At 64.4% G+C, this 49,847-nt stretch carries 71 protein-coding genes (1 of these 71 running past the window's edge); 13 read left to right on the top strand and 58 right to left on the bottom strand.

Features of this window, described 5'->3' with window-relative positions; translation table 11 throughout:
• Positions 1 to 233: 233 nt before the first annotated feature.
• Entirely contained in the window at positions 234 to 431 is a 198-nt protein-coding gene (locus tag GGR33_RS18020; RefSeq protein ID WP_183507773.1) for a hypothetical protein, read from the top strand.
• 191 nt (positions 432 to 622) lie between these two features.
• Here GGR33_RS18020 and GGR33_RS18025 read toward each other — a convergent pair whose 3' ends face one another.
• From GGR33_RS18025 to GGR33_RS18130, 22 genes are all read right to left on the bottom strand, one after another.
• The gene (locus GGR33_RS18025; RefSeq protein ID WP_183507775.1) at positions 623 to 1,000 is read right to left on the bottom strand and encodes an exopolysaccharide production protein YjbE; all 378 of its coding nucleotides are present in this window, start codon (positions 998 to 1,000) and stop codon (positions 623 to 625) included.
• A 379-nt stretch (positions 1,001 to 1,379) separates the two neighbouring features.
• Positions 1,380 to 1,928 carry a hypothetical protein gene (locus tag GGR33_RS18030; protein ID WP_183507777.1) on the bottom strand — a complete coding sequence of 183 codons (549 nt, stop codon included), beginning with the start codon at positions 1,926 to 1,928 and terminating at the stop codon, positions 1,380 to 1,382.
• Entirely contained in the window at positions 1,928 to 2,152 is a 225-nt protein-coding gene (locus GGR33_RS18035; protein ID WP_183507778.1) for a hypothetical protein, read from the bottom strand. Before GGR33_RS18035 ends, GGR33_RS18030 begins: the two co-directional genes overlap by 1 nt.
• 9 nt (positions 2,153 to 2,161) lie before the next feature.
• Positions 2,162 to 2,572, bottom strand: a complete 411-nt coding sequence (locus GGR33_RS18040) for a hypothetical protein (protein WP_183507780.1) — start codon at positions 2,570 to 2,572, stop codon at positions 2,162 to 2,164.
• Entirely contained in the window at positions 2,572 to 2,733 is a 162-nt protein-coding gene (locus tag GGR33_RS18045) for a hypothetical protein (protein WP_183507782.1), read from the bottom strand. Before GGR33_RS18045 ends, GGR33_RS18040 begins: the two co-directional genes overlap by 1 nt.
• A 2-nt stretch (positions 2,734 to 2,735) precedes the next feature.
• Positions 2,736 to 3,323 (bottom strand): hypothetical protein, encoded by a 588-nt coding sequence (locus GGR33_RS18050; RefSeq protein ID WP_183507784.1) that lies wholly within the window; start codon positions 3,321 to 3,323, stop codon positions 2,736 to 2,738.
• On the bottom strand, positions 3,323 to 4,153 hold the full coding sequence (locus GGR33_RS18055; RefSeq protein WP_183507786.1) for an N-acetylmuramidase family protein: 831 nt from the start codon (positions 4,151 to 4,153) through the stop codon (positions 3,323 to 3,325). The genes GGR33_RS18050 and GGR33_RS18055 overlap by 1 nt, the downstream gene beginning before the upstream one ends.
• Before the next feature lies 1 nt (position 4,154).
• On the bottom strand, positions 4,155 to 4,358 hold the full coding sequence (locus GGR33_RS18060) for a hypothetical protein (RefSeq protein WP_183507788.1): 204 nt from the start codon (positions 4,356 to 4,358) through the stop codon (positions 4,155 to 4,157).
• Positions 4,359 to 4,658: 300 nt separating this feature from the next.
• Positions 4,659 to 5,201 (bottom strand): hypothetical protein, encoded by a 543-nt coding sequence (locus tag GGR33_RS18065; RefSeq protein WP_183507790.1) that lies wholly within the window; start codon positions 5,199 to 5,201, stop codon positions 4,659 to 4,661.
• Positions 5,198 to 6,622, bottom strand: a complete 1,425-nt coding sequence (locus GGR33_RS18070; protein WP_183507792.1) for a hypothetical protein — start codon at positions 6,620 to 6,622, stop codon at positions 5,198 to 5,200. The genes GGR33_RS18065 and GGR33_RS18070 overlap by 4 nt, the downstream gene beginning before the upstream one ends.
• 54 nt (positions 6,623 to 6,676) lie before the next feature.
• Positions 6,677 to 6,871, bottom strand: a complete 195-nt coding sequence (locus GGR33_RS18075) for a hypothetical protein (protein ID WP_183507794.1) — start codon at positions 6,869 to 6,871, stop codon at positions 6,677 to 6,679.
• Between the two features lie 9 nt (positions 6,872 to 6,880).
• Positions 6,881 to 7,618 carry a DUF4376 domain-containing protein gene (locus GGR33_RS18080; RefSeq protein WP_183507796.1) on the bottom strand — a complete coding sequence of 246 codons (738 nt, stop codon included), beginning with the start codon at positions 7,616 to 7,618 and terminating at the stop codon, positions 6,881 to 6,883.
• A 2-nt stretch (positions 7,619 to 7,620) separates the two neighbouring features.
• Positions 7,621 to 8,070: a hypothetical protein gene (locus tag GGR33_RS18085; protein WP_183507797.1), complete on the bottom strand. Its 450-nt coding sequence runs from the start codon at positions 8,068 to 8,070 to the stop codon at positions 7,621 to 7,623.
• On the bottom strand, positions 8,070 to 8,486 hold the full coding sequence (locus GGR33_RS18090; RefSeq protein WP_183507799.1) for a hypothetical protein: 417 nt from the start codon (positions 8,484 to 8,486) through the stop codon (positions 8,070 to 8,072). Before GGR33_RS18090 ends, GGR33_RS18085 begins: the two co-directional genes overlap by 1 nt.
• Positions 8,486 to 8,926 (bottom strand): hypothetical protein, encoded by a 441-nt coding sequence (locus tag GGR33_RS18095; RefSeq protein WP_183507801.1) that lies wholly within the window; start codon positions 8,924 to 8,926, stop codon positions 8,486 to 8,488. Before GGR33_RS18095 ends, GGR33_RS18090 begins: the two co-directional genes overlap by 1 nt.
• Positions 8,926 to 12,549: a host specificity factor TipJ family phage tail protein gene (locus GGR33_RS18100; protein WP_183507803.1), complete on the bottom strand. Its 3,624-nt coding sequence runs from the start codon at positions 12,547 to 12,549 to the stop codon at positions 8,926 to 8,928. Before GGR33_RS18100 ends, GGR33_RS18095 begins: the two co-directional genes overlap by 1 nt.
• 368 nt (positions 12,550 to 12,917) lie before the next feature.
• On the bottom strand, positions 12,918 to 13,328 hold the full coding sequence (locus GGR33_RS18105; RefSeq protein WP_183507805.1) for a glycoside hydrolase: 411 nt from the start codon (positions 13,326 to 13,328) through the stop codon (positions 12,918 to 12,920).
• Positions 13,325 to 13,873 carry a DUF1833 family protein gene (locus GGR33_RS18110; RefSeq protein WP_183507807.1) on the bottom strand — a complete coding sequence of 183 codons (549 nt, stop codon included), beginning with the start codon at positions 13,871 to 13,873 and terminating at the stop codon, positions 13,325 to 13,327. Before GGR33_RS18110 ends, GGR33_RS18105 begins: the two co-directional genes overlap by 4 nt.
• Positions 13,874 to 13,876: 3 nt before the next feature.
• On the bottom strand, positions 13,877 to 14,245 hold the full coding sequence (locus GGR33_RS18115; RefSeq protein WP_183507809.1) for a hypothetical protein: 369 nt from the start codon (positions 14,243 to 14,245) through the stop codon (positions 13,877 to 13,879).
• A 3-nt stretch (positions 14,246 to 14,248) separates the two neighbouring features.
• The gene (locus GGR33_RS18120) at positions 14,249 to 17,029 is read right to left on the bottom strand and encodes a phage tail length tape measure family protein (RefSeq protein ID WP_183507811.1); all 2,781 of its coding nucleotides are present in this window, start codon (positions 17,027 to 17,029) and stop codon (positions 14,249 to 14,251) included.
• Complete coding sequence (locus GGR33_RS25740; RefSeq protein WP_210302084.1) at positions 17,029 to 17,211, bottom strand: DUF7697 family protein; 183 nt, start codon at positions 17,209 to 17,211, stop codon at positions 17,029 to 17,031. The genes GGR33_RS18120 and GGR33_RS25740 overlap by 1 nt, the downstream gene beginning before the upstream one ends.
• A gap of 62 nt (positions 17,212 to 17,273) precedes the next feature.
• On the bottom strand, positions 17,274 to 17,711 hold the full coding sequence (locus GGR33_RS18130; RefSeq protein WP_183507813.1) for a hypothetical protein: 438 nt from the start codon (positions 17,709 to 17,711) through the stop codon (positions 17,274 to 17,276).
• 42 nt (positions 17,712 to 17,753) lie between these two features.
• Here GGR33_RS18130 and GGR33_RS18135 point away from each other — a divergent pair, with 42 nt between their 5' ends.
• Positions 17,754 to 17,966 (top strand): hypothetical protein, encoded by a 213-nt coding sequence (locus GGR33_RS18135; RefSeq protein WP_183507815.1) that lies wholly within the window; start codon positions 17,754 to 17,756, stop codon positions 17,964 to 17,966.
• Here GGR33_RS18135 and GGR33_RS18140 read toward each other — a convergent pair.
• The 15 genes from GGR33_RS18140 to GGR33_RS26450 form a co-directional block, all read right to left on the bottom strand.
• Positions 17,960 to 18,904: a phage tail tube protein gene (locus tag GGR33_RS18140; protein WP_183507817.1), complete on the bottom strand. Its 945-nt coding sequence runs from the start codon at positions 18,902 to 18,904 to the stop codon at positions 17,960 to 17,962. The two genes, GGR33_RS18135 and GGR33_RS18140, sit on opposite strands and share 7 nt — an antisense overlap.
• Before the next feature lie 13 nt (positions 18,905 to 18,917).
• Positions 18,918 to 19,352 (bottom strand): hypothetical protein, encoded by a 435-nt coding sequence (locus tag GGR33_RS18145; RefSeq protein WP_183507819.1) that lies wholly within the window; start codon positions 19,350 to 19,352, stop codon positions 18,918 to 18,920.
• Positions 19,352 to 19,522, bottom strand: a complete 171-nt coding sequence (locus GGR33_RS26015) for a hypothetical protein (RefSeq protein ID WP_246413255.1) — start codon at positions 19,520 to 19,522, stop codon at positions 19,352 to 19,354. Before GGR33_RS26015 ends, GGR33_RS18145 begins: the two co-directional genes overlap by 1 nt.
• Positions 19,523 to 19,941: 419 nt before the next feature.
• The gene (locus GGR33_RS26020) at positions 19,942 to 20,199 is read right to left on the bottom strand and encodes a hypothetical protein (protein ID WP_246413257.1); all 258 of its coding nucleotides are present in this window, start codon (positions 20,197 to 20,199) and stop codon (positions 19,942 to 19,944) included.
• 276 nt (positions 20,200 to 20,475) lie between these two features.
• A complete protein-coding gene (locus tag GGR33_RS18155) occupies positions 20,476 to 21,024 on the bottom strand; it encodes a hypothetical protein (protein WP_183507823.1) in 549 nt (182 codons plus the stop codon).
• Positions 21,025 to 21,026: 2 nt separating this feature from the next.
• Positions 21,027 to 21,689, bottom strand: a complete 663-nt coding sequence (locus GGR33_RS18160) for a DUF6441 family protein (RefSeq protein ID WP_284211660.1) — start codon at positions 21,687 to 21,689, stop codon at positions 21,027 to 21,029.
• Positions 21,686 to 22,045: a head-tail joining protein gene (locus tag GGR33_RS18165; protein WP_183507825.1), complete on the bottom strand. Its 360-nt coding sequence runs from the start codon at positions 22,043 to 22,045 to the stop codon at positions 21,686 to 21,688. The genes GGR33_RS18160 and GGR33_RS18165 overlap by 4 nt, the downstream gene beginning before the upstream one ends.
• Before the next feature lie 3 nt (positions 22,046 to 22,048).
• On the bottom strand, positions 22,049 to 22,261 hold the full coding sequence (locus GGR33_RS18170) for a hypothetical protein (RefSeq protein ID WP_183508393.1): 213 nt from the start codon (positions 22,259 to 22,261) through the stop codon (positions 22,049 to 22,051).
• 128 nt (positions 22,262 to 22,389) lie between these two features.
• Positions 22,390 to 23,466, bottom strand: coding sequence for a major capsid protein (locus tag GGR33_RS18175; protein ID WP_183507827.1), 1,077 nt, complete (start codon positions 23,464 to 23,466; stop codon positions 22,390 to 22,392).
• 4 nt (positions 23,467 to 23,470) lie between these two features.
• Positions 23,471 to 23,854: a head decoration protein gene (locus GGR33_RS18180; protein ID WP_183507829.1), complete on the bottom strand. Its 384-nt coding sequence runs from the start codon at positions 23,852 to 23,854 to the stop codon at positions 23,471 to 23,473.
• A 3-nt stretch (positions 23,855 to 23,857) separates the two neighbouring features.
• On the bottom strand, positions 23,858 to 25,087 hold the full coding sequence (locus GGR33_RS18185; protein WP_183507831.1) for a head maturation protease, ClpP-related: 1,230 nt from the start codon (positions 25,085 to 25,087) through the stop codon (positions 23,858 to 23,860).
• Positions 25,088 to 25,128: 41 nt separating this feature from the next.
• The gene (locus tag GGR33_RS18190) at positions 25,129 to 26,730 is read right to left on the bottom strand and encodes a phage portal protein (protein WP_284211657.1); all 1,602 of its coding nucleotides are present in this window, start codon (positions 26,728 to 26,730) and stop codon (positions 25,129 to 25,131) included.
• A 2-nt stretch (positions 26,731 to 26,732) separates the two neighbouring features.
• A complete protein-coding gene (locus GGR33_RS18195) occupies positions 26,733 to 26,951 on the bottom strand; it encodes a phage head-tail joining protein (RefSeq protein WP_183507833.1) in 219 nt (72 codons plus the stop codon).
• Between the two features lie 5 nt (positions 26,952 to 26,956).
• Positions 26,957 to 28,807 carry a phage terminase large subunit family protein gene (locus GGR33_RS18200; protein ID WP_425488798.1) on the bottom strand — a complete coding sequence of 617 codons (1,851 nt, stop codon included), beginning with the start codon at positions 28,805 to 28,807 and terminating at the stop codon, positions 26,957 to 26,959.
• A gap of 154 nt (positions 28,808 to 28,961) precedes the next feature.
• Complete coding sequence (locus GGR33_RS26450) at positions 28,962 to 29,318, bottom strand: hypothetical protein (RefSeq protein WP_306484376.1); 357 nt, start codon at positions 29,316 to 29,318, stop codon at positions 28,962 to 28,964.
• 465 nt (positions 29,319 to 29,783) lie between these two features.
• Here GGR33_RS26450 and GGR33_RS18210 point away from each other — a divergent pair, with 465 nt between their 5' ends.
• The 7 genes from GGR33_RS18210 to GGR33_RS18240 all read left to right on the top strand — a co-directional run bounded on the left by GGR33_RS18210 (position 29,784) and on the right by GGR33_RS18240 (position 33,446).
• A complete protein-coding gene (locus GGR33_RS18210; protein ID WP_183507837.1) occupies positions 29,784 to 30,158 on the top strand; it encodes a VOC family protein in 375 nt (124 codons plus the stop codon).
• A 266-nt stretch (positions 30,159 to 30,424) separates the two neighbouring features.
• Positions 30,425 to 30,784: a hypothetical protein gene (locus GGR33_RS18215; protein WP_183507839.1), complete on the top strand. Its 360-nt coding sequence runs from the start codon at positions 30,425 to 30,427 to the stop codon at positions 30,782 to 30,784.
• Positions 30,785 to 30,900: 116 nt separating this feature from the next.
• Positions 30,901 to 31,197, top strand: coding sequence for a hypothetical protein (locus GGR33_RS18220; protein WP_183507841.1), 297 nt, complete (start codon positions 30,901 to 30,903; stop codon positions 31,195 to 31,197).
• A gap of 147 nt (positions 31,198 to 31,344) precedes the next feature.
• The gene (locus GGR33_RS18225; RefSeq protein ID WP_183507843.1) at positions 31,345 to 31,542 is read left to right on the top strand and encodes a hypothetical protein; all 198 of its coding nucleotides are present in this window, start codon (positions 31,345 to 31,347) and stop codon (positions 31,540 to 31,542) included.
• Between the two features lie 687 nt (positions 31,543 to 32,229).
• Positions 32,230 to 32,601, top strand: a complete 372-nt coding sequence (locus GGR33_RS18230) for a hypothetical protein (RefSeq protein WP_183507845.1) — start codon at positions 32,230 to 32,232, stop codon at positions 32,599 to 32,601.
• A gap of 181 nt (positions 32,602 to 32,782) precedes the next feature.
• On the top strand, positions 32,783 to 32,920 hold the full coding sequence (locus GGR33_RS18235) for a hypothetical protein (protein ID WP_183507847.1): 138 nt from the start codon (positions 32,783 to 32,785) through the stop codon (positions 32,918 to 32,920).
• A 193-nt stretch (positions 32,921 to 33,113) separates the two neighbouring features.
• Positions 33,114 to 33,446: a hypothetical protein gene (locus GGR33_RS18240; RefSeq protein ID WP_183507849.1), complete on the top strand. Its 333-nt coding sequence runs from the start codon at positions 33,114 to 33,116 to the stop codon at positions 33,444 to 33,446.
• 165 nt (positions 33,447 to 33,611) lie between these two features.
• On the opposite strand, the gene GGR33_RS18245 is transcribed toward GGR33_RS18240, so the two are convergent.
• From GGR33_RS18245 to GGR33_RS18255, 3 genes are all read right to left on the bottom strand, one after another.
• Entirely contained in the window at positions 33,612 to 33,851 is a 240-nt protein-coding gene (locus tag GGR33_RS18245; RefSeq protein ID WP_183507851.1) for a hypothetical protein, read from the bottom strand.
• Between the two features lie 424 nt (positions 33,852 to 34,275).
• Positions 34,276 to 34,671: a phage holin family protein gene (locus tag GGR33_RS18250; protein ID WP_183507853.1), complete on the bottom strand. Its 396-nt coding sequence runs from the start codon at positions 34,669 to 34,671 to the stop codon at positions 34,276 to 34,278.
• A 2-nt stretch (positions 34,672 to 34,673) separates the two neighbouring features.
• Positions 34,674 to 35,120, bottom strand: coding sequence for a hypothetical protein (locus GGR33_RS18255; RefSeq protein ID WP_183507855.1), 447 nt, complete (start codon positions 35,118 to 35,120; stop codon positions 34,674 to 34,676).
• Between the two features lie 143 nt (positions 35,121 to 35,263).
• Between GGR33_RS18255 and GGR33_RS18260 the strand changes: the two genes are divergently transcribed.
• Positions 35,264 to 35,626, top strand: coding sequence for a CsbD family protein (locus GGR33_RS18260; RefSeq protein ID WP_183507857.1), 363 nt, complete (start codon positions 35,264 to 35,266; stop codon positions 35,624 to 35,626).
• A gap of 276 nt (positions 35,627 to 35,902) precedes the next feature.
• The gene (locus tag GGR33_RS18265; protein ID WP_183507859.1) at positions 35,903 to 36,085 is read left to right on the top strand and encodes a hypothetical protein; all 183 of its coding nucleotides are present in this window, start codon (positions 35,903 to 35,905) and stop codon (positions 36,083 to 36,085) included.
• 1,188 nt (positions 36,086 to 37,273) lie between these two features.
• On the opposite strand, the gene GGR33_RS26025 is transcribed toward GGR33_RS18265, so the two are convergent.
• From GGR33_RS26025 to nusG, 3 genes are all read right to left on the bottom strand, one after another.
• A complete protein-coding gene (locus GGR33_RS26025; RefSeq protein ID WP_425488799.1) occupies positions 37,274 to 37,990 on the bottom strand; it encodes a hypothetical protein in 717 nt (238 codons plus the stop codon).
• Complete coding sequence (locus GGR33_RS18280) at positions 37,987 to 39,924, bottom strand: YadA family autotransporter adhesin (protein WP_183507863.1); 1,938 nt, start codon at positions 39,922 to 39,924, stop codon at positions 37,987 to 37,989. The genes GGR33_RS26025 and GGR33_RS18280 overlap by 4 nt, the downstream gene beginning before the upstream one ends.
• 578 nt (positions 39,925 to 40,502) lie before the next feature.
• Positions 40,503 to 41,198, bottom strand: a complete 696-nt coding sequence (gene nusG, locus GGR33_RS18285; protein ID WP_183507865.1) for a transcription termination/antitermination protein NusG — start codon at positions 41,196 to 41,198, stop codon at positions 40,503 to 40,505.
• 127 nt (positions 41,199 to 41,325) lie between these two features.
• Between nusG and GGR33_RS18290 the strand changes: the two genes are divergently transcribed.
• Positions 41,326 to 41,490 carry a hypothetical protein gene (locus GGR33_RS18290; protein ID WP_183507867.1) on the top strand — a complete coding sequence of 55 codons (165 nt, stop codon included), beginning with the start codon at positions 41,326 to 41,328 and terminating at the stop codon, positions 41,488 to 41,490.
• Between the two features lie 74 nt (positions 41,491 to 41,564).
• Here the strand turns inward: GGR33_RS18290 and GGR33_RS18295 are convergent, their stop codons facing one another.
• The 15 genes from GGR33_RS18295 to GGR33_RS18365 form a co-directional block, all read right to left on the bottom strand.
• The gene (locus GGR33_RS18295; protein ID WP_183507869.1) at positions 41,565 to 42,233 is read right to left on the bottom strand and encodes a hypothetical protein; all 669 of its coding nucleotides are present in this window, start codon (positions 42,231 to 42,233) and stop codon (positions 41,565 to 41,567) included.
• Complete coding sequence (locus GGR33_RS26595; protein ID WP_183507871.1) at positions 42,157 to 43,137, bottom strand: DUF1376 domain-containing protein; 981 nt, start codon at positions 43,135 to 43,137, stop codon at positions 42,157 to 42,159. Before GGR33_RS26595 ends, GGR33_RS18295 begins: the two co-directional genes overlap by 77 nt.
• Before the next feature lie 8 nt (positions 43,138 to 43,145).
• Positions 43,146 to 44,192 carry a DNA-methyltransferase gene (locus tag GGR33_RS18305; protein ID WP_183507873.1) on the bottom strand — a complete coding sequence of 349 codons (1,047 nt, stop codon included), beginning with the start codon at positions 44,190 to 44,192 and terminating at the stop codon, positions 43,146 to 43,148.
• Complete coding sequence (locus tag GGR33_RS18310; protein WP_183507875.1) at positions 44,189 to 45,595, bottom strand: helicase-related protein; 1,407 nt, start codon at positions 45,593 to 45,595, stop codon at positions 44,189 to 44,191. The genes GGR33_RS18305 and GGR33_RS18310 overlap by 4 nt, the downstream gene beginning before the upstream one ends.
• Complete coding sequence (locus tag GGR33_RS18315; protein WP_183507877.1) at positions 45,592 to 45,792, bottom strand: hypothetical protein; 201 nt, start codon at positions 45,790 to 45,792, stop codon at positions 45,592 to 45,594. The genes GGR33_RS18310 and GGR33_RS18315 overlap by 4 nt, the downstream gene beginning before the upstream one ends.
• The gene (locus GGR33_RS18320) at positions 45,785 to 46,021 is read right to left on the bottom strand and encodes a hypothetical protein (protein WP_183507879.1); all 237 of its coding nucleotides are present in this window, start codon (positions 46,019 to 46,021) and stop codon (positions 45,785 to 45,787) included. The genes GGR33_RS18315 and GGR33_RS18320 overlap by 8 nt, the downstream gene beginning before the upstream one ends.
• Positions 46,018 to 46,605: a RusA family crossover junction endodeoxyribonuclease gene (locus GGR33_RS18325; protein WP_183507881.1), complete on the bottom strand. Its 588-nt coding sequence runs from the start codon at positions 46,603 to 46,605 to the stop codon at positions 46,018 to 46,020. Before GGR33_RS18325 ends, GGR33_RS18320 begins: the two co-directional genes overlap by 4 nt.
• Before the next feature lie 3 nt (positions 46,606 to 46,608).
• Positions 46,609 to 46,890: a DUF2312 domain-containing protein gene (locus GGR33_RS18330; protein ID WP_183507883.1), complete on the bottom strand. Its 282-nt coding sequence runs from the start codon at positions 46,888 to 46,890 to the stop codon at positions 46,609 to 46,611.
• 81 nt (positions 46,891 to 46,971) lie between these two features.
• Complete coding sequence (locus GGR33_RS18335; RefSeq protein ID WP_183507885.1) at positions 46,972 to 47,457, bottom strand: Ros/MucR family transcriptional regulator; 486 nt, start codon at positions 47,455 to 47,457, stop codon at positions 46,972 to 46,974.
• A 48-nt stretch (positions 47,458 to 47,505) separates the two neighbouring features.
• Complete coding sequence (locus tag GGR33_RS18340; RefSeq protein ID WP_183507887.1) at positions 47,506 to 47,739, bottom strand: hypothetical protein; 234 nt, start codon at positions 47,737 to 47,739, stop codon at positions 47,506 to 47,508.
• The gene (locus tag GGR33_RS18345) at positions 47,736 to 48,047 is read right to left on the bottom strand and encodes a TSCPD domain-containing protein (RefSeq protein ID WP_210302085.1); all 312 of its coding nucleotides are present in this window, start codon (positions 48,045 to 48,047) and stop codon (positions 47,736 to 47,738) included. The genes GGR33_RS18340 and GGR33_RS18345 overlap by 4 nt, the downstream gene beginning before the upstream one ends.
• Positions 48,044 to 48,256, bottom strand: a complete 213-nt coding sequence (locus tag GGR33_RS18350) for a hypothetical protein (RefSeq protein ID WP_183507888.1) — start codon at positions 48,254 to 48,256, stop codon at positions 48,044 to 48,046. Before GGR33_RS18350 ends, GGR33_RS18345 begins: the two co-directional genes overlap by 4 nt.
• Positions 48,256 to 48,684 (bottom strand): hypothetical protein, encoded by a 429-nt coding sequence (locus tag GGR33_RS18355; protein ID WP_246413259.1) that lies wholly within the window; start codon positions 48,682 to 48,684, stop codon positions 48,256 to 48,258. Before GGR33_RS18355 ends, GGR33_RS18350 begins: the two co-directional genes overlap by 1 nt.
• Positions 48,685 to 48,921: 237 nt before the next feature.
• A complete protein-coding gene (locus tag GGR33_RS18360; RefSeq protein WP_183507890.1) occupies positions 48,922 to 49,080 on the bottom strand; it encodes a hypothetical protein in 159 nt (52 codons plus the stop codon).
• Positions 49,077 to 49,232, bottom strand: a complete 156-nt coding sequence (locus GGR33_RS18365; RefSeq protein WP_183507894.1) for a hypothetical protein — start codon at positions 49,230 to 49,232, stop codon at positions 49,077 to 49,079. Before GGR33_RS18365 ends, GGR33_RS18360 begins: the two co-directional genes overlap by 4 nt.
• A 485-nt stretch (positions 49,233 to 49,717) precedes the next feature.
• Between GGR33_RS18365 and GGR33_RS25745 the strand changes: the two genes are divergently transcribed.
• Positions 49,718 to 49,847, top strand: the 5' portion of a protein-coding gene (locus GGR33_RS25745; protein ID WP_210302086.1) for a hypothetical protein. 89 nt of this gene lie beyond the right edge of the window; the window shows 130 of its 219 coding nt (coding positions 1–130); it begins with the start codon at positions 49,718 to 49,720; its stop codon lies off the right edge, out of view.

The raw sequence follows: 49,847 nt of genomic DNA on the forward strand, positions 1-49,847 counted from the left end.
TTCACGAAGCAGCATGGTGAGGCGCCCCGTCAGAACAGGCCGGGCACGGATCACTGAGGCTGGATGCAAAAAGACCGCCGCGGCGAACCGGGCGGGCTAAGTGAGCGACCGCGATCGCTGGGAGAAGGCAACGATCCCACGGCGATGCGGCTGGAATGCGTCATCAAGAGCACGAGCAAGCCCACGACGGTCGGATTAACGCCATGCAAGTCGCAAGGTAGGCTGATACGGTTATGAGCGCGCCTGAGCCTCAAAGATCGCAAACCGATTTAGATGGCGATGCCAACGCCGCCCATCAATGCGCGGGTCTTGATGATCCCAACCCGGTGATGGCGGATGCGGTCACAGAGTTCATGTCGCCGTTTGCTCGTCGCTATGGGATTGTTCCGGGCAACCGCTCTTTCGAGTTCTGCGAGGCACACCTCCTCTAAGGCGATGTTGAGCTTCAGCAGCTAACTCAGCTGCTGCCATTGCCGATGCAGATCGCCGGGAGATTGGGACATGCTCGACAACAGCGAGCGCGTCGCTCCGTTCAATGCGCGGATTAGTGAAAATTTATCGCCATGAAAAAACCCGCTCGGCGAACCGGGCGGGTCGATTTTAGAAATGCCTGTCGAACCAATCAGCAGTCGTCGTCTTTGCCGACACTCTGATTGGCACCAGCGTTGTTCATTGCTCCGACAGTGCCGGGAGACGCGGGCTGATTGCCGCCAGCCGTATTTTTCGACGCCGGATCTTCCTTGTTCTTATCGGTCTGGGCCTGCTGGCCAACGCCCTGGTTGGCGCCCGCATTGTTCATTGCGCCCACAGTTCCAGGGGATGCCGGCTGAGCGCCGCCGGCGGTATTCTTGCTGGATTGGTCGACGGCCGAGCTCTTGTCATTGGAAGCGGACTGCTCAGGGGTTTTGCCTTTGGCCGAACCGGTATTGCAGGGGGCTGCCATCGCCATCGTGGCCGAAAGCAGGATCGCGAGAGCGCCAGAGCCAATTGCCAATTTCATGTGTTTCCTCCGATTTGTTTTGAACCGGGGCAATCAGGCAGTGCGCACCGGAGTTCCCGGCAAACCGGTCTCCTGATGGAAAGAAGCCCGCACTAGCTTTCGCCAGGCGGGCTGAAGGTGCTTGGGAGCGAGTAAGATGACAGCAAGCGACAGGCCAGACACAACAAAGCCCGCTACGAACTGGAGGAACACCGGCGGGCTCTGAGGCCGGGCGGAGCAGCACTGCAAACACCCGAGTTCGTGCAACCGGGGGGCGCCCCCCAGTGTTCAGAAACAGCAAAGCCCGCCCGTGTCAGCTGACGAGGGCAGGCCCTGAAGCCGAGCGGCGATGAGGGGCAACCGCCCGAGACGACGTTACGGCGGCAGCGACAGGAAGGTTTCAGTCCGGATCGCGATAGGCGTGGCCCGAGTCGATGTAGGGCCGGATCCAATCTGCCAGCGGTCCTAGATCCGGATGCACGACGGTTAGGTACAGCACCAGTGCGAACATGATGGTCCAGGCCGAGCCGAGCTGGATCTTATCGCGCGGCGGCACGTCCTTTCCGAACAGGTCCGGCACTGTCACCGCGATGGTCATGGCCGCGATGCCGAGCACGATCCAGAAGTCGAACAGCGCATTGTTGATGAGGAAGGCCGGCTGCCCGGCCAGCCGCCAAAACGTCGCGATGGCGATGTTCAGGTTGTAGGAGGCGCAGACCATCCACACCATGATCGCGTAGAGGCCCGAGCCGTCGGGCCAGCCGCGCGTGAGGATGGCCACGCGGAACGGACGCCAATAGGCGAACAGGCCCCATCCGCTGATGACGAAGAAGATGCTGCGCAGCGCCGTCCCACGTGGGTGGTAGGGAACGAGCTTGGTCAGAAGGAAGGCGGCGACGACGAGGCCGACCAGCGACCACAGCGCCTTGAACTCGAACGCGCCCCGCATCAATGCTGTCCCCGTCTTGCTCGACCGGTGTTAACCTGGAGGCCGGCGAAGGCGTGCCGCATCCGTGCCTCGGCCCCGTAGAGTCCCTGTGCCTCGTCCTCGATCTCGGAGATCAGACGACGGGTCGTCTCGCGCTCGACCGCGAGCGCCTCGCTCGCGCGCTGCTGCTGGGTCGCGATGCTGGGCTCGCGCCCGAGAAGCCGAATCCACATGGCCTTGAGCATTCCCATGCCTCAGCGCCCCGGCACGGCCGGCTGATCGAGCAGCCGGTCCAAGTCTTTTGTGATGCTCTCGACCGTGGCTCGGGTCGCACTGGACGACTTGCCGATCTCCTCGATCATGCGCTCGATCCGCTCGTCGCGGCTGTTCATGCGATCGAGTGCCGAGCGATTGTCCGCGTGCATGGCCGACATGTTCAACGAGATCGTCGTGATGCTAGAGGCGACACCCGAGACAGCGTCCTTCAGCGTCGCCAGCGTATGGTTCGTCTCCGCGGTGACGACCAGCTGTTCCTTCGTGTCCTTGAGGCGAGCATCGGACGATTCCTCGCGCTTTTTGTTGAGGTAAACGATCGCGCCGAGGAACAGGACCAGCAGGGCGCCGGCCACGCCCTGATCGGCGAGCGTCTTCAGAGCGGCTTCCATCAGCTCAGCGTCTTGATCGCCAGGACGAGCACAGTCCCGATCATGCCGAACACGACGAGCCCCTTGCCGCCCTCACGATCGCCGCTGACCAGGGCGAGACCGCCGAAGGCCGTGCAGACGAACGAGAGGACGGCCACGAGGTCGATCCAGGTGCCGTGCATGATCAGCGGCGCACCGCGTTGACCACCTGCGACGCGATCTGCGCGGGGGACGGCGTCACTGCCTGCTGCGCCAGCCCACGGATCGCATCCCCGTTTCGACGCGAGCCTTCGCTCGATCCGAGCCAGTAGTTGCCGACCTGCGTGAACAGGGTCGCAAGCACGCCAAAAAGAATGCTGAGCAATTGGAAGACGCTCGACGGCATCTCCGCCCGCACAAAGAACAGCATGAACATAACGAGGAAGAAGCCGAGGCCGATCACGATGGAGACGACCGGCGCGCCCCAGGCGATACCCGAGCCTGCCTGGGCAAGCTGGATGGTCTGGTTGCGCGCGCTGGCGAGATCCTGGAGATCGCCCTCGCGAGCCTTGGTCTCTGCCTCGATCTGCGCGAGCTTCACGGAAGCCGCCGACGGATCGGCCTGGATGGCTTGAGAAACGTCCTGAGGCGTGGCCTCGACGCCGAGCGCGGCTGCGACGCCCTTTCCGACCAGTCCGCCGATGGTGCCTCCCAGGGGACCGCCGAATAGCCCTCCGAGCGCCGGGAGACCGATCTGCGCCAGTTGCCCGGCAATCTGCTGCCATCCGTCCATCACGCGGCATCCTTCTTCGAGAACAGGGTTTTGAGAGCGGACCAGAAGCCGCCAGTCCGGACGGTCGGCGTCGGCAGCGGCTTCGGGTTGATCTTGTCGATCGCAACTGCCGCGCTCGTATTTGCGGCCACCGGCGCGGGCGCGGGCGGCAGTGGCGCGGCCGGGATCGGCTGCGTGACGACCTGCCCTGGCGACCACGGTGTGTCGGGGATCGCATTCCAGTGCGCGAACCGAGCCGCCAGCTTGTCGTCGTAGGCGTTGGCCTTGTAGCCGGCACCATTCCAGCCGCGCGCCACACCAGCCCAATCATGCGCCTTCAGCTTGCCGGCGAGCCCCATCGCCTTGATCAGCATCACGGTCGCGGTGAGCTGCGCGCCCTCGGAGGCGCACATGGCCACAACCAAGTCCTGCGGGCTGGCGAAGCCGCTCCGGTCATAGTTCTCGCCGAGGATCTGGGTCAGGCCCCATGAAGCCGAGAGGCAGGCTGCCCGCTCGTCGATCGCCAAAGCCTGCGCCAGGCGCGGGTAGCTGTCGGATGGGTAGTTCCCGGGCTTCCATTTCTCGTAGGCGAGCCCGAGCGAAACGGCTCGCGTGCGCTTGTCGCCCGACAGGTTGCGGTGGAAGACATGCGGCTCGAACAGCATCTTCGGCCGGCGGAGCCTGTCGAAGCCCGAGCCGCCCGACTCCACGTCGATGATAGCGTGCATCTCGTCTTCGCCGACGCCGACCAGATGGCCGGCCGCCGGGAGATCCGCGTCCTGCATCTTGATCGCGGCACCGACGAAGCCGACGGCGCGCAGACTCGCAATAGTGCCGATCGAGGCGGCCATCTCACCGGCTCCAGTCGTTGAAGCCGCCGATCGCCGCGAAGGCGATCAGAAGGACGACCGCGACGGCACCGAGAACCAGACCGGCGATCCCGAACCATCCCAGCAGCGAGTAGATATCCCCTCCCGTGATCGGCTCGGATGCCCCTTCGGCCACGGCTGGAGAGCAGGCACAGGCGAGCGCCAGCGCCGCGAGAAAGCGGGTCATGATCAGATCTCCAAGGTTCTTAGGGAGTAAGCGCCTACCGGCACGGACGGCGGCTCAGTACGATCGGCGAGTTGCCCGGATGGCCGCCCGCTGCTCCAGGCGACGGCGGGTCGGGTGGTCTTCTGGAGAGTTTGCTACCCGGCCCGCTTGAGCGCTCGGCCTCACTCTGCCGGCCAGGATCAGATCAAATCCAGAAACACGAGAGCGCTACGAGGCTGCGTCGTCCGCCGGTCGTCTCAACACGGCGCGGGTGACGGCGGGTCGAGCGGTTATCCTGCCCCCAAAGGCCGCTCGGCCCGCTCAGAGCTGCGCCCACTCAGCCCAGCGCTCGCGCAGGTAATCCTCTGTCCAGCCCTGGGCCTGCCGGACCACGTCGACCAGGGAGTTGTCGAAGGCATAGGTCTGAGCGCCGGTCACGAGGCCAAGAGCGACCTTGCGGGGCGTCGGGTTGCCCGTGTCGTCGTCCGGCAGCGTGTTGATGATGGCGAGCAGCGGCGGCGGGACCGTGCCGGGGCCGACGAAGGCCAGATACTCGTCGAAGGAGATCAGCTTCTCGCGCCACAGGCCTTCACCGAACTGGCGGTCCGTGATGGCGGGGAGCGGTGGCGGCGGCGGAGGCGGAGGCTCATAGTCCGACAGCTCACCCCCCTCATATTTGCAACGGCCCATGCGATCCGCGACGGCCTCATAAATCTCGGGCTCGACGGAGAGGCAGTCCGGCTGTTCGACGTTCGAGCGGAATCGGCCTGTGACGATCCCGTCTTCGAGCCGAAGCTGAAGATGCTCGAGCGCCGGAAGCTCGCCGGCCAGAGCATCGGCCACAGAGGTATCGTCCAAGCTCATAGGTTGATGCCTCCGACCTGCAAATTGGGCTGGGCGATGGGACCGTTGGCCTGAACGCGCAGCAATTGGAGCTGCATCCGGTAGGTCGATCCGGGTGTGAGGCCGTTCACCTGGATCATCGGGTTGAGATTGCCCGAGCCGGTGTAGACGGTTGGCGGAAGGGTGATGATCTGCGGACGCCCGATCGCAACCGTTGCGCCGCCCGCTGTGATATTGGCGACCACGAGACGGGCCTGAACGTCGGTGGCCGACGCGGACGAGTTCGTGAAGTCGACCGCCGCGTAGCCAAGCACCTTCGTCCCTGTTGCGGCGAAATCGACTGCGAGAGGGTTCGTCCAGGCGTTGTTGGCCGTAAAGTCGTTCGCCGAACCCTCGGCGGCAAATCCCGTGGTCGGGCTCAACCCGCCGAAGTAGCTGCGAGCGCCGGTCGCATCGACGAGCGTCAAAAGTGAGCGCCCGAAGGCCGTCGTCGCTAAGGCGGCAATCGCCGTCAGGTCCGCATCGACAGGCTGTGCACCGAGGGTCTGCAGCGCGGTTGCCTGACTTGCGTCGTCGAGCAGCGTCTTGATGAAGGTCGATACGCCGAGATTGGTCAACGCGTTCGAGATCTGCGCGGCGGATAATCCCTGCGTTGCGATATCGATGCGCGGGAAGATTTCCGCAAACCGAGAGTTGTTGAGCAGACGTCCAAGCTGAGTATTGCTGACCGATTGATCCGCGTCGAAGCGAAGTCGATTGCCGACGGCGACAGTCAGCGCGGCGGCTGCGCTTTCATCGGCTTGGAGCTGCGCCGCGATTTCATAGAGAGTGTCGAGCGTCGCAGGCGCCGACCCGACAAGGGCGGCGATGGCAGCGGCAACGAGCGCGTTGCCCCCCTTCGGAGACAAGAGCTTGTAATCGTTGGTGCTGTCCAGCGCCTCCGACATGGTGGCCTTGACGTCCGCCAGCGTCGAATCGAGCAAACGCCCCTCGATGACCTGGCCCGCCGACCAATCCGAAGCCGAGTTCGTATTCGCCAGCTTGATGAAGAACAAGAACGGCGTGATGTCGGCTGCCAGATAAGAGAAACCGGCATCCTGATTGTTGTAGGCGGCGCGCCCTGCCAACGTGCCCGTAGCATCCCATTTGAAGGGACCGGCCTCCCATTTGCGCAGCAACTCGTTCAACTGCGCATTTGTGGTCTTGGATGCCGACCAATACGGTCCGGTGTTGACGATCACCCAATCGAGCTGCGCCGACTGGCTCGGCCCTGCCCACGGATTCTTCAGCGTGATCTGCGTCGGAGATTGGCGGGAATCCACCACGCCAACGACGCCGTCCAAGATGAAGATGTCGTATTCGGCCGCGACGAAGCTCGTCAGCGTTCCGGTCACGACGGGAGACCCCGCCGTCACGGCGACGGAGTTGTTCGGATCGGCCATGTCAGGGTGTTCCGCCTGGGTTGCGGGGATCGCGCGGTGAGGGCGGCCGAGGCGTTAGGCCGCCGGGGCGTCGCGCTCGTATTCGACGCGCACGTTCTCGATCGTCAGCGTGTAGTTCGTGCACATCTTGCCGGGCACAGGGCCGCCGTGAAGCACGGGCACCTCGACGTCGCCGACGCGGATGCGAACGCGGTTGCCGTTGGCGTCCTGGATCTCGGTAATGACGGTCTGCTTTGTCTCGTCTGCCATGCCGCTCTCCTATGCGCCGGCCGCCATCGCGGCGTCGGCTTCGTCGGTGGTGGTGATCGTGCCGGCGACGATGCTGGCCTTGGTGCGCGTGTACCGGGCGAAGGCGTCGTCGTGGTTCGCCTCGATCGCATCGTGCAGCTCGCCGATGTCTTCGCCGGCCAGAGGCAGTGCAGAGCCGTCGGCGCATTCCCAGACCGTCGACCAAGCCGGATCGCGCCGGGCGGCCTCCATGGCGCGCAGCACCTTCATGGCGCAGTGATTGTCGCTCGCGATGCGATGGCCTCGGAACATGACGCCGCCCTCGATGAGCGCGTCACGGCGCGCTGCGGCATGCGCGATCAGACCGGCCCGCCTGTCGTCGTCGGTCTCCACGTAAGCGCGGAAGTGGTGGTCGAGGTGGTAAGGCGCGCGCACCACGATCGTCGTCAGACCAGACGGCAGTGCCGCACCGACCGCCGGGATCACGACAGCACCGGCTGGAAGCTCCGGGATCTCCGGCACCACGGCGGGGCGATCGAACTCTGTGTCGGCCAAGCGACAGGCGTCCGGCAACGGCTCCCGCACTACGAAGGACAGGCCGTCCTCATTCTCGGTCACGGCCAGCATGTCGAAGTCGGCCGGGAGGGCGCCCTCGTATTCGATGAAGTCGGCGCCCTCGGCTCGCAGCCGTGCGCGTTCCGCCTCGCGATCCGAGGTCGCGTAAGCGCTGATCAGGTTGCGGAAGACGGGATCGAACAGAGAGAACATGCTCAGACGTCCAAGACGAGGAACTCGGCAGTGCCGACAAAGCCTCCCACGGTCAGCTCGATGCGATCGGCGTAGACGTAGAAGCTGAAATTCCAATTGATAATTGTGCCAGCGCCGCCGCCTTTGTTGTATTTGAAGATGCACGGCGCAACGATCTCACCTGGATCGAAGTATTGAACGTTCTTAGAATTAGCGGTGTCTCTCTGGACGAGCGCCTGAGACAGCTTTAGGCCGCCAATCACGACAGGTGGCGCAGCAAGCGTCCTGCCAAAGCCGATCGTGTAAGCGACCTGCGAGACGCCCGGCGCACTGACGGCCTGCTGAAAGAACAGCGCCTGTCCATCATCGAAAGCCCCCGACACGATGACGTCAGGGTCGAGCGGATCGGCGATGCGGCTCGAAGTGCTTCGCTGGACCCGCAGCAGATCCGGACCATTCCAGTCGACCAGCATCAGCTATCGGTCCGCTTACGCAGGAGCACGTAGGAGATCCCCTGGAGCCCGGTGAACTGGTTGATGCTGTTTCGGAGCTGCACGGCGATCGACGACGTGCCGAACACGACGGAGATCGTCGTGTTGTCGTTGGTGAATGCGTGGTTCTCGCTTCTTTGGTTCGGCGAGGCCTGCCTGATCGGCTCTACCCGCAGATCAGGCTTAGTCGACTGCGCCGGGAACGCGATCGTGAAGTTGAAGATGCCATCGTTGCCGGAGGGCGTCGGGGCCGGCGCTGCGATGAAGCCGCGCTGGATCACCTGGCAATTACGTGCGCCGAGCGCGATCAGCAGATCCTTCTCGGCTGCCGTAGAGACGTCGATCCCCGGCTTCGAGATCTTGATGACGCCGGGCTGGCGGAGCATACGCAGCACCATCAGTAGAGCGCCACGAGATAGCGGACGAGGATGCCGGTGCTGGCACTGAAGCCGGTGATCGCAACCACGAAATACGCCGGATTGCCGTCGAGCAGCCGAGAATAGAATTCGCTACCGCTGTAGCTGTTGCCCTGTCCGTCGTTCTCCGTTCCGTAATAGTTGTTGCGTCGCTCGGTGTTGGCATCTGCCATTGGCCGGAAGTCGAGGAGCGGATCCCCGCCGAGGCCGGCGAGCGAAGACGGCAGATAGATCGGCGTGTTGGTGCTGGCGATGCCGGCGGCGATGATGCGGAACGGCTTGCGATCAGTGAAGCTCGTCGAGAGGAAGAACTTGGTCCGGTCGGTGCGGTCGTCGTTGATGCAGTCGTATCCCGGCTTTGAAAGCCACAGGCCGACTTCTCCGGTCGATGGATGCTGCCCGCGCAGTCTGCGACAAGTCATCAGTCGTAGAAATATTCGGCTTTGCCGCTGAGATTGATCACCCACTTGCCGTCTGGCGACTGCATGCTGCCGGCGGTGATAGCGCCGAGGTTTGCCGTGAGCGAGGACACGGTGAGCACGCTCATCTTCGCGGCCGTCACCGATCCCGTGACGATCAGGCTTCCGTCGACCTCCAGAGTGTAGGCGACCGCGCCATCGTTGCGGCGAACGCCCGTCATGACGAACCCGCCCGTGACGCCGTTGATCGAGCCGGTGACGCCGTACTGAACTTTGAGGCCGTCGATCGACGAGCCGTAGGTCGTGAGGGTTGCGGTCTGACCGTTCACTGTCGTGCTGAGGGCCTGGAGCGATGTCGCCGTCACCGAGATCTGGCCGTCGACCGTGTTGGCCCGCGTGGTGAGCGTGCTGATCGCTGTCGCGTTGCCGGTGATCAAGCCACCCTGCGTCGAGACTGTACTGCTGAGCGATACAAGCTGCTGCGAGATAGCGTCGATCTGGCCGCCCTGCGTCGAGACAGAAGCCTGCAAACTCTGAACCGCTTGCGCAGCGCCAGAAACCTGCCCTTCCGCCGTGGTCAGTCGGGCGGCGATAGCGTCCACGATGCTGGCAATCGCCGAAACCGCGTCAGATCGCGCCTTCACCTCGCGAGAGATCGCGGCGTTGCTCGCCTTCGTCCCGACAAGGATCTCCTGCCGCTGCAGAAAGTCGTTCACCGCCCGATCACTGGCGACGTCGGCGAGCTGGTCTAGCATCGTCGCGAGTTGCTGGATGGCTCCGCGGATGGTGTCATGGGCCGTGTCGATGGCGACGTTGCCGGAGACCGTATCGAGCGCGAGAAGGCCGCTACCGAGCGCCGAAACGTCGGCGATCTGCTTCTGGGCCTCGGCAGTCAGCGCCGCGATATCGACCGACAGGTTTGCCAGGAAGGAGCCATCCACGACCGGCGCGACGGTCAGGAAGGTCGTCTGCGCGTAGCCGCCGTGCAGACCGGTCCGGCCGAAGGCGCGGGCCCGCACCGTCACCGGCCCGTCGGTCTGCTGCATCATGGCTCGACCGCTCGAGGCGGGGCCGAAGGCGCTCAGCACGTCCCAGGTCGCGCCACCGTCGTAGGAGAGGTCTGCCTCGTAGTTCCGGGCTCCGCGCGTCGCCGACACACCCCAGACGACTTCGATCCCGGTCTCGATTCGGTCGCAGCGCGCGTGCAGCACGTCGACCTCGGGGATGAGCGGTTCGTCGAGCGGGTTGAGGCCGATTGGCACCGGGATGATCGGCGTCTCGCCCACGATCTGCCAGACGCGAGGGTCGTCCCGCACCATCTCGATCTGGACGTGATCCTCGTCGGCCGGGACCGCAGAGCGCGCGACCCAGGTCTGCTGCATCTCGGTGAGGCCGCCAACGACGACCGTGGTGGGCGCTTGGCTCTCGCGGGCCAAGACGTCGGCGAGAGCTAGGCCCGACGAGGCCGTGAGCGTGCTGACATCGGACGCGTGGAGCTCCAGACTTCGAACGCCCTGGCCGCGCACCCGGATGATGCCCCAGTCCTTGCCGACCCGAGTCCGGATCGATCCATAGACCCAGTCCGTCGAGACGCTGGCATCGTAGTCGAGCGTGAGGACGTTGCCGCTGAAGCTGGCGACCCCGTAGGCCGTGGTCTGCTTCAGGAACCACATGTCGCTGAGGATGTGGTCGCCGGGATAGATCAAACGGCCGTCCCAGCTCGTCGTCACCGAACGCTCGGCGCCGCGGAACACCGCGCAGGCGGCGAGCCACTTCGCGTGCTTCAGGGCATGCACGGCCTCGGTGATGCCGGGCACCTTGTAGCGCTTCGGCGTGCGGGTCGGCGGCCCGTAGGAGTAGCGCACCTCGTCGGGCTTCTTCGGATCGCCCTCGCGCTCGTACTCGACGATGACGTCGCCGCCCTCGACCTTCGTCTTGAAAGTTGCGGTCCCGGAATCCCGGATGGTCTGGCGGCGGCTGATGATGCGACGTGGCTGCGCCTGCGGCTCGTCCCGCACGAACGAGTGGACCGAGCCGACCTTGATTGGATCCGCCCGCATCGGATGCAGGATTAGCGATGCCGCTTCCCAGAAGCCCGAGACCTCCGGCAGCACACCATCGAAGGTGTCGGCCTCGGTCAGTAGTCCGGCATAGTAGGCAGCCTTGTCGACGTCTGCACCAGCGTCGAGCGCGAGGCCGTAATTGGCCCGGACCAGGTCGGCGTAGGACCAGACGGCCTTACGCGTAGCGCGATCGACCCAGGCGCCGTTCTCGAAGACCGGCACGATGCGCGTCGCGAGCACCGAGACGTCGGAAAAGGCGGTCACCGTCAGACCAGGGCCGGCGCGCACCCGCATCACGATCTCGGAGGTCTGCGGCCTGACGCGGACGTCGTCCTTGAAGGCCGTCATCTCGTCCCAGGTGAAGCTGTTCTGACCGAACTCCTTGGGGTCGGGGTAGATGTTCTGCGCGTTGACCTCGTAGGCGCCCTCGGCCGGCCAGCGGATGATCTTCGAGAAGCGGCTTGCCGTCGTGACGAGCACGTTGTTGTAGGCGTCCCGCAGCAGTTCGAAGGGCTGTCCGATGACCGCACCGGTATCCGGGTCGATCCGGCGCGCCATCCAGACGGCCTCGGCCGAGGCCTTGCGCCGCTCGCCGCTGTTCACGCCGATCAGGTAGACGGCCGGGATGGTCCAGGAGAGCAGGACCGAGTCCGACACGACGCCCTGCGGCTGAGCGCGGAACCAGGGTGAGACGTTCGGATTGCCGCCGACGCGCGGGACTTCCTGGCCGGCGACGTCTCCCGATGCGATGGCGTCGCCAGGCGCGATCGTCGAGGGCTGCTCGTACAGGAATTCGATCGCCGTCTGCGCGGCCGGATCGGTCCCGGTCACCGGCTGGTTGAAGGGGGCGATGAGGCCGCCCTGTGACGCATCCCAGAAGACGGCGTCGCCGACTTTGATCTGGTGGACCTCGTATTTGCCGATGCCGAGCGTAAGGCGCTTCGTGAGCACCATCGTGACGCCGTCGTAGCGGAAATAGTCGCGCTGAGAGAGCGGCGGAACCGACCAGCATTCACCGTACTGCAGAGGCTTGCGGCCGCCCGGCTTCGGCACGTTGCCACCGCCCGACACGCTATAGAGCGTCTGCGTCTTGTCCTTGGCTGCCGAGGCCTGCTGCGCCGCGTAGGCGAGGCCGATCCCGCCCACGACCATGCCGGCCTGGATCGCGGTCGTAAGCACGCCCGTTGCCGCACCCCCACCGAACAGCAGAGAGCCGGAGATCAGAGGCGCCACGACCGGCGCGAGCGCGATGAGGGCGATAGACGCGATGGCGAGCCCGATGGAGGCGAAGCCGCCCCGGCCTGGCACCACCGTGAACACCACGACGTCGTTGGGGCCGATCAGCGTCTTCGACCACTGCGCCTTGATCTTGGCGGTGGCATCGCTCGGCACGAACGGACGCTGATCCACGACGCCGCGGCGGTGGACCGACACGACGAAGTCGCGATGCCGCGCCGGGCGATGCCGGGCGACGATCGTGGAGAGCCGGCGCCGCCTGTTCGGCAGCGTCACGGGCTCGCCGCGGGTCTGCCCGACGACGTTCGTGGTGAGGACTAAAGTCATCAGCCGAGGTAGCTCATAATATTAGACCGCGATTCAGGAGATGTGGCGCTGAGCAGACTTGTCGGGATGGTTTTGCAGTAGCAGCATGAGAAACACTGGAGCATAGGAGTGAAGCGTGGGACATCCAGACCTCGACACGAATTCTGCTCACACAGCCATGTTGGCGACTATCGGAATGCTCGTGAAAGCTCTTGATCGGAAAGGTTCGCTCGATACCGAGGGCCTGATAGATGATCTCAGGCAGGCAGCTGTTGGCCATCGCCAATCCGGTCTTCCGAAATCAGGCGATCTCCTCGGACAGATTGCCGATCATCTTCAATCGACGACAGAACTGCCTCGGATTGCTTCAATGCCTCACACAGCAGACTTCAAGTGGTTAGCTTAGACGGAACGATGTAATTCAACCGCCACCGGCGCGCGGCAGCGAGTTCGAGCGGCGGGTCCAACACCACGCCGTGCCCCTCATCCGTGTGCCAGATCATTCCCGCTCCTATGGCGAGGAAGGTACCGACATGGGTTTCGGCGCCGGACGTCTTGCCCATCAAAACGACAGCGCCGTCGACCGGCTGCGGCACTGAAATCCACTCCTGCCGAACCGGGTGTCCCGCGAGCATCCGAGCTCGGTCCCGGATATCCGCGATCAGCGTTGGGTCGGCCGCCGGCAGAAGCCTTCCGAACAGCTCGGCCTGCGTCAGCGAGGCTAGCCACCAGCAGTGCCGCCCCAGTCGGTCGTAGGGCGTTCCCTGCCATCGCCGCAGGAACGCGTCCCGATCCGTCACGAGAACAGCGCCGGATAGTTGTCCCGGTCGAAAAAGGCGTTGTCACCGGTCGGCACGTTCTGGTTTCGGCCATCCGGCCAAGCGATCGTCCCAGAGGCCTGCGTCGCGTCGATCGCGACCTCGGTCATCAGCAGGCCGTTCAAGCCGTCGTCGTCAGGTCCGGTGACCGCGTCGAGCTGTCCCGGCAGTACACGGTAGAACCGAAGGCTCACCCGGATCTCCTCGTCGTATCCGATGGTGCCCTCGAGCAAAGCGTTGATCTCGTCTGACGCGCCGTCGATCTGCAGCTTGCCGTCCGTCGGCCCGTCGCGATCGGCGCCCGGCCGGATCACTGTGAAGGCCAGGAGCAGGTGCGGAAGCTTCGGGCCGCCCTCGGCAATCGGAAGGCCGATGGTGTCGCCCGGATTGCCAAAATTGTTCGCGACATCGCGCACCATGTAGACGGGCGCCGGGAAGGACGGGTGGTCGATGGCCAGACCGACCACCTCGACGCCCTCGTCGTCCCCCGAGGCGTAACTCTCTTCCAACGCTGCCTTGAGGGTCACGCTCTACCAGTCCTTCACGAGGAGCGTGAACGAGACGATCCACCTCGTGCGGACGTTGCCGGCGAGGCCGACCTTGCCCTTGATCCGACAGGTACGCGTGCCGATCGACATATCGGGCAGCAGCACCGGACCCGTGAACCAGCGCGTGCCGGTGTTGAGGTCGTCGCGGTGGAAGTTCTTGAAGACGACGAACTGCTCAGGCGTCAGCCGAACCTGCATCGTCAGCGGCGTTTCGACGTAGAGCTTGCGACGACGCGGGATATCCGGGCCATCGTCCATCTCGGTGTCTTTGGTCTCCGGATGGAGCTCGCCGGTGCCCATGCTCTGGGCAAGCCCGGTCAGGTCCGGGAGGCTTGCGGGCCAAGTTGGCATGGATCAGCCGATCCGCGTCGCTGGCGTGTTGAACTGCTCGCGGAACGCGCCCCGGCCGCCGCGGCCCTGGTTCGCGAGGCCGTCGCCGACGGTGCGAAGCGCCTGGTCGTAGCCGCCGCTGGCGTTGCGGCGCGGCGGCCCGTCTGCCGCGAGAGGGACGCCCGGCGGTGGGATAAAATTAATGACGGGGGCTCCGCCGTTGCTGTTTGCGGCCTGCATCGTGGCGGCGCGCGGCATCACGTAGCTGCCGCCGGTGACGTAGCCGCCGCCGGCATAGCCGCGAACGCCCCGGCGCATCGCTTCGAGAACGGGGACGCCGATCCGGTTCGTTGCCGCCTTGTCGAAGACGTACTCGTCTTTGTGCACGATGCCGGCGACATCGTACTTGGCGCCGGGCCCCGTATAGCCGCCGCTCTCGAAGCCGAAGAGACTCTTCAGCCCGGAGAACAGGCCACCTTCGCCGCTGAACAGCTTGCTCAGCAGACCCATGTCGGACGAGCCGCGCTTGCCGAAGATCATGTCGGAGATCGACGTAGCAGCGAGATCGGCTGCCTTGTTCTTGATGCCACCGAGCACGTCCTGGAGCGTCTTGGCCTTGCCGGCGCCGTCGATGAGGTCCCGCGTCAGCGTCCGGACGCCGTCGGTCCCGACGCCGCGAAGATCGTCCGTTCGTTTGCTGCTCTCGCGTAGATCCTCGACGCGCTTCGCCGCATCGGCCGCTCGATCGGCATAGTCTTTGATCTGGGCCGTCAGGTCCGGCGTGATATCGCGATCCGCGCGCTTGGCGGCCGTCAGCAGCTCTTGCTCGGTCCGGTAGCGGGCGACCACGTCGGCCGTCATGCCGTAGGTCTGCGCTTCCTCGCCCTGGCGCCGGATGCGGTCGTCGGTCTGCTTCAGGGCCCGGTCGTACTCGTCGACCTTGTCGGCCCCGCCGCCGCCCTTCGACTGCGCCTCGAGGCGGGCCATCTGACCGGCGCGCTCGATCTGACCACGCGCATCGCTGCCGGTGATCGTCTTGCCGATGAGGTCGAAAGCCTTCTGGCGTTGGGCGACGTCCGCCTTCTCGGCGTCGGTCTTGGCCTTCAGAGAGTCGATACGCAGCTGGTCCTGGCGCCGAGACATCTCCTCGGACGAGATAATCTTGCCGTTGGCGTCGGTGAGGGTCTCGATCGCCCGCGTCACGCCAAGGTAGGCGTTCTCGGTCTGGTCGAAGTCAGCCAGCTTCCCGCGCGCCTCGGGGCTGGAAAGGGCGTCGCTCAGGTCGGACTGCTGCTTTCTGAGCTGAGACAGGCGGCTGTAATTCGGATCGACGGCGCGCGCGATGTCACCTGCCGTGGTGGAGGCCCGATTAGCCGCCTCGGTGGCTGCACGGCCTGCCGTCTCGCGGCGCTCTGTATCGAGAATGACCTTTGCAGCTTCGAGCTGGCGCGCTGTCTCGTTATCGTAGGGATTAAGCGGCTCCAAGCCGCTAACCTTCCGGTTGATGTTGGTGTTATCGACAAGCTTCTGAAGCCGATCGACCGCCTCCTGCGCGCCTTCGGGGACGATACCGAGCTTGATGCCGGCGATGCGCTTGGCCGCTTCCCAGTAGCTGTTCGCAGCCGTTGTTGCCGTCTGCCACGCCGCCGCCCAACCGGTGGTGGCAGCGGTGTTGGCCTCGACGGTCGAGCGCAGATACTCGGCCGCCGTCTGCTGCGCAGCCGAGCGATTGCCCTGCTCGAGCTGCGTAAGGATGAGCTGCTTCGTCCGGTCGTCGAGGCCGCCGATCTTCGAAGCAATGTCGTCGATGCCAGTCGTCAGGTTCGAAAACGACGCCGCCAATTGCTGGGTCGCGGTCACGGTGTCCTGGCCCGTGATCCGAGCGTAGCGCTCTGTCTCCCGGGTCAGATCGCCGATCACCGGGAGGGCGATCTGACCGGTCTGCGCGTAGGCGGCCACGATCTCGCGCGCCGTTGAGGTCGAAACCTTTCCGGCTTCGGCGTTGCCCTTGGCGAGGGCATCGAGATCTGAGACGGACGCGCCGGTTCCGCGGCCGAGCCCGAGCGTCGCCTGCTCAAGTTTCTGCCGATCGTCGGACGCACTCTTCGCCGCAAATGCAAAGGCTGCGACCGCCGCCAGCGTGGCTGTCGTCGCCACCGTGAAGGGTGTGACAAGGGCCGTCGCCGAGACGCCGAGCTGCTTCAGGCCCTGCGTCAGACCGCCTTCTCTGTCGCCCAGCTTCTGCAGGACCTGAGACCCCTGCTGCACGGCGATCGTGCTGAGCGGAGCCCCGCCGACCAACTGCGAACTTACGTCGAAGGCCTGATACTTCACGAAGAGCTTGTCGTTCGTGCTCAGACCGCGGGAGGTGTTGTCGTTGACCCCGTATTTCTGCTGCGACAGGTAGCGCAGCCGATCCGCCTCGCTGTCGCTGAGGTTACTGCGCCCGATGATGTCGGCGTCCTTGGCCTGCTGGCGCCCGTTCCGATAGTCCTGGTCCAGACGGCGGCGGAGGGCTTCGATCTCCCTTTGCGTTGCGGGGCTCGGCGTCGGGATGCTGGCCGGTATCGCGGGCGCGGCAGATGCGCCAGCCGCACCCTTCGCCGAGCTCTGCGCCTGACGCGCCGCGTTGGCAGCCTCGTTCGTCTTGGCCGTCAGCTTTTCCGTCGCGGCCGTCGCGCGATCAGCGGCTGCGCCAACGTCGCTGAAGGCGTCCTGACCGGCGCGGCCGGCCTGGTCGAAGGCTTGCTTGATCTCGGCGCCGCCCTCGGCCTGCAGGCGAATGGCATAGCTCTTCGTCGCCATCAGCTATCCCCTTCGGTCTGCCAAGACTCGACGATGATCTTCTCTACGGCTGGGAGCACGTCGGCGAGCAGAGGCGTCTTCGCGCCCATGCTCTCGGCCAGCATCAGGATCGAGGCGAAGTCGACACCGAACACCGAGCCTTGCACCGCCCGGATCTGACCCCCGCACCGTTCGAGGACCATCCAGGCGGCGATGCCGTCCGCCGTCTGTGGCGCATGAACCGTGTAGGGACATTCGGCGCAGGCTACGCCGCAGGCTCCGCAGTAGTCGGGGCCTCGGTCCCGGTAGTGCCACCGGGCAAGCTCGATGATCCGTTTTTTTCCGTGTCCACCGTGAAGGCGGGCGTGGCATAGTCACGATCCAGGCGGTCGTAGATCGGGCAGAGGCCAAGCAGCCGGTCAATGTTGTCGGGCGTGACCTGGGCCGGCTGATCTTTCTCGTCAGCGACGCCTTCCCATTCGACGATGCCGTTGCGAACCAGAGCCCGAACGAGCCCGACGCCAGCGCGGGTATTGGCCGTCTGATCGCCTTCCTCGGCTTCCGAAAACACTTCGGCCGCCTCCCTGCGAGCCAGAGCCATCGCGACAGGGTCGATCGGCCGGACCTTCACGCGCAGCCCTTCGGCTACCGAGGACAGATCGATCCAATAGGGTTCGCGCGGCAGTGCGCCGAGTTTCAACATGGTGACCCTTGAGAGTGAAATGTTGCTTGGAGAGCCGATGCCGTGCTGAATGCCAGCATGTGGATTTTCGTCTGGCTATCGGTCGCCGCCCATGGCGTCGTGTCCTCTGGAACAATTGAGTTCCCGACCAAGGAAGCCTGCGAAGCGGGTAAAAAGAGTTGGGGTGAGATGTACGTCACCCAAACTGAGCGCGGCGGGTCAGCTCCATACTTGGATGCTAAATGCATTCAGAAGCAGACCGGAAAGCCTCAGTAGCCCTCGACGTCATTCACCAGGATGGCGGTCACGGTCCGGCCGAGTGTCGGATCCTTCGCTGCCTGCCAAGCGAAGGTGGCCTGCACCCCGTTCGGCCCCGTGACGGGAGTCTTGGCCTTCGGCAAGAACACCGAGTGCCCCTTGATGATCAGCGAGCGGCTCGCGTCGGTGGTCCAGCCGAAGTCCAGCTCGCACGGCGTGCCGTTGGTGGCCTGGTCGAGCAGCGTCGTGCTGTCGAAGCGCACTACGATCTGCCCCGACATCATCACCATGCCGGCGTCGGCGTCGGCGATGCGGCCGTCGGCGCGCAGCACCTCCACCTTCTCCAGCTGGTTCGAATAGGTGAACTCGGACGAGACGACGGTGCCGAGCGCGATGCCGTTCCGGCTGACGCTGCCCTGTGCCTGCGCGAACCGCTCGATGACGGCCTCAGAGGGCGATGCGGCCGCGCCGGGCACCGCCGCCTTCGTCTCGCCCTGGGCGATGAGTCCCAACGTCGCCGTCAGCAGCCCCGAGCGCTGCATGGCCACGCGCATGGTGTTGCCCCGAACGCCGAAGTTCATCCCGTAGCTGGGCACCTCGGGCATGCCGATCTGGACGGACATCGACGGCAGTTGCTGCGCACCGGAGTGAAATTCGTGAGTGTGGACGTCAGACGCCGCTGTGCTGGTCGGCGCACCGAAGTACAGCTTCAGCCACGTCCCGAAGTTGCGCAGGTCGATCGGCACGACGACGTCGCCATCGTTGTTCGCCACATCCTTCGTCGGCGGCAGTGGCTCGCGGCCGTAGCCGAGCAGGTCCGATTCCAGCAGCCCCTGCTCCTCACCGAGCTGCGAGGACACGAAGGGCAGCTTCGCAAACCCGGTGCTGGGCGGCGTGCCGTAGGTAGTTTCGAAGGCAGCCGCCATGATGGCGTTCGCGCCGCGTGCTCGGGCCATGGTGGTGCTCCTGTCAGTTCAGGGGGTCGGTGGTGCCGTAGGTCGCCACGATGGTGACGAGAGCGGCGCGCGAGACAGCGGCGCCGGAGGTGGTGAGCGGCTCGGTGCTGACGTCACCGACCTGCACGTAGTCGCAGAGGCCGCCGAGGGTCCGGTCCGCCGCGATGGCGGCCCCGATTTTGCCGAGCATCGTGTCGAGCGCGGTCTCGGCCGCGATCGTCTTGGTCTTGTTCGCCGCGACGTCGACGGGGATCTGATGATCGAAGACGTAGGTCGCCGGGCTTAGGGTGACTTCGGGATCACCGGGGTCACCGTCGTCGATATTCACGAAGCCGCCGTCGGGAAGGGTCTGCTGCTTGACCTCGTTCCGGTAGTGGGCGGCCTGGGGCAGCGCGCCCTTGATGAGGGCGGCCAGCGCCTGGATGACCTGCTCGCGCTTGCTCGCCATCAGGGCACCGGCGCGGTGGCGATGACATCGACAGGCGTGAGGTCGGTCGCCGTGCAGGTGAACGTGTCGTAGCCGACGAGGGCGGTCACGAGGCCGATGACGGCAGGCAGCGTGCGCGAACCCCGAACCTGCCCAGAGATTGCGGTGGCGCTCTTCGTCAATCCAGTCACGACGTAATCGCGGCCGCCCGACCTCCATGCGGTGGCGGTGACGATCGGCGATGCCGAGAAACGTCCCGATGGTAGCGTGACGATGAAGGTGCAGTCGGCCTTCGAAGCTACGGTGGTGGCGAACTGAGCGAAGGCAGGACCGGTCGCACCCGTGTCACCCTTAGCGCCGGCATCTCCCTTGGCGCCCGCTAGTCCTGCGGCTCCTGCGCTGCCCTGAGAGCCCGCATCGCCTTTCGGGCCTGTTGCTCCGATTGCTCCTGCCGGACCCTGGCCGCCCACTGCTCCAGGGTCTCCCTTGGCACCGGTGGCGCCTTGCGGTCCGATTGGTCCGACATCGCCTTTGTCGCCTTCTGCTCCTGGAAAACCGGCAACGCCCTGAGGGCCGGGATCTCCCTGCGGCCCTTTGGCGCCTGTAGCGCCTACAGGACCCGCAGGCCCTGCCGGGCCAGTGGCGCCGGTATCCCCCTTCGGACCAGCCGAGCCGTCCTTGCCTGCTGCGCCTGCCGCGCCTGCAGGTCCTCGATCGCCCTGAGGCCCGGCAGCACCCACAGGTCCAGCCAGGCCGTCTGCGCCGCAAGGGCCAGTCGCACCAGTTGGTCCGACAGGTCCAGGGCTACCGACTGCACCCGCAGAGCCTGCTGGCCCAGCAGGTCCTGGCTGTCCTTGTGGTCCGACATCACCGCGCTCTCCTCTGGCGCCAGTGTCGCCCTTCACGCCGGGCGCGCCATCCGTACCCGGTACGCCGGGCGAACCTGCCGCACCGACCACGCGCCCGATATCGGCGGTGGACCCGTCGGAGTAGGTTAGGACGAGGCGACCGGCCCCATTGATCGTCGTCGCCGTGACGCTGCGCCCGGCCGCTGCCGGGCTCATCATCATCGAGCTCTCGTCCTCCGCGGCAGCGGGGCATGCGAGAAGCGCGAGAGCCGCCCCGATGGCGAGGAGACGACGCATCAATTGCCGTTCCCGTAGTGCAGCCGGAACGCGCAGGCGACGCCCTGTAAGTCGGCCAGCGCCATGATCGAGACGTATCGGGTCTGGCCGCCCATCGGATTCGACGAGCTGCCGAGCACGCGGCCGGACCGCGCCATGAACACCGTGTCCTCGAACTCGTTCACGGCGCCCGTCGCCGAGGTCACCAGCCGGACGTTGCTGAGGGTCTTGCCGCCGAAGGTGACGGCTTGGGTGGTCACCGGCGCCGTCACCGACACCGAAGCGATGACGATGTCGGCAGGGCAGAGATTGAGCCCGCGATAGACCGGTGCGCCGTCGGGCTGGACGATCTCATAGGTCTGCGGCGTTGTGCTGACCGGGAGCGCGAAAGCCTTGCCGTTGCGCGCGAAGGGCACCGCCGAGGTGACGTTTCCGTCGCGGTCGTAGACGGCAACCGGCTTCAGCGTCTCGCTGCGCGGGACGCCAGGGGCGACAGCCGGCGGCTTTTCGGCCAAGGCCGCGCCGGAAATGAGTAGGAGGCCGAGGATCAGGGCAACGCAACGGAGCATCGTCACACCTCGTTGGCCGAACGAGCTTCGTCGATGAGAGCGGGCGCGCGAGCGGCCCATTCCTGAGCGATCCGATCCACGTCGAGCCGCTTCCGGAGCTTCGCCTGTTTCACCAGAACGAAAATCACCACGAACGAGCGTCCAGCTGTCGGGCCGCCCTCATTGATCGGCTTGAAGGACTTGCGCCGCTGGAAGCGAGCCGCCTGGCGCCGGTAAAAGGCATCGGCGACGAGCACGCCGCCCGATTTGCTTGGCACGAAGCGCAGCTTCACGCCGGTTTCGCGTTCCCAGTCGGCCGGGGTGAGGCGTTTGCTGCCCTTGGAGACGCTGACGTGCTTCACGCCGGCGTCGGGGGCCGGGATCGCGAGGAATTTCTTGTTCTGCGCCGTGATCGTGACGCCCTGCTCGAAAGCCATGATCAGCTTCGCCGCGTTCGAGCTGACGTAGGCGGCCGCCTCAAGGCTTTCACCGCTCTCAGGATACGTCGCACCGCGCCATGTGTTCGCAAGACGCTGACCGAGGCCGGCCCGCTTCACGTCGGCTCGCAGGTCGCCTTTCAGGCCGTCGGTCGCCTTACGCATGCCGGCGGTGACCGAGCGCGCGAGACCCTTGGCTTCGCCCTGCATGCCCTCGGTAAAACTCGGGATCTGGACGCCGAACCTCACGGCGCGTCCTCGTCCGGATCGGGCTGCACCATCTGCACCTCGAGGGTGCGCACGATGCGATGGGCGTCGATCTTCGACAGGCCGATGACCTCGACCGTGCCCGCCGGTTCGCCGTCCTCAGCCTGCATCTCGAAGGTGTCGCCCTGCGCCGGGCTCGGCACCTCGGACAAGCGCACGTCGATCAGCATGGCGTCGAGGTCGTACTGGTTGCCGCCGAGACCGACGATGGCCTCGGGCGACTTCCTGATGATGCGCACCGGCACGCCATCACCCTGACCTCCAGCACGCCAAAGGGCGTCTCCGGCGATGTTCGGATCGTCGAAGATGGAATCGATGGCGAGGGAGAAGGCGGACATGGTTTAGGATTGCTTCGAGCCGCGCTTGTCGTCCTCGTTCTCGGGCTCGGAGCCAGGCTTGGGCGACTGCGCTGCCGTCACATCCGGCCCGCGCTTGCCGTCACCACCCTCCTCCTCGGCCGAGACGTGTGTCCCGGCCTGCAGCGCAGCCTGAGCTGCATCCCAGTCGAGCGTGACGATCTCGCCGTCCTTCTTGCCTGTTTCGCGCAATCGCATGGCGACCTCCTTCGATGCGGCCGCCCTCTTTCGGGGAGCCAAGATGATGGGATCGGCCACCGCGGCGGCCGGCCATGGGTTGGCCTCGTCGGCGATGAGCCGCTGACGAGGTCGCGTTGCCGGGTCGATCAGTTCGAGGAGAAGCCGCGCACCAGGGTGGCGGGCCGCTTCACGAGCGGGAGGGGATTGGACTCGGTATGCATGTCCATGCCCTTGCCGAACTTCATGCGCTCCAGCGGAGCCACGAAGACCTGGTCGTCGACGTTGGGCGCGATGTTGACCTCGTCGACGAAGTCCGGTGGCGCCCAGTAGTTCGTGAAGGTGTCCCCGGTGCCGAGCGGGAAGAACCGCACATCGCCGTCGGGGATGAAGCGCTGCACGCTGGTGCTACCGTCCTCGTTCAGCTTCGTCGCCTGACCCCGGTATTCCTCGAACGTGATGTTCTGGAAGGTGAAGCCCTTGCGCAGATCGTTGCGCAGCGGGTTCTGGGTCGAGGCGAAGTACTTGTAGGCGTCCTTCACACTGGCATGCGTGACGAAGCGATCGAACCAGGAGGGCGAGGCCAGGGCCTGGACGCCGGTCATGGTGTCGCCGAGGAGATTGTCCTCGATATAGCCGGACACCTCGCGGCATTTGCTGCCGACATCCGTGCCGGCCGTGCCGAGCGCGAAGTCGACCTGCTTCGGCACGATCCCGAACTCGGTGAACAGGTTGATGAGCGGCGTGCCGTCGTAGTCGACGATGACACCGGTGATGGCGCTGACCCGCAGGTGTTCGAGCGTGATAGCGTGCTTGCGCCGCATGGTGATCAGCTTGCGGTTGACCATGCCGAGCACGGTCTCGAGGCCTATGCCGGAAGCGACGCCGCCGCCCGCTCCCGCGACACCGACCCGCATCAGCATGTTCTGCACGTCGAGGGCGAGCACGCTGTCGTCATGCGGGATGTGCGGGACCACGAAGGCCTTGAGCCGGGCGCGCTCGGGCGTGCCGAGGCTCGGCGGTGCGCCGCGCGGGCGCGTCGGCAGAAGGTTGAGCACGCCGTTGTTGATGTCGATCGTCACCGAGGTCGTGGCGATCGGCTCGTCGGTGAAGAGGCCGAGTTCGTTCAGCCGTCCGTAGGTGTTCGGGACGAGATTGACGCTCTCGGTCAGCGAGCTCGCCGAGAACGCGTTGCTGTTGGTGATGTCGAGGATGATATCGGGCATCGATTCAGGCTCCTTCCCGGACCTTGATGCCCACGCTGCGCAGCTGGCCGATGGCCGCCGCGCGCTTCGTCGCATCGTTGATGGTGGATCCCCAGGTCAGGCCGGCATGGCTGACGAGGGCATGGTTCTCGATGACGACGCAGGGGGCGTCGACGGAGGTGGCATCGACCGGCGCGACCAAGATGGCCGTCGCGGTCTGCGTGCCATCACTGCCGGTCGCGGCGGCGGGCACGTACTTGCCGGAGGCGGCCACCTTGGCGAGCACGGTGCCGGACACGAGCGCGCCCGAGCCGCTGGCGACGGTGCCGGTGCCGCGCGAGTAGTAGGATCCGGCCTCGTACTTGAGCCAATCGCTCACGTAGACGGGGCTGTTGAGTGTCGCGCCCATGGGTCAGGCTCCCTTCTTCACGAGGCCGGCGCGCTCGAGCTGCGAGCGCATGTTGGTCTTGGCCGCATCGGGGCCGGCCTGAGCCGGGGCCTTCTGTGCGACGTGATGCGACGACACGGCCGTCGCCTCGTCGGTCGCGACGAGCTTGTCGAAGAGCGCGGCACGGGCGTGCTCCACGGTCTTGCCCGCCGCGACCATGTCGGTGGCCAGAGCCTCCGGGATCGACGGATCGGCGCGTCGCGCGAGCGCGACCAGGGTCTTGATCTCGCCGGCCGAGCCGATGCGCGCCTTGGCCTGCTCGACCGAGGCGCCCTCGGCCAACAGGGTCGAAGCCATGGCCGGGACGCCGCCTTCGAGGCAGAGGGTCGCGATCTCGGACGCATCGGCACGGGAGACGGTCGTCGCCGTCGTGGCGATCGGCTTGTCGACGACGGCTGCGAGCGCCGCACTCGGGTTCGGTGGAAGGGCGGGTGAGCTGCCCGCCGGATCGTTGGCCATGGATGTCTCCTTCTGGCGCGGGGGAACGGCCGGCGCGGCCGCGGTGGGACGGGCGCGGTTGGTCCACGCACGCCGATCGGCCAGGGCGACGAGGCGCTCGGGCGGATGCTGGTAGAGGCGGAAGTCGAAGGCGGTCGGCTCGGCGCCGAGCTCGCCATCGTCGCCGCCGAGGTCGATCACGACGGTCTCGCCGGATTCGCCGGTGTCGTCGGTCGTGCGGCCCTGGACCCGGTCGGCGTAGCCGGCGGCCACGGCCTCGTCCGGCGACATCCAGAGCTCGGCCTGCATCGCAGCGCGGATCTCGTCGACCGTCTTGCCCGTGCGCTCCGCGTAGATGCCGGCCATGGCACTCGCGAGCGAGGTCAGGGCACGGATCTGGATCTCGTGATCGGCTACCGTGCCGAAGGTGAACCCCGACGGATCGTGGATCATCATCACGGCGCCGAGCGCCATCACCCGCTCGTCGCCGGCCATGGCGATGACGGAGGCGGCCGATGCGGCGACGCCCTCGACGATGATGGTCTTGCGGCCGCGATGCGCGCAGAGCGCGGCATGGATCGCAGCCCCTTCGGTGGCGATGCCGCCGCCGCTGTTCAGGCGGATGGTGACGTCCTGATCGCGGCCGACCCGGGCGAGCGCCAGGATCACGTCGGCAGCGTCGAAGCTGTCATCCCAGTAGAGATTGCCGACCGTGCCGCTCAGCACGATCTCGCTCCCATTGACCAATACGGCCATGGCGACTCCTTCGATGTTCGTTTGGACGAGGTGACGGGCCGTCAGTCGGCCGTGGGGCCGTTGCCTCCGGCCGGTGCATCGCCGGCAGCCCCGGCGTTCCCAGCGGATCCGGTCTTCTGGCGGCCGTCGCTGGCGTAGATCAGTCCGAGCGCATCGGCCCGGGCATTGTCCTGGGCGTTCTCGGCGTCGATCGCCTCGGCGTCGTAGCCGCCCTCGGAGACCTTCTGCGACCGCGTCGAGAAGCCGGCGCGGATCTCCATCTGCTTGCTCTCGACGTCCTGAACCGGGTGGATGTACGGCCAGGCCTGCGGCGTCCACTTCGCGGCGTAGGCATCCTGCCGCCGCATGCCGGGTGGCAGAATGAGAGCACCGGACAGGATCGCGAGATCGATCCAGCGGGCATAGACCGGACGACACACCTGGTAGACGACGTGGTGATGCTGCCAGCCCTCGACGGCCCGACGGAAGTCGTTCAGCGCGGCGCGCAGCGTCCGGTCGTTCAGCTGGCTGTAGTCGCCGCTCAAGAGCTCGTAGAGCGTGCCGGCCGCCGTCGCGATGCCGCGCAGGGATTGCCGGACGAAGGCCTCGAAGTTCGGTCCGACGTCCTTGGGGTCGGAGAAGGTGACGTCCTCGTCGTCCTCGAGGATCTGAAGCGTCCCGGGCTCGAAGGCGAGACCCGCCGATCCGGCATCGTCGGGTCCGTCCGCTCCGAGCGGTGACTGGCCGTCGGCGATCCGCTTGATGAAGCCGACGAACATCGCCGAGTTCTTCTTGCGAACGAGTTCGGCATCGAGGTAGCCGCTCAGGTCGTAGAGCGTCTGCAGAGCGGGGGCGAGCCAGGGCTCTCCGCGGTCCTGCCCAGGCCGCATGGCGCGGTAGAGGTGGCAGACGTCGCTAGCTGGCACGAGGCTCTGGGCGAGCGAGCCGGCACCGCCCAGAAGGCCGTCGCCGGGATGCTCCCGGTAGAGCCAGTATCCTTGCCGGGCGCCGATGGCGTCGTACTGGATGCCCTGCCGGATGCGTTCGCTAGCATTCGTCTTGAAGGCGTCGCAGTGGTCGCCTTCGAGCACCTGCAGCTGCAGCGGCACGGTGAGCCCGTCGGTCAAGCGCCGCGGCCGCATCCGCAAGAAGCACTCGCCCCCTTCGATCATGCCACGCACCGCGATGGCCTGCAGACCGTAGAAGTCGTGCGCACCGGTGGAATCCGCCTGATCGGTCCAGTCCCACCACAGCCGGGTGACAGCCTGCCGAAACTGCTCGCTGAGCTTTTTCGCAGCCTTCGCCTGCGCCTTGCTCATCCCGACCGTCGAGATCGCCGCGGTGCTCTGCGGCTTGATCCCGGTCCCGACGATGTTGGTCACCAGCCGGTCAATCGCCGCCCGGGCATAGGGGTTCTTCCTGGCCTGGTCCCTGGACTTCTGGCGAAGCTCGTCCAGCGCGTAGGTGAGCGCGGTGTTCGGCCCGTACCCACCGACGCGCCAGGCCCGTGAACGCCGACCGAACCCGCCCGCGGCATCGTAGGGCGCAGCCTCGCGGGCCGTCCCCGTGCCGGCGGGCGCCCCGCTCAAATCGACCGAAGCCACCGGTGCGAAATACTGGCTCGTCCCCTTCAGGCGGACGCGAACGCGGGCAGGTTCGCGCACGCTCAGAGCCCACCTGACGTCGTCATAACGATGCGGCGTGTCCGAGTGCGTCCTCCACCAGCAGCGCCGGCGATATCCCTCTCCATGTCGATGAGGATCTGCCGCATCTCAGCCAGGGACCGGTAGGTGATGCGGCCTCGCTCGGGATAATCGACGGTGAGCGCACCGGAGCCGATCGCCTGTTTAAGGCTGTCGACCTGTTTCTGGGTGTAGCCGGCCATGTCGCCTACCTCATGAACCGACTGCGGATGACGCCGCGGCGTCCGCGTTTCTGCTGCCCGGAAGCGGCGATGACGTCCCGGCCGGATACCGCTTCGTCATCGGATGACCGAACCACGCGTTCGAGGCCGAGCGAGGCTTCGAGTTCCCGCCACTGCCCCTCGCGCCAGCGGTCCCAGCCCCGCATCTGCGCGAGCCCGCGGGCATAGTTCGCGCAGTCCAGAACCTCGTTGCGCCGGCCGGTGATCGGTACCCATTCGCGCCGCGTCCGGCCTCGGCTGACGCTCGTGACGAGTTCCTCTGCCGTCAGCTGCCGGACCTGCTCCTCGCCCACATCCTTCGGCAGATGGACGAAGCCAGCGGCGAATTCGGCACCCTGGATCGGTCGCGGAAGCGACAGGCAGCCGAGCAGCTCTTGCTTGCAGAACGACGCGCCGATGCGGACCGTCTTCAGGCCTCGGCGGATCTTCTTGCCGTTGCCATTGGTGTCCTTGGCTCCGACGCCGAGGAAAGCGGCCGTGTAGCTGTCTTGCCCGTCGACCGCGTGAACGTTGCCGCGGCCGGCCTGCAAGCGAACGAAAGCGTAGACCTCGGCCGTGAAGGCGCCCGAGTCGATGCCCCAATCCCTGACCGACAGCTCGATGCCGGTCTCGTGCAGCCAGGTTTCGTCGAACATGGCTTCGAGTTCGGCCCAGACCTCGGACCGGTTCGTGTCGCCCGGAAGCACGCGGTGCTCGACCAGCCAGCGCTGCCGGTTCCGACCGAAAGCCCAGATGCCGACCTCGAGACGATCCTTCTGGACGTCGACGCCGGCGAACAAGACCAGGGCCGAGCGGCTGACGGTGCCGGAGAGGTAGTCGTCGCGCCGATTGTAGACATCCTGCCAGTCGGGTGCCTCCGCACCCTCCTTCCACGTCCGCGCGAGCTGCGTATTGTGGAAGGTCTTCAGGGCTTCGGGACCACGCCGAAGCGCGCGGGCGAACTTCCTCACCGTCTCGACGATCGTCTGTTTCGGCGCATAGAGCTTCGAGGCGACGAAGCCGGCATGCTCGTTCGACACCGCCTGTCCACCGCAGTGACGGCAGAGCGCTCTGCCCTGTGCATCGCAGCGCTCCGGTACTTGCTGCGCGCCACAGCACTCGAACGATCGTGTCTGGCGCCACTCGATATGCCTGAGCGCCGTCAGACGCTGGGCCTCGGTCCAGGGTCGATCGCAAGCGATGCACTCGTATCGCGCAGTCTCCGGCCGCAACTTTCCGCCGGCATCCTTGTCGATCTTGACCCGCTCCCACTCGAGGGCCTGCATCTCGGAGCAGTGCGGGCATGCGACGAACGCTTTGCGCTGATCGCTCTCGTCGTAGGACGCCTCGATAGCGCTGCGCCCTTGCACCGTCGGTGAGCAGGCGCGGACCGAAAGGCTGTTCGTGACGAACTCGGCCTGCCGCTCTTCGGCCAAGTCGATCGGCGAACCCTCGCCGCCGGCCGAGAGCGGGTACTTGTCGATCTCGTCCGACAGCAGCAGGCGGATCGGCCGCATAGCCAAGTTGGTCGGACTGTTCGACCCGACCAGGGTGATATGCCCCCCAGGAAACTGCTTGTGCGTCAGCGTCGCGCCGGCATCCCGCGACTTGGCGTCACCGAACAACTCCCGGAGCACGCGTGTATCCCGGATCATCGGGGCGAGCCGATCCTTCGAGAAGGTCTCGGCCGCGTCGTCCTTCGGCATCACCACGAGGATCGGGCACGGTTCGATATGCGCGAACCGACCGATGATGTTCTCGATCACCGTGGTCTTGAGCAACTGGGTGCAGGCCATCAGCGTGATGGTCTTCACGCCCGGCTCGGTGGCGGCGAGCATCGGGCCGCGGGCGACTTCGACCCTGGAAACGATGAACCGACCGCCGTGCGACGATTCCTTGCTGAGCCGGCGATAGCGTTCCGCCCACTCGACAACATTGAGCTGCGGCGCCGGGGTCGCCCCTTTGCGCCAAGCTGTCGAAAGGCTGCTGGTATCAAGCGAACTCGGCGGAAGGCTCGCCGAGCTCTGCAAGGTGCTGTTGGACATGCGCGGTCAGGATCGTCGTGAGCGCGCGGGGGTCGACCTTGAGCTCATCCGCCATCGTGATGGCGACCCGCGCTGGCCAGGACAGCCAAGCGTCTCGGAAGTCCCGGGCGGTGTCGAAGAACAGCTTCTCGGCCGCCTCGCGATCGACGAGCTTGCGGTTGCCTTTCTCCACCTCCTGCCTGCGCTGAAGCCCGAGGTAGTTTTCCTTCCGACGGATCGCGAGGGGCGTCGGAAGGTCGACGCCGTCGAGGTCGAACGACTCGTCGGGCGCGCCCTCCGCCGGCGTGGTGCCGGGACGCGGCATCGCATCTGCGACCTGCTGCCAAGTGTCCGGCTTCGGCTTCGCTGGCGCCTTCGGCTCCGACCGGTCCGTGTTACCCTCAGCTGCGCGGACCGGGCGATGGGTAACACCACCCCGGTAGCTCGCAGGCCTCTGATCGAGGTTCCACTCTGATGCCTCGACATCAATCAGACCAGCATCAGAAAAGACGAGTAAGTCTTTCTGCTTCCAGGCTGTTACGGCTTTGCGAGATACCATCCGCCGACGGGCAAAGTCGGCTTGGCTGACGAATTTCGACCCGTCGTCTTCAGCCATGGCGGGGTGTTACCTGTTACCCTGTTACCGGGTTTTCGGACCCTGGCGCTAGAAACTGCTGGGGCCCCGACCACCCGTATAGACGGGCGGCGACAGGGTCCCCCGCCGAAGCGCGGTCTGGCACTCAGCGCTCGGCCGAGACTGTCTGGTGCTGTCATCCGTCGGAGCGAAAGCATGTTCACCCACGTCATGATCGGCAGCAACGATTTGGAGCGGGCCAGGACCTTCTACGACGCCACTTTCGTCGCGTTGGGCGGCCAGCCAGGCAAGATGGATGCGCGAGGCAGGCTGATCTACGCCCACGACGGCGGTCGGCTGATGATCACGAAACCGATTGATGGGAAGCCAGCGACCTCTGCCAACGGCGGAACCATCGGGATCGGTGCCCCAAGCCCGGATCATGTCATGGCTTGGCATAAGGCCGGCACAACGTATGGAGGTGTCGCAATTGAGAGCCCGCCTGCAGAGCGACCGAATGGGGCTTTCGTCGCGTACCTTCGTGACCCTGACGGAAACAAGCTTACCGCACGGTCGCAGCCCACGAGGTGAGTGGCTCGACGGCAAGGGGTTGCGAACCGACCGACATTCTGCACCTCGCTCGATCATTCGCAGCTAGATCCGTCCGTTAGCGATCAAGCGGATCACAAAGAGAAGCACCAATCCCGGGTCGTCATTCGGCACGTAGCTTCAGCCGACCACTTAGGCTGAAGACCTCCGAACGCCGCCCCATGATCGCGGCTGAGAGTCGCGCATCGAAACACAGCAGTCTCCGCACGCCTTTCCATCGGGCAACTACCAATCCCAGGAGACCCGAAGTGCGCATCGTACAGAACGCAACAGCAGCCATTATATTGCTTGGCAGCGTTGCCCCAGCCTTGGCCATCTCGTGCAAGGAGGAGATCTCGACCATTGAGCGCAGGCTGAACAGCGCTGGTGCCGAGAAGGTGACGGGCGTCAAGCCCGACCAAGGAGCGACCTCGTCGAACTCTCCGAAGGCCCTCGATGAGCAGCCAAAGGGCGAGCCCTCCGACCCGAGCACCAAGCCGTCGGGACCTGGTGTGCTGAATGCCAAGGCGATGATCGAGAAGGCTCGCGATCAGGAGAAGGCCGGCGACGAGAAGGGCTGCCAGGACACCATGACCAAGGTGAAGGAGACCGCAGGCGCGCTGCCATAGCGCCTCTCGGCATATTTCCCCTCCACACGACGAAGTGGCGTGCCGTCTCGAATGAGACGCACGCGCTTTCAAAAATAAGCTGGATCCACCAGTTTCATCAGCAACATGGAGCACACATGGCCCAAACGGTCTCAGCCAAGTTCACGACACGCCGCGACGCCGAGATGGCGGTGGAGCACATCGTGCAGGAGCACGGCTTCGATCGCAGCGCCGTCACGGTCGGCTCGGCCTCGGATGCCAACACGGCGGGCACGGAGGCAGCGCGCGCCGATATCGAAGATGGACATCTGAAGTCTGACAACGATGGCGAACCGGCTCTGGCCGGCAAGATCAAGGTCTCTGTCCAGATCACCGACCAGGACGCCGAGAAGGTCAGATCCTCGTTCGACACGTTCGGCGGCGAGCCGGCCTAGCAGACGAATCACGAGGCGCGCATCCTTTGGGCCCAAGCCCGTGCCGTCGTTACCTGATAGTGCTTCGTAGTATCCCCTCGACTTGGCGCTTTTGACGGCCCATCGGGGAGTCTTGGCGGGCCGCCGAAGCGCATGTCATAGGGAGGAATGACGACCGAAGTGCCGCACCCCTATTCCATTACCGTCGAACCGCTGACGAAGCCCCAAGGCCATTATGGCTGGGCGCTTCGGAAGCACGGAAAGCTCACCGAGCGCTCCGACCGAGCATTCCCGAGCGAGAACAAGGCTTTCGAGAACGCCATGAAGGCTGTCGAGCGCGACCAGGGCGGCTTCGGCAGCCACTAATCTTTCACATCCTTCGACAGCGTCAGGCGCCGGATCTGTCCGCCATCCTTTTGGTTCGGACCTGCGCCGTCTTGATCTGGTGGTGCTTCGGGCAAAGTGCTTGGCGTTCACGGGATCGAGCGCCGCGCCGCCATCCTTCCGCTCAACGATGTGGTCGGCGTAAAGCCTGACACCGCCGTTGCCGCCGCGAACACCGCATCCGTGCCATTGGCAGCGCCAGGCGGCGCGTCGCTTCACCTTTAGCGCCCAGGCTTTGTGCTCGGCCGTCTGCGCCCGGGGTCAGCAACCATCGGTGCCGGTCGAGCTGTCCGTGTGCCCAGCGTCGAGAGACGAGTGGCTAAGGTGGAGAGGCGTGGCAGGCCAAATCGAGCTCTGTTGCATCCACTATGGCTGCGCTGATCGCATACGTGGAAAGCATCAAAGCCGACCCAATTGCTAATGCCGAGCGGAACTCATTGGCTATGTTGGTCTAAATGATCCGAACGCGGTGTCGCAGCGCAATAGTTTCAGATGATCTTCTTTGAAGAGAATTATACGCCCGCGACCGGATGTATCGTTTGGGTTGTTTCGGGGCGAATTCACCCGAACTCATGTCTCACGATAATCATCCCAGTGATTTCGTGGCTGAGTGATTTTGTTGATGCAGATAGCATCAACAAAAGCGCTCCCAATAATTAAGGAATATTCATGAAAAATGTTTCCAAGATCGCTGTCGCTTTTACTCTCGTAATCGGCGCTGCTGCTTCCCCCAGCCTTGCTCAGGACTTCAACAACCGTGGCTCAGGCTACGGCAGCGACGGAACTATCAACGTCTGGGGAGCGAACCTGAGTCCGAATGGCGGGCAGCGCGGCCCGCTTGGTGCTGTCGGTAACGTCGTCGGTGGCGTGACTGGCGCCGTCGGTGGCGTTGTCGGTGGAACGGTCGGAGCGGCTGATGACATCGTCACAGGATCCATAACTCCGCGTCGTGACAACCGTGATGTTCGGTACAGCGAATTCGAGCAGGACGACCAGATGGTAAATCAGGAGCGTCGTGGCCGGAGTCGCGCCGCGTACTGAGCTTTTCATCTACTCTTGAGACAGATGGCAGGGCGAAAGCCCTGTCGTTTTGCTGTGAGGGCGCGATCGGCGAGCCTGCGTCGAGTTCGATGAGCGTTCCGCGCTGGTGCTTCATCGACTATGTCGCAGGACCTTGGAGATAGCTCTGGTGTTTGCCTTCTACCCACACCAGGAGAGCTTCATGAACGCCAATCACCCGAGCCACTACGTCGGCCAGAATATCGACAACGTCGATCAGCTCAGCAGCATTACCCTTTTGGGTCTTGCGGTCTTGGGCGCAATCGCCACGCTGCTGGCGAACTGGGTTGTGATCGGGTGAACTGACTACTGCGGACCGGCCACCGTCAGGGGTATGAACCTGACGGTGGCCGGGTCACTCTACGCCGACGCGGACGGCGGGGCGCTGCGCAAACTTTCACCGATCGCGATGTGCGCTATCACGCTTGTTGCGTGAGGAAAGCATTGCTCAATCGCATCGGGTGGGGCTGAACGACATCTCGCGGGAGATGACGATGGTCGCCGCGGTTGCCTGCTTTTTGAACCTTCGGGCAAAGGTCCACCCAACGACCATCGCGCCGTATGCTGGAAGCGTCGGTATGAGCGACGGGCCTAGATGCCCTCGCCCGAAGACGGCGTATACCCTGCGCAAAATGGGCCACCACGACTACACTGTGATGGACGGAAAGACTGCCGTGGGCCACGCCTTCGGCCTCGAAGCTTTCGTCGAAGGAACGTTGCTCTGGACCGTCAGAGCTTATGACGTTGATCGTGAGGTCTATTCACTCCAAGACGCCAAAGATTGGCTCTCGGGAGGCGATCCACCGCTGCCCGATGAGGCCGTCTGACTGTCGTGCTGAGGGTGCATCTCTTCCATCGTGAGAAGCGGCAGGGCCTGTGGCGGCCTCACATCCGTTCTCGCGCTCGACCCGTGCATATTCTTCGTCGGTCGGCGTAAAACCTTTTTGGAGTGCCAAACCCTACGCAGTCAAGCGATACGGTGCTTGGAACGGCTAATTCTGTGGCTGCTTGCCACCGCTCCGATCGTTCGAGAGCACAAGGCGCTTTAAGATCGAGTCGAATTTCTTGTCCTTCTCCACACCGTCGACGATTGCAGCGGTCGCAACCAAGTCGCGTTGCAAGTCCTCATCGAGAAATCGCCAAGCGAGAACGACAGCCGCGCCCAACTGGGCGAGCGCAACCTTATCCTGTTCGCCGTACGTTTCGATGATGGCAATTTCCTGCGCGGTCATCCGGGCCATAACCTTGTGATCTTCACCGAGATCGGGTCGCTGCCGGGAAACGATTCCTCCAGCGCGTCGTCAAGCTTTTAGTTCAATCGGTCCGGGTGGTTGCCGGCGACGTGCCGATCCGACGTTTCAAGCGGATCAACTTCAGCAGTGATCCTAGGCCGACGGCGGTCGCCTCGCACTTTGAGTACGTCGGAAGCTAGGAATGCAAGACCAGCCCCTATGAGTAGGACTGGGACCGGATCTTCGCGCAGAGTTCTCGCAAGATTATCGAAAGTCGAGCTTAAATTGCCCCGTGATGCTTGAGCGCTAAGAATGCCACGTCTTAGGCTCGATAGGTTCAACCGCGACTGCAAGTCGGAGAGCGTGCCTTCCAGTCGGTCGCGCGAGGCCTCGACTTCGCGCTCTAATTTTTCCCCCGATTTGCTCATTCTTCCAATCGCTCCGTGATCATGGTGGCGTCCTGGCGGACCTGTCGTTCCGTTCGGCTCGGCTCCAGTCCGGAAACCGAAGCCCAGCTACTTCCTACCAAGGCAAACCCGATGGCGACGGCCGCGAACGCCCCGCCCACAACGAGCGCAGATAGTGCTTCCGAGTGGAAGAAAACGGCCAAGCCTTTTACGAGAGACACGAGGAGGGTCAGCAGACCCGCGATGGCGAAGATGCTAGCCAAGATGATCAAAGTGAGCGCAAACACTAGTTGCCGCAGGCCAGCTGTCACCTCGGTTTGAAATAGCTTCACCTCTGTCGTGACGAGCTTCTGCACTCCGCGAATGACATCTCCGAGAAGGTGGGGAACGCTGCGAGGCTTTTGATCTGACACAGTCAGGTTCCACTTCCGGGCGTCGCGGGCGTTTCAATCGGCACGACTGCTCGAGATCTCGGGACGGGTCGGGGACCAGCTCCGCGAACGAAACGCACCAAGGCAAAACCAGCCAAAGCGGCGGATGCTAGTGCGACGCCCGGACGCCGCCGGATAGCAGCCTCGACCTCATCGTAGAGTTCGGTCAGCGTGCGGCGATCAATGTCTGCGGCGAGCTCACCAACTCCGTCGGCAGCATTGTCGAAAAAGGCCTTCACATGAGGCACACGATCGAAGCTCGAGCCGCTGTCTCGGATAACGTTGGCAACGTCCGACACAGCTCGAACGATGTCTTGCTGGCGATTTCGGGCATAGCCGGCGGTTTGTTCTCGAATGGCGGAAGCAAAATCTCCCTGACCGCGCCCTAAAGCATCAGCCGCATCTGCCGCCGGTTGCGAAGGGTGAGTCATGTCGAATTCCTGCGCTAGAGCCAACTGGAAACCGTGGCGGCATAGGTCGGTTCCTCAACCAGCGCGCTGTTATCGATGGGTCCAAAGGCGATCGACGGCGTTGGACAAGAGACACTCACCTGCATGGAGTGGTGGAGATCGACATGGACGAGAACCGCATCACGGGCGAGATCAAGAAGGTTGCCGGCCAAGTCGAGGGCGCCGCTGGCAAATTAACCGGTGACAAATCGACTGAGGCGGAGGGGCGAGCTAGAGAATTGGAAGGGACGGCTGAAAATTTAGTCGGGCAAGCCAAGGATGCCGTCAGCGACGTAGCTGACCGAGCTAGCAGCATCGCCAAGGACGCGATCCGGGCCGGGCGAGAGAGGTTGCCAGACGCTGACGAAGTTTACCGCCGTGGTAACCAGGCGGTTCGGAGCCCGGTCGAAGCAATGCCATTCGCTTCGCTCGTTGTGGCACTTGGCGCGGGTTACTTGCTCGGCCTGTTGATCCACCGGCGAGGCTAGCCTTTCTGACCGATGCGGGAGCCATAGATTGCGGCGCTTTCAAAGAGGCAATGGCACCCCTCCCGCAGATCGCGCGGGATGAGATCCCGAAGGACGGCGACCGGCAGGCTTATGCGGTTCTTGGTCGAGATAGGGCCAATGTCGCCGTCCACACTCCCACACTGACATTTGCTGGACCTTGGACTGGCGAAGTCGCGCTGCTGATGGATCAGTTGCCCGGGCAAATCCAAATCGAACTCAACGAAGACCCTAATGGGATAAATTAAGGAACGTTATTTGGCCGAGTATCAAAGCAAAGAGCGAATTCGGGCCGAGGCCGCTTTTGCCAAAACGCTGGGTGGTTCCAATGAAAAATCCTTCGTCGAGCCGTTGGTCAGCAAAACAGATCAAAATACGGCTCGCCTGAAGGCGGCACGCCTGGCGAGGGATGGTTCTACATCAGAAATAAAGAAGCCATGACGCCGGCAGCGCAGACGTCCAGGCGCAGTCAGGCCTCGACCTCACCAAAAGCCTAAAGACCGCCCTGACAACCAGACGAAATAGCCGACCAGCAATCCGGCGGCCGAGCCGGCCAGATACAGCGGCGTGAGCATGACGATCTTGTCCATAGGATCAGCCTCGGCGTACGGGGGGCTTCACTAGGCAGACCGCAGCGTCCTGCTCTCGCCGTCGGCAACGCACCCGCTGCTGCTTGATGCAACAGAATTCGACCTCTGTATCGACGTCCGCCCTTCGACCCTCGCTATCTGCAAACCATGCCGAATGAGCACTTGGTCGGTCTCATCGAGGCGCTGCTCAGCTAGACGGAGCCGCTGCGAGAGGCTCTCTTCCGTCTCGCGCAAATCACTGGCAATTCGCTGGGTCAGGATTCGACATAGCTAATCCAGTATCGAGTGTCTCCACGGTAGTTAAGCATTAACGTACCTACCTCTTGGGGAGTTTAGGCAGACGTGAGCGGTGCTATTGAATGGAAACAGCCATCGGATCCTCCATTGGCGGCGGATTGTCCTTGGCGAACCAGCAGCTTAAAATAATAAGCCAAAGCGCAGCGAGAATCAGTGCAATTACCATGAGTATATTTGTTAATATTTTAGCGTGGGCACGCAGAGCATGGATGATCGCTGCGCCCAAACTCAATGTACAAGCCTGAATGGCTAATGCGTGAACGGAAGACATTGCAGAACACGCCACCGAATCAGATTCCGATACACGTTTTATATCCAAAAACAGTCCAGCGAGTAGTGCTCTGGTGCACGAGTTTTGCTTTGTGCCCTATTGGCTACACATTCTCTGTGACGGCCACTTCGCGATGGAATTGTTCAAACGGCTTTCCGCATCCGCCTCAAGCCCCTTCGCGACGCGGACTTCCTTGACCATGTCCAACATCGCGACCTTGGGGGCCCGCGCGCCGAACCGCAGCTGATGACGTATTTCGACATACTGCGTTGCTGGGTCGCTGGCGGTTGCCAGTGTTAGGCTGCCTTCTCCACATCCTCCAGACCAATCCGGATATCCGTACCGCGCCCCATTAAACTCAACTCAACGATCGCCTCGCTCTTATCCCCATCGATCGCGATGAGCCGTCCGGTAAACATCGAGAACTGGCCGGAGGTGATGCACACTGCATCGTCGCAATGCCGTCCGTGGTTACGGATGAGGAACTGGCGACGGTTCGCTGCTGAAGTTTTCGGGCTGGGGGGCTGGCTTGACGGATGGCTTCGTCGGTTCGATGCGCTTTACTGCAGCTTTGGCACTCGGCTTCGTATCGGCTTGCGGCTTAGGCGCCGTATTCGTCTCGGGCTGCGTGGGAGCGATCGGAGCAGCCGGCGCCGAGGAGCCCACATTCACTGAGACGCCGAACAGCCGCCAGCGTCCGTCCACGGGGGCGAACAGAAGCTCGAAATTAACTTGGGACGGCACGGACGGGAAGAAGCCTGCCATGTGAAGCAGGCCGTTCGGCTCGATCTGCGGCAGTAGGGTGAGCTGCGGGTCGAGTACAGCTACGCCCGACAGGTCGAGCTTCTGCGCGCGCTGGCTTGCGAAGATCTCGCCGAGTCGAGCGGCATTGTTGGCATCGCGAAAGCCCGGCGCCGAGAGATCGCGCAGGACCGTGTAATTGCCGGTCTCGTTAGCTTGATTGAGCGCGAGCAGAGCCGTGCGGATTAGGATCAGTACGCCGTTGCGGTCAATTTGAGCTGGACGCGGCTCAGTATTCTGCTGTGCTTGTGCCGGCGGCGATTTTGGCTGCGCCAATGCCGGCATCCCACTAAACGCGCCCAGCGCGAAAAGCGCAAAAGCAGCGCGGAGCGAACCCTGCGAAGGCTTTAACAGTTTGAACGAACGCGACGTCAGACCTTCGTTCACAGCTCGCCCATGATTCCGATCCTGCCCCCAACGCCGCCACCAGGGCTTCCGGCAACGCCGCCCGTGATGGCGAGCGGCACGTTTGTGTCGAGGCGGTATGCCACCGAACCGCCGACGCCATACTCACCCCGGAAGGTCGCGCCATTCAATACGTAGCTCAGGCGTCCCGGGGCGGAGGGGAGCGGGGCACTGGCGAGCGCCATCGCGGAGGCAATGCCGCGGCGAGCCTCCCTGCGAGATTCGATTGCGTAGCGCGTCAGGTTGCCGAGGCCCGCCTCCAGCGCGCCGACACGGCCGTCGAGTGCGCCGACGCTTGCCGGATCGAAGCTCGACGTCGCGAGGTTGCCGTTGGCGTCCGTCGTCACGACGCGGGTCGCACCGGTTTGGGCGGCGAGGCTTGCGGCTGAACCCACGCCCGCAAGCGTGTAGGTCTGGCTAGCGTTACCGATCGCCACCTGATTGGCGCGAGTTGTTGCTACACCAGTGCCGATCGCAACGCTGTTTGCCTGGGCTGCGCTGGACCCAAAACCGACAGCAACCGAGTTGGTGCCGGCGGAGGTCGCGGAACGACCCAGAGCGGTGCTGTTCGTGCCTGATGCCGTCGCAAATGCACCAAAGGCCGATGCTTCGTTTCCGGTAGCCAAAGCATTAAAGCCGACGGCGGTTGTCGGATCACCCGAGGCAACTGCGCCTGCACCGATTGCTGTCGCGCCGAACTGAGTCGCTCTGGCGTTCGTTCCGATGGCTACCGTCGATCCACCGGTAGCGGCCGCGCCGAAACCGCCGGCCACCGAGCCCGATCCTGACGCACTCGGTGCGGCCGCACCGCCAGGATTGTTGGCGACGAATGCACCCCCTGTGCCGTTCTGCAGGGCCGCGATGTCAGCCGTATTTGTTGCCGTCTGACCCTGAAGCAGACCAATGGCTGCGGTGTTGCCGGCTACCTGTTGGTTCGTTGCGAACAGCTGGCTGCCGTTTACGGCGTCCGTTGAAGTCGAGGCGAGTGATCCGGCCGCTACTCCGGTCACCTGTCGGTTGCCAGAGGTGCCGCCGACGTTGACGATGGTACCACCACTTGCTGAGCCCACCGTGATGGGAGCGTTGTTGTTGGCCTGTGTAACAAGGCCCGATTGGCCCGACTGGAGAGCAGCGATGCCGTTAGAGTTGGCTGTGGTGCGGGTATCCAGATTGCCGAGAGCGCCATCGACTGTCGTGAACTGCGCGCCGCTACCGAAGGTGTAGGTAGGTCCCGTGAATGTACCAGTTCCAGTGTTATAGGCAGCTCCGCCGCCTAAGGCCGCCGCCGTTCCAGCAATGGCGCTCCCGTTGTTGATGACGTTCTGATTGGTGGTGAAAAGCTGCGCGCCGTTCACGGCATCCGTCGACGTCGAGGACAGCGTACCCGCACCGACATTGACGATGCGTCGCTCGTTACCGACTGCGCCGACCGAGACGGTATTGGCTTGATTGGCGAGCGAACCGACACCGAGGGCAACGCTGTTATCAGCGGTGGCTGAGCTATTGGTCCCAATGCTAACTGCCGTAAAGCCGCTTGAGGCGGCGTTGTTGCCAATCGCTATAGCACCAGTGTTCGAGGCATTCGCGGGAGTAACGGTGCCCCCGCCCAATGCGAGCGAAAAATCGCCTGATGCGATCGCACCGCGGCCGAATGCGGACGCTGAATTACCGCTAGCGATTGTGCCCTGGCCGATCGCCGTTGCGTTGTTTGCGTTGGCACGAGAGCCTTGACCAACAGCAGTTGCGTTGGGCTGATTAGCTCCCGTTCCGGCCTGGGCATCTTGTCCAACAGCCGTGGCGCTGGCTTGAACTCCGGCGTTGCCGCCCGTGCCAGCGCGACTGTTCTGACCGATGGCGGTAGAATTTTGCCCGTTGGAGCCGCCTGCGATCGCTCCCTGTCCAAGTACTGTACTCATGGCGCTACCCGATGACGCTGAGTCACCGATGACCGTAGTGTTCAATCCGGATGCGAAGGCACCTGGGCCACATGCAAAGGCTCCCGGGAAAGCCGCTGAGGCACTACCGCCGTTTTCCAGTGTGCAAGTGGTCTGGGACCACGCCGGACGCGTGGCCACGGTCATCATCGCGCAAGCAGCAAGCGCAACGACAGAACATGAAGCGACGTGGCGCTTTCGCAGAAACGGACCCGGCACGGCGTCACGCATCGAAGCCCCCCCCAAAAAACGCATGAAGCACTAATTCAAGGGCACCCCTCAATTCCTCTTCGAGAGGATAAGTAGCCCTTCGCCTCTGCTATCCCAATTCGCGCAGAAACACTGCTCATCAAGTACTCTGCGAGGGGTGTTTCTCATCAATCTTTTTAACTGTTGCGAGGCCGCCACAGTTAAATTGGAGCAGTATAATTTCTGCACAAATACAATAAATGTTTTATGCGAAAGAATAATCTTAAATATTGCTAATATTTGCCCGGTAGGCGGCAGCGGATCAAATGACGGAAATTGTTTTGCGAGTTCTGACCCTAAGTCGATCGACCTCAGGCAACTTTTTCGAGATCCTCTAGACCTATCCGGATCTCGGTCCCTCGCCCCATCAAGCTCAACTCGACCACAGCCTCACTCTTGTCGCTGTCGATGGCGACGAGCCGTGCCGTGAACATTGAGAACGGTCCGCCAGTGAGACGCACCGCATCGTTAATTCCGAGGCTAGCGCCGGTCACGTTAGCTAGCCCCGATGATTCAGCCTCCGCCAAACCTGCGATCCACTCTCGCCCGCAATCGTTCAACCGAAGCGGCTTTCCGTTCCCAGCGCCGAGGATGCCGACTAGGCGGTGTACGTTCCGACCCTCAACATCCCGCTCGCGCATCGCGGCCAGCACTTCGTCGGTCATCCCGCCTGTGACGCCGACGAAAAGGTAATGCCGCATCCGAGGTCGCTGGAACTCCCTCAGCGGCATCTTCAAGTTTGCGCGCTTCATTCGCTTCCACTCGAACTCGCAGGGGACATAGGCGAGTAGCGGCGGATCTAGCTTGATACGGCGCAGGCTTTCGGCCGCGCGCAGCTCCTGTTGAGGTGCTGTGGTGCAAACGTACCAGCGCACGCCCTTGGTCTGGACGTCGGGCACCTTGTTCCGCTTCTTTGGCGACAGCGGCACCTCTTTCGGGATGGTGGCGTTGTGCTGCGGCGTCGCCTTTGCGGTGTTGTAGCCCTTGCCGTGCTGGCCTCGAGGCATGGTGTCTCCCTTAGGCTGAGGCTGGGTGGCGGTGGGTCGAGCCGGCTTCGCTGGCGGCGGCTAACCGCCCGCACGGAACATTCGGTTCTGCTGCGGTGGTTGCCCTTCGACACAGAGAGGCGAAGCCATGAGCGACGAAACCAAGCCGACCACGAGCAGCGTCGACGAGGCGCGCGAGAAGGACACACCGAAGAGCAAGCCTGCTGAAGGCGTCGAGGCAGGGAAGAGCAATCCCAAGGCTGCAGGGGTGCCGACTGGGAGCGCGGGTAAGGAGGATGGGGGCCGCAAGTAGGGCCGGCACGAGCCGCACACCTTTCGAAACGCGCCTGATGCACAAGGCTTGAGGCCAAGTTCTGCGCTTGGCCATTAGGCTGCGTCCTCGGTCTGGCTCGCTTCAGGGGTTGCCGCGGCTTCGGCGCGCTCTTCGGCCTGCCGACGCGCTGTGCGGGCGGCGAGTTCTTCCATGGCGCGCGGATCGCGGTACGGCTTCGGTGGCTCTGGCGCCGGCTTCGTCGGCATCCGTGCGCGGGCCGCCGTCTGTGCGACGAACTCGGCATGCCGCGCGGCTATGGCAGCCCGATCTTCCTCGCTCGGCTGGTGGTAGACCTCGGCATCGAGGATGGCGTTGATGCGCGCCCGCTCCGCGAGGTCCTGCGAAATCAGCCCGCGGCAGACCTCGGCCATCTCAGCAGCCGTCGGCGCGTAGGTCTTGTTGCCGGCGCGGCCGTCGAGAAAACGCATCGCCGCCTCGACGACGGCCCAGGTCGGGTATTTGCCGAGCACGAGGATGAAGCCGCGCTTGGCGAGCTTCATGGCCTCTTCGCCGAGGGGTGCCGTGGCCATGCTCGAGCGGAGGATGCCGACATGCTCGCGGATGGTGAGTTCGTCGCAGCCATCCAGGCCCGCGTCGATTTCCTGACGTCGGGCGAGCAGCAGATCCTTCTGCTCCGCGCTCGGCTCACACGCCGCCGACAAGGCGTAGCGGTGGAAGCTCCCGGGGATCGTCTCCAGGTTGTTGTGGAGATACCCAATCATGGCTGCGGTCCGCTTCTCGGCTGGCGGGATTCCACCGCGGATCGCCGGAACTCGGGCCTCCGACTGGCCTATCGGGGAAAGGGCGTTGGTCATGGGGACCTCGCTGGCGGGATTCGTGAGCGTCGAAGGCGTCGCCGGCCCAGAGGTCGGCGGTGGACGTGCGCGGCGACGCTCTGGCGGGCGGTTGCGGGGGATCGGCTGGCTGGTCGGCCCAGCGCCCTTGGTTCAGCCACGTCGTCGGGTGACACCAATCGCGGGTCGGAGGCTTGGCTGCCTTGTAGCGAGCGAGGCCTTCTAGGATCTCGGCGAACGAGACGCGGTCGCTTCGGCGAACGATGTCGAAGGCCTTCCGGGCAGCGTCCTTCCCGACCTTGTGCGGATAGGCGGCCCAGAACTCGTCAAAAGCCCGCGGAGGAAAGGCGGAGGCCGCACGCGGATCAGATAGAGGCGCAGCCTGTATCTGATCTCTATCTCTCCCTCTTACTCTTTCTCTGCTTGAATTCGCTTCAACAGGGGTTGGAGCAACCGCTACATCAGCGTTGTTTGTTTTCAGAGACTTACGTCGATTGTCTTGGGCCTGTGTTCCACCGATGTGCCCTGCGTCTGCCTGTTGTGTGCGGCGCGTCTCCCTCGCGTCTAGCTCACGTGTCACCCGGGTGTTGGTCAGGTGTCCGTCGCATTCGATGACTTTTCCGGCCTCGACGAGGTCCGCAAGGAGCTTTCGAGCCTTGTTCGGATGGCAGCGCCAGATGCGAGCGAGCGTCGTTGCGGCGCTCGGGATGGCAGCCTTTCGACGATAGAGCTGATGGCAGAGGCGGAGGTACGCGGCCTCCTGCTCAAGCGTCAGCTCGTCAGTGCCCTCGTCCCAGGCCTCGAAGTCCATCTTGTAGAATTCGCCTGGCATGGCGGCGCCTACTCCGCAGCTTCGAGTGCTGCAGATCCGTGGGCGAAGAGCGTTCCCGCGGAAGCTTCGGCCTCGCGGAGGTTCCGGGCGGCCTGCGCGTAGTAGCTCGCGCTAAGTTCGACCCCGAGAAAGCGACGCTCAGCCTTTAGCGCCGCATAGCCCTCAGACCCGATGCCGGCGAACGGCGACAGCACCACATCACCTTTGTTCGACCAGAGGCGGATGCAGCGCTCAATCAGGTCGAGCGGCATCGGGCAGAGATGTTTCTCTGCCTCCGGGTCGCGCGCCTGCTTGGCGTTGAGGACGTTCGTCTCGTTTGTGTCTTCCCAAACCGGTGAGGCCCAGCGCTGCCAGACGTCCAGGGCCTCAAGATATCGCGGATCGCGCTTCTGCAGAGCGTCCGACAGGCTCGCATAGTTCGGTAGGCCGTCGTGCGAGCCGACGCGGCGGGACACGAACCGGGCGCCTTCACCTGCCCATTCCGGCCATAGGCCCGGCAGGTGTTCGACGGGCGCGGTCTCATCCATGCCCTCCGCCCATTTGCGGAAGGTGACGATGTACGCAGGGAGGCCCTGTCGGTTGCGCCCAGCGTCGAGGCGGAAGTTCTTGTAGAGCAGGCCGTCTGGCTTGGCCTTTGTCATCTCCCGAACAGGGCAGCGCCAGACCGTCGTCTTGCTGTGAAGGCTCCAGCCGGCGCGGACATGGGTTCGAACGCAAGCGCCCGTGAAATCGTGGAGGCCGCGGTCGCCCTTCTCCGAGGCGTTCGAGTAATAGACGAGATCCTTGACGTGGATGGAGACGAGCCGGCCGGGCTTCGTGACCCGGAGCAGCTCGCGCGCGACGAAGGCGTAAGTCGCCTGGAATTCCTCGTCGTTCTCGACGTTGCCCATGTCGCGGGCGGAATCGCTGTAGATGTAGAGGTTCGCGAAGGGCGGCGAGTAGACGCTGAAGTCGACGCTGTTGTCCGGCAAGGCGGCCAGGACCTCGACGCAGTCAGCATTCCAGAGCGTCCAGTTCTCACCGGCCGACACGGCGTTGCAGGGGATCGCGGTCATGCGGACACCATCCTGGCCGGCAGGGCGGCCGTGAGCGAGGGGCGATAGTCTTCGAGGACGGTCGAGGAGCGCGCTGCGCGGGCCATGGCCGCGGTCATCTCGCGCTTCATCGCAGCATGGTCGCCGGCCTTGCGTGCGATCGTGTCGCCGATGGCAGCTTCCGTGTCGGCGCAGGCGACGTGGACGTGCACGGGCCGCGTCTGCCCGAAGCGCCAGCACCGGCGGACGGCCTGGTAATAGCTCTCGTAGGAAAACGAGAGGCCGACGAAGGCCATGCGGGCGCAGTGCTGCCAGTTGAGCCCGAAGCCGGCGACGCTGGGCTTGCTGATCAGAATCCGGATGGCACCGCGAGAGAAGGCGTCGAGGCGCTCTTCCTTCATCTCGGCCGACATTGAGCCGCGAACCTCGACAGCGTCAGGGATCACGGCAGCGAGAGCGTCGGCCTCGTAGTCGGTGTCACACCAGACGATCCAGGCCTCGGTCGGCTCAAGAGCCACGACCTCGGCGATGCGGGCAGCGCGCGCCGCAGTCGTCAGACGCTTCTCTTGGTGGATCGATGTCGCCGACATCTCCGGCATCCGGAACAGGCGGCCCTGGCCATCTCGCTCCGATCCAGCATCGGACGTGCGATCGGCTTCGATGAGGTGCCTGCAGGTGACGAGCTCGGGCAGGTCGTATCCAGCATCCGAGAAGCCGAGATCGGAGGGCTTCGCGACGCAGCGCGCCCAGGACGATACCCATTCCCAGAATGGGCGCACCGCGGCGCGCTTCACCCGGTACTTGCCCATCTGCTGCTGATCCGTGACGAACCAGCGCGACAGCATCTCGTTCGACGCCATGGCGCCGAGGAACTGGGATTGCTGCCCAAGCTCCATGTGATCGTTCGGCGCCGGGGTTGCCGTGGCAGACAGCCGGAACGGCGTGCGCGCGAAGGCTTCGATCAGGCGGCGGGTGGTGATGCCAGTGAAGTTCTTGAGGATCGACGACTCGTCGAGGATCACTCCACCGAAGGCGTCGAGGTCGAAGCGGTCGAGGCGCTCGTAGTTCGTGATGACGATGCGGGCGCGATCGGCAGGATCCGGCTCGCGGCGATATGCTCCGTCGATGCCCCAACGCTCAGCCTCTCGGCCATGCTGCGGGCCGACGGCGAGCGGCGCCAGCATCAGCACCGGCCTGTTGGTGGCCTCGACAACGACACGCCCCCATTCCAGGGCAGCGAACGACTTGCCGAGGCCAGTATCAAGGAAGTGACCGGCACGGCCGACACGCAGCGCGAAGTCGACGCAATGCGCCTGATGCGGTTTCAGCGAGGCGTTGAGCTGCGGGACATGCGCCAACCCTGCGGGCTCCGCGGCCACTCGCTTCCGAGCAATCAGATCGTGATAGGCGCCAAGGCCGCTCATGCCCGAGCCCTCCACGCGACTGTCTCCGCGATCGTCGCCGCAATGATCTGCTCGGCCGTGAGCGAGATGCGACCCTCGCCGGCGCATTCGTTGCAGCCTGGGCGGATCTTCTTCCGCCAGTTGCGCGAGCGCGGCGCGCCGGCCGGGAAACAGCACGAGCACCACAGGCCATTGCCGATGAGGAAGCGGTCAGGCATCGCCCCGCCCTCCCGCCGCCTTACCGGCGTGCCGCCACGTCTGCTGCCAGGACAGGATCCGATAGACGTCCGCTTCAGTGACCGGCTTGCCGTGGTGGTTGCGGTAGCCTCGGGCCGCGAGGGTCTTCGCGATCTCGTAGCTGTCGCGCTCCTTCGCCCATAGGTCGGCGACCTCTCGATGAAGGGCGCTCCCGTCGGATTGGGATGGGGTGCGAGCGGCGGCCATCATCGGCGTAGCCCCGCGATGACGGTCTCGACCTGACCGATGGTGATGTCGGGATTGGCGTCTGCGATGGCCTTCGCGGTCCAGCCGTCGCGGTGGCGGAGCTCGATCTCTGCCGCATCCTGCTCCTTGACCGGGATAGCGGTGAGAACCATGCGGATGCTGGTGGATTCAGTGCCGGGGTGGGCGCTGACCTTCCGGACGAAGCGCTGGTCGTCTCCTGCGATGATGCCGGCCTCGACCGCAGCATCGAGGCATGGCTTGATGCGGTTGTCGGTGTCGCCGGTGAACGGCGGCATGAAGATCTCGACGTCGCAGACTCCTGCGATGCGACCGGGCCGCGGGACGGCGATGCTGATCTGCAGGACTGCCTGCTGGCGCCATGCCCGGTACTTTGGAGTCTTGATGCGGCCCCGGCCGGCGACGTTGGCGAACAGGCTGTTCGTGCTGGGCGGGAGCGGGAAGCGGATCTCCACCTTCGGCACGATGGAGCGCTGGGCGTAGACGGGCCTCTGCTCCGGGCGCTTGTGGAGCGCCTCGGTGCGTTTGGCTCTGCGCTTGGCTGTCGGGGAGAGCGACGGCGCTTCCATGGCTCAGACCGAAAGCCCGAGGGCCTGCAGGTACAGCTCGAGGATCGCCTCCTGCTCCTGGCGCTCGCTGTGGTCCTGCTTGCGGATACGAAGGATCGAGCGGACGGCCTTCACGTCGAAGCCGCGCCCCTTGAGCTCGGCGAACACCTCCTTGATGTCGCCCTTGATGGCGTCGGCTTCCTCGTTGAGGCGCTCGATGCGCTCGATGAACTGCTTGAGTTCGTCAGCCGCCACACCCTCGGCGGAGGAAACAGGGGCTCGTTGCCCGGAACGGTCCGTGCTCATTTCGTCTCTCCGAGGATGTCCAGAGCAGCCGCCCGGTGCCCCGCTTTGCGGATGGGGTCCGGGCGGTTTCGCTTTTCGTGGTTACGCGGCGACAGGTTCCGCGGGCTGGGCTTCGCCAGCCGTGCGGATGCCGAGGCCGATGCCCTTTGCGAGCGCTGAGCGCGCGGCCGAGTAATTGGCGGCGACCATCGGGTAATCGGCCGGCAGTCCGAACTGCGCCCGGTAGCTCGCCGGGGTCATCCCGTTCGTCGAGAGGTGGCGCTTCAACGTCTTGTAGGAGGCGCCGTCGATGAAGGAGATCAGCGCATCCGGGGTAATGGACTTGCGGATCTGGGCCGGGGTGGCCTTCTCGCTGAGCTCGGGGCGCGCGGCGTCCGGCGCCGATGGCTGGCCAAGGGTCGTGACCGTTCCGTGCACGCTCTTGATGAGCGACGGCAGAGCCTCAGCCGTCACCGCGTTGTTCGACACGTAGGCGGAGACGATATCGCCGACGATGCTGATGGTCGGATCGAAGTGAGCGCCGGTATCGGTCAACGGCAGGCGGTAAAGATTTGAGGACTCGGACATGGTCGGCACTCCAACAGGGTGACGGGATCCGCCCGTCGGCGGGGAAGGTCAGGCGGCGGGTCGCCGCGGAACGCGGGGGTCAGCTGAGTCCTCGACCGCGCTCACCTCTGCCTCTCGGCAGGCGCGCAGGATCTGCTCGGCGTAGTGGCGAGCGCCGTAGACGGGGAGCACGAGCTCGCCGTGCGGGGCAGTGATCGCAAGGCGGACATTGCCGGTATCGGCCGCGACGACGGCGATGCTGGAGTTGATGCGGACCGAGCCGCCGGACAGCTCGACCTTCATGCCGGGATCTCCGCGATGCGATCGAGCGCGACGGAGAGCGCGCCAGCGGGACCTCCCGCAGCAGTACGGGTCAGGGCGGCGCGGAGGTCGTCGGCGGCACACCCGCTCTGAAGCGCGAGGGATGCGGCGATGGCGCTGTCGCGAGCCAGCACGTCGGCCTGCGAGTCGAGCTTCCCGCCGTTCAGGAAGACTTCGGCGAGGCGGCCGTCAGCGAACCGAGAGAAGCCAGCGGTGTAGTCGATGTTGTCGTGCTGGAACTCGATTGTGATCGAGGCGCGACGGTTGATGAGGCGCTCGCGGCCGATCATGGGCGCCCCCAGGTTTCGGGTTCGCACTCGGGCTCGGACCCGGCTCCAGGCGCAGGGCGTCGCGGGGTGCGGGCATCGTGCCGATCGGCTTCGACGCCATGCTCAAGTGCCCGCCCGGCGTGATGGTCGCCGCGCTCGTAGTGGTGCAGCGAGCGGAGCTGATGCACCCACTCCATGAAGCGGTGCCAGTGCCATGCGATGGACTGCATCAAGCGTTGGCCCTCCGGTTCCAGTCGGCGGCGAGCTGCTCGTCGAGGGCTTGGCGCTTCGCAAGGATGGCCGCCCGACGCTCATCGCGGGCATGGTCGTCGAGCCACGGTGCCGGGTTCGGCATGCCGGCGGCGACGAAGCCGAGACCGTAGGCGCACAGGATTGGGCCGAACCAGTCGAAGGACGGGCGCGACTCACCGGACAGCCATTTCTCGACGGTGCGAACGGGGGCATTAAGCTGCTCAGCTACGCACTGTGCGGTTTTTACCGGATGAATGCGACGCCACTCGTCTACCCAGAGTTGGGGATCAATTACCCAACCTTGGGTATCTTCTAACCCAGACTTTCGCATGTCTTTCCCCGATGATGTGATCATCGGGGAAGCGCCAGGCAGATAGCCTCGCGAAGATAAGGAGACGGCGCTCATGTCAGGCGGACCCGAGAGAAATGAACGGGGACGCGATACGCAGAACGAGAGCGCGACCGTCGATTGCTGGCAGGCTGGAGCGGACGCGCGGGAAAGAGATCGAGCCAAAGCTCGGAAGCGCCTGGCAGCGCTGATCCGAGAGGGCATCGTTTGGTACGGATCCCCCGGAAAGGACCGGAGCCCGAAGGCCCCGGTCAGTCCAAGGGAGGAAACGCCCACGAGGGGCCTGGGTAGCGCTCATCGGAAGAGGCCTCCGGCGAGCACGAACGCGAACGCCGGGACAGCGGCGAGCATCACGAGAAACAACAGGATGTGCGCCAGGTCGGCGTTCGACATGTGGTCGTCGTTGCCGGCGGCGGGCGCGGGTTGATTGAGTTTGAGCGGGGCCAGCTTCATCGGCCGATCTCCCGCGACAGGGTGATCAGCTCACCGCGACGAGCTTTGTCTTGAGCAATGCCTACGACCAGCACGACCGTGCCGGCCCAGAGGACTACGCCAATCGCCATCACGCCACGGAATGGGGACGACTGATAGGAGGAGCGCATCATGCCGCTCCTACGAACAGTGAGGTTTTAGACAGTTCGTGCGAGCCAACTAGCGACTGAAGCGCTACCGTCAGGCGGGGGAATAAGGAAATGCAGGAGCGGCTATGTCCGGCCTCACCGACGACATCACGGGAGATGTTCCCTGCCCGCAATGCGGTGCAGAAATCAGGAAGACCCTGACTGATCTCCGAAGGGAGCTTCAAATCACATGTCGGACGTGCGGAACGTCGTTCACGATCGATATCGCAGCTTGGTCTGCTGACGCCATCGATGATCCTGACCAATACGCGGAGATGGTCCGATCTCTGCGGCGATCTCGTGCAGACCTCCACTAGTCGGCAGAGATCGGCGTAGTTTTGGATAGTTCCCGGATTGGCGGCGGGAGCGATCATGCGGTCGCTCCCGTGCTCTTAGGATGGGCTAAGATGCCATGAGCGGTCTCAAAGCCCGCTACCTTCGGGCTGCTAATCGGATCGATAGAACGAGAAATGAACGATACCGACAGCGCGCGCCTCGACGCGATCGAAACACTGCTGGGCCTAATGCTGAGGCGAGGACCAAAAGAAGATGCCGTCGCAATCATCGGCGACCTTCGCGTGACGATCGCTGGCGCAAAGC

The sequence above is a fragment of the Methylobacterium brachythecii genome (assembly GCF_014196345.1).
Classification (GTDB): domain Bacteria; phylum Pseudomonadota; class Alphaproteobacteria; order Rhizobiales; family Beijerinckiaceae; genus Methylobacterium; species Methylobacterium brachythecii.

Excerpts from the sequence above, each read along its gene's own strand:
- GGR33_RS18075 (WP_183507794.1), bottom strand. The coding sequence starts at position 6,871 with ATGGCAGACGAGACAAAGCAGACCGTCATTACCGAGATCCAGGACGCC.
- GGR33_RS18070 (WP_183507792.1), bottom strand. The coding sequence starts at position 6,622 with ATGGCCGATCCGAACAACTCCGTCGCCGTGACGGCGGGGTCTCCCGTC.
- GGR33_RS18245 (WP_183507851.1), bottom strand. The coding sequence starts at position 33,851 with ATGACCGCGCAGGAAATTGCCATCATCGAAACGTACGGCGAACAGGAT.
- GGR33_RS18355 (WP_246413259.1), bottom strand. The coding sequence starts at position 48,684 with ATGAGCGCCGTCTCCTTATCTTCGCGAGGCTATCTGCCTGGCGCTTCC.
- GGR33_RS18255 (WP_183507855.1), bottom strand. The coding sequence starts at position 35,120 with ATGACTCACCCTTCGCAACCGGCGGCAGATGCGGCTGATGCTTTAGGG.
- GGR33_RS18140 (WP_183507817.1), bottom strand. The coding sequence starts at position 18,904 with ATGGCCCGAGCACGCGGCGCGAACGCCATCATGGCGGCTGCCTTCGAA.
- GGR33_RS18340 (WP_183507887.1), bottom strand. The coding sequence starts at position 47,739 with ATGAAGGTCGAGCTGTCCGGCGGCTCGGTCCGCATCAACTCCAGCATC.
- GGR33_RS18165 (WP_183507825.1), bottom strand. The coding sequence starts at position 22,045 with ATGTCCGCCTTCTCCCTCGCCATCGATTCCATCTTCGACGATCCGAAC.
- GGR33_RS18260 (WP_183507857.1), top strand. The coding sequence starts at position 35,264 with ATGGACGAGAACCGCATCACGGGCGAGATCAAGAAGGTTGCCGGCCAA.
- GGR33_RS18320 (WP_183507879.1), bottom strand. The coding sequence starts at position 46,021 with ATGATGGCCGCCGCTCGCACCCCATCCCAATCCGACGGGAGCGCCCTT.
- GGR33_RS18170 (WP_183508393.1), bottom strand. The coding sequence starts at position 22,261 with ATGCGATTGCGCGAAACAGGCAAGAAGGACGGCGAGATCGTCACGCTC.
- GGR33_RS18050 (WP_183507784.1), bottom strand. The coding sequence starts at position 3,323 with ATGGACGGATGGCAGCAGATTGCCGGGCAACTGGCGCAGATCGGTCTC.
- GGR33_RS18035 (WP_183507778.1), bottom strand. The coding sequence starts at position 2,152 with ATGCTCAAGGCCATGTGGATTCGGCTTCTCGGGCGCGAGCCCAGCATC.
- GGR33_RS18145 (WP_183507819.1), bottom strand. The coding sequence starts at position 19,352 with ATGGCGAGCAAGCGCGAGCAGGTCATCCAGGCGCTGGCCGCCCTCATC.
- GGR33_RS18335 (WP_183507885.1), bottom strand. The coding sequence starts at position 47,457 with ATGTCCGAGTCCTCAAATCTTTACCGCCTGCCGTTGACCGATACCGGC.
- GGR33_RS18195 (WP_183507833.1), bottom strand. The coding sequence starts at position 26,951 with ATGGCCGGCTACACCCAGAAACAGGTCGACAGCCTTAAACAGGCGATC.
- GGR33_RS18235 (WP_183507847.1), top strand. The coding sequence starts at position 32,783 with ATGAACGCCAATCACCCGAGCCACTACGTCGGCCAGAATATCGACAAC.
- GGR33_RS18225 (WP_183507843.1), top strand. The coding sequence starts at position 31,345 with ATGACGACCGAAGTGCCGCACCCCTATTCCATTACCGTCGAACCGCTG.
- GGR33_RS26020 (WP_246413257.1), bottom strand. The coding sequence starts at position 20,199 with ATGTCGGACCACAAGGACAGCCAGGACCTGCTGGGCCAGCAGGCTCTG.
- GGR33_RS18180 (WP_183507829.1), bottom strand. The coding sequence starts at position 23,854 with ATGGGCGCGACACTCAACAGCCCCGTCTACGTGAGCGATTGGCTCAAG.
- GGR33_RS18345 (WP_210302085.1), bottom strand. The coding sequence starts at position 48,047 with ATGATCGGCCGCGAGCGCCTCATCAACCGTCGCGCCTCGATCACAATC.
- GGR33_RS18315 (WP_183507877.1), bottom strand. The coding sequence starts at position 45,792 with ATGCCTGACCGCTTCCTCATCGGCAATGGCCTGTGGTGCTCGTGCTGT.
- GGR33_RS18045 (WP_183507782.1), bottom strand. The coding sequence starts at position 2,733 with ATGCACGGCACCTGGATCGACCTCGTGGCCGTCCTCTCGTTCGTCTGC.
- GGR33_RS18130 (WP_183507813.1), bottom strand. The coding sequence starts at position 17,711 with ATGTTGAAACTCGGCGCACTGCCGCGCGAACCCTATTGGATCGATCTG.
- GGR33_RS18310 (WP_183507875.1), bottom strand. The coding sequence starts at position 45,595 with ATGAGCGGCCTTGGCGCCTATCACGATCTGATTGCTCGGAAGCGAGTG.
- GGR33_RS18200 (WP_425488798.1), bottom strand. The coding sequence starts at position 28,807 with ATGCTCGCCGCCACCGAGCCGGGCGTGAAGACCATCACGCTGATGGCC.
- GGR33_RS18305 (WP_183507873.1), bottom strand. The coding sequence starts at position 44,192 with ATGACCGCGATCCCCTGCAACGCCGTGTCGGCCGGTGAGAACTGGACG.
- GGR33_RS18025 (WP_183507775.1), bottom strand. The coding sequence starts at position 1,000 with ATGAAATTGGCAATTGGCTCTGGCGCTCTCGCGATCCTGCTTTCGGCC.
- GGR33_RS18085 (WP_183507797.1), bottom strand. The coding sequence starts at position 8,070 with ATGCTGGTCGACTGGAATGGTCCGGATCTGCTGCGGGTCCAGCGAAGC.
- GGR33_RS18210 (WP_183507837.1), top strand. The coding sequence starts at position 29,784 with ATGTTCACCCACGTCATGATCGGCAGCAACGATTTGGAGCGGGCCAGG.
- GGR33_RS18330 (WP_183507883.1), bottom strand. The coding sequence starts at position 46,890 with ATGAGCACGGACCGTTCCGGGCAACGAGCCCCTGTTTCCTCCGCCGAG.
- GGR33_RS18120 (WP_183507811.1), bottom strand. The coding sequence starts at position 17,029 with ATGGCGACGAAGAGCTATGCCATTCGCCTGCAGGCCGAGGGCGGCGCC.
- GGR33_RS18030 (WP_183507777.1), bottom strand. The coding sequence starts at position 1,928 with ATGCGGGGCGCGTTCGAGTTCAAGGCGCTGTGGTCGCTGGTCGGCCTC.
- GGR33_RS18230 (WP_183507845.1), top strand. The coding sequence starts at position 32,230 with ATGAAAAATGTTTCCAAGATCGCTGTCGCTTTTACTCTCGTAATCGGC.
- GGR33_RS26595 (WP_183507871.1), bottom strand. The coding sequence starts at position 43,137 with ATGCCAGGCGAATTCTACAAGATGGACTTCGAGGCCTGGGACGAGGGC.
- GGR33_RS25740 (WP_210302084.1), bottom strand. The coding sequence starts at position 17,211 with ATGGTCCTCGAACGGTGCGGGGGTCAGATCCGGGCGGTGCAAGGCTCG.
- GGR33_RS18065 (WP_183507790.1), bottom strand. The coding sequence starts at position 5,201 with ATGAGCTTGGACGATACCTCTGTGGCCGATGCTCTGGCCGGCGAGCTT.
- GGR33_RS18060 (WP_183507788.1), bottom strand. The coding sequence starts at position 4,358 with ATGACCCGCTTTCTCGCGGCGCTGGCGCTCGCCTGTGCCTGCTCTCCA.
- GGR33_RS18020 (WP_183507773.1), top strand. The coding sequence starts at position 234 with ATGAGCGCGCCTGAGCCTCAAAGATCGCAAACCGATTTAGATGGCGAT.
- GGR33_RS18115 (WP_183507809.1), bottom strand. The coding sequence starts at position 14,245 with ATGCCAACTTGGCCCGCAAGCCTCCCGGACCTGACCGGGCTTGCCCAG.
- GGR33_RS18090 (WP_183507799.1), bottom strand. The coding sequence starts at position 8,486 with ATGGTGCTGCGTATGCTCCGCCAGCCCGGCGTCATCAAGATCTCGAAG.
- GGR33_RS18175 (WP_183507827.1), bottom strand. The coding sequence starts at position 23,466 with ATGCCCGATATCATCCTCGACATCACCAACAGCAACGCGTTCTCGGCG.
- GGR33_RS18080 (WP_183507796.1), bottom strand. The coding sequence starts at position 7,618 with ATGTTCTCTCTGTTCGATCCCGTCTTCCGCAACCTGATCAGCGCTTAC.
- GGR33_RS18040 (WP_183507780.1), bottom strand. The coding sequence starts at position 2,572 with ATGGAAGCCGCTCTGAAGACGCTCGCCGATCAGGGCGTGGCCGGCGCC.
- GGR33_RS18365 (WP_183507894.1), bottom strand. The coding sequence starts at position 49,232 with ATGATGCGCTCCTCCTATCAGTCGTCCCCATTCCGTGGCGTGATGGCG.
- GGR33_RS18055 (WP_183507786.1), bottom strand. The coding sequence starts at position 4,153 with ATGGCCGCCTCGATCGGCACTATTGCGAGTCTGCGCGCCGTCGGCTTC.
- GGR33_RS18280 (WP_183507863.1), bottom strand. The coding sequence starts at position 39,924 with ATGAGTACAGTACTTGGACAGGGAGCGATCGCAGGCGGCTCCAACGGG.
- GGR33_RS18290 (WP_183507867.1), top strand. The coding sequence starts at position 41,326 with ATGAGCGACGAAACCAAGCCGACCACGAGCAGCGTCGACGAGGCGCGC.
- GGR33_RS18185 (WP_183507831.1), bottom strand. The coding sequence starts at position 25,087 with ATGGCCGTATTGGTCAATGGGAGCGAGATCGTGCTGAGCGGCACGGTC.
- GGR33_RS18360 (WP_183507890.1), bottom strand. The coding sequence starts at position 49,080 with ATGAAGCTGGCCCCGCTCAAACTCAATCAACCCGCGCCCGCCGCCGGC.
- GGR33_RS18095 (WP_183507801.1), bottom strand. The coding sequence starts at position 8,926 with ATGACTTGTCGCAGACTGCGCGGGCAGCATCCATCGACCGGAGAAGTC.
- nusG (WP_183507865.1), bottom strand. The coding sequence starts at position 41,198 with ATGCCTCGAGGCCAGCACGGCAAGGGCTACAACACCGCAAAGGCGACG.
- GGR33_RS18325 (WP_183507881.1), bottom strand. The coding sequence starts at position 46,605 with ATGGAAGCGCCGTCGCTCTCCCCGACAGCCAAGCGCAGAGCCAAACGC.
- GGR33_RS18220 (WP_183507841.1), top strand. The coding sequence starts at position 30,901 with ATGGCCCAAACGGTCTCAGCCAAGTTCACGACACGCCGCGACGCCGAG.
- GGR33_RS18350 (WP_183507888.1), bottom strand. The coding sequence starts at position 48,256 with ATGCAGTCCATCGCATGGCACTGGCACCGCTTCATGGAGTGGGTGCAT.
- GGR33_RS18100 (WP_183507803.1), bottom strand. The coding sequence starts at position 12,549 with ATGACTTTAGTCCTCACCACGAACGTCGTCGGGCAGACCCGCGGCGAG.
- GGR33_RS18240 (WP_183507849.1), top strand. The coding sequence starts at position 33,114 with ATGGTCGCCGCGGTTGCCTGCTTTTTGAACCTTCGGGCAAAGGTCCAC.
- GGR33_RS18295 (WP_183507869.1), bottom strand. The coding sequence starts at position 42,233 with ATGATTGGGTATCTCCACAACAACCTGGAGACGATCCCCGGGAGCTTC.
- GGR33_RS18155 (WP_183507823.1), bottom strand. The coding sequence starts at position 21,024 with ATGCTCCGTTGCGTTGCCCTGATCCTCGGCCTCCTACTCATTTCCGGC.
- GGR33_RS26450 (WP_306484376.1), bottom strand. The coding sequence starts at position 29,318 with ATGCCGCGTCCCGGCACCACGCCGGCGGAGGGCGCGCCCGACGAGTCG.